A 57285-nucleotide genomic window follows, 5' to 3' on the forward strand; every position below is an offset into this window, starting at 1 on the left:
TGTTGGCCGACCGGCCGATCGACAGCGAGATGGCCCGCTGGCTGGCGCTGGACAAGGCGCACCTCAAGGCCGAGGCGCTGCGTGCGGGCAACATCGCGGAGCGCGACCTCGTTTCGCACGTGGTCATCAACCAGCTGGCGCCCGGCGCCCGGCGCGGACTGGTGCCCCACGGTCCGCCGCGCTACACCGCATACCTGGTTACCGTCATCCTGCTCACCAGACACGGTGTCCGCGCCTCGCGTGTGTACCTGGATTTCACTACGGGTGAGTTCAAGAACGAGAACTGGGATGTCTTCGGATACGACCGCATCGCGTCCGCATCACTGCGCGTCCTCGAGAGGACGGCCAAGAAGGTGCCGGGTGAGCCGTCTCGCAAGGTGCGCAATCGCGAGTTCAAACTCCGCCTCCTGGACGGCGCGGAGATCATCAGGATCAACGAGCGTCTCGACATCGAGGACGACGCGGAAGTGGACGACAAAGCAGAACTGGAGCGGCTCGCGGCAGCCACCTCCGGTATGGACGCGGCTCTCCCGGTCCTGGAGGCCGTCGCTCATCAGGGGCCCGCGTGGATCGACCTGGAACGCGACCGTCGAGCGCTGTGGTCGCACGCCTGGTCCGAGTGATGTGCGCCCGTTCCCCACATCGCACCTCCTGCCGCCCGGACGGGCGCTCACGAGTGCGAAACCGATCCGGAAGGAGCGACGACCCCAGATGAACGGAACCCGAGTTGGTGGGACCGAGCCGGAAGACGTGGTCAGGGACGTCCTGTTGGCGGAGTACGACGCGCTCAAAGCCGAGCAGAAGTCGCGAATCGCGTTGCGCGACCGACTGACGTATGCCGCTCTTGCCTCCCTCACGGCGGCGCTGGCGCTGGTGATCCAACCGGCTGGCCGGCCGCACCTGCTGCTTCTGCTGCCTCTGGTGTGCGTGATCCTCGGGTGGACGTACCTCGCCAACGACCAGAAGATCTCGGCGATCGGCGCGTACCTGCGTCGACACCTCGCCCCGGCGCTGGTGGCGACCAACGGTCGCCTGGGTGGGCTGTTCGCGTGGGAGTCCGTTCACCGGCACAGCCCGCTGCGGCGCCTCGACAAGGTCACGCAGCTGGTGGTGGACCTGCTGATGTTCGCGGTCCCGTCGCTGTTGTCGACGGCGCTCTACTGGGCCACCGGCGACGTTCGCACCGACCTGCTCGCGGTGTCGATCATCGAGGCCTTGCTCACCCTGGGCTTCGCCGCCCGGGTCGTCATCGCCGCCGACCTGTCGACGGGGGAGCGGGCGGACGAGGTCGCCGGCCTCTCAGTCCGACGTGCTTAGCCCCGGTCCTCGTCGCACCCCGCCCCTCATCGGTGAGGGGCGGGGTGGGACAGCTAGCCGACGGTGATCGTGCCGTCCGCGGCCCGGACACAGGTCACGGCTCGGGCTGTGGCGGTGGCGGCGCCGGTGAGGCAGCGGCCGAGGGCGGTGTGGCCCGCGGCGTTCGGGTGCCACGACTCCTGGCACGTCTGGAAGTAGGTGACGCAGGTGTTGGCGATCCGCTGCACGTCCAGCTTGTCCTTGCCGGAGAGGCTGGTGACGAACGTGCCGCTCGGGCCGTCCTGGAGCCGGATGGGGGTGGCCAGCGAGTTGGCCGGGCTCCCGTCCTGCTCGCACAGCCGTGCGCCGTCGAACGCGCGTTGCACGTTGACGTAGACCAGGTCGGCTCCGGGGAACTCGGCGGACAGGGCCGCGTGCGCGCCCTGCACCACGGTGCCCAACCGGGCGGAGAACACGTGACCCGGGGCGAGGCTCGCGCGGTGCACCGGGCAGCCCGCGGCGTAACGCTCGGCGCCCAGGTCGCGGAACTTGTCGCGGGTGTCGCTGCGCCCGTCCTCCTCGTGGTAGCGGGCGGCGAGGTCCAGCGGCAGGGGGTTGGTGTAGTCCTGGAAGACGATGCGGTGGCGGCCGTCGGCGTCGACCTGGGCGAGGGTGGTGAGCAGGGACCGCAGGGCGGCGGTGGTCTCGGCGGTGGCCGACGCGATCTCCGCCTCGGTGGCCAGGTCGGACACCGCGCACGGCTCCTGCGGCACCGGGCCGCCGAGGTAGGCCCAGAACTCCCACCACCCGGTCCAGGCGTCGGCGATGAAGCGGTTGGCGCACAGCGTGGCCACGTCGCCGAAGGTGAACGAGCTGTTGTTCGAGCCGAGGCCGACCAGGACCAGGTCGATGTCGTGGGTGGCGGCCACCGCGCGGAGCTGGTCGAGCTGGGAGGTGACGGCGCGCCCCTTGGTCCGGCTGCCCGACGGGTTGAGCACGTCGTGCGGCTGCCCGCCCGAGCAGGCGAGGTTGAACCTGGCCTGGATGCCGGGCAGGTCGGCCCGGTGCAGGGAGGCGTTGGCGGACCGGTGGCAGAAGAAGGCGTTGTCGTTCGGCGCGGACCAGCCCGGGAACCCCTGGAGCACGCCGTTGACGTCGGTCACCGGCTGGTAGGCGCCGGCGCCCTCGCCGCTGATGAAGCTGTCGCCGATCGCGACGGCGGCGGTGGGGAGCGCGGCGGCTGCCGGAGCGGGTTCGGCGGCGGCGGTGACACCGGACCAGGCGAGGACGACGGCGAGCGCCGTCGTCAGCGCCGGGCGTCGAAGCAGGGGCATGACGACCTCCTCGTTGACGGCCGATCTGACGTGAAATTGGTTCACGTCGGTTGCCGGCGGTCAAGACCGAAGCAGAATCCCGGGACCTCGTTGACGAGGGCGCCTGCGTCGTGAGCGGTGGAGGGCGACGACGCGAACCTCAGGACCTCCGTGCCCGGGCGGCGGCTTCGGAGCACATCAGGAAGCTCACGGTGCGCACCGCGTCGTCGACGAGGTCCGGGTAGGCGCGGCGAACCGCGTGGTCGACCGCCCGCTCCATCAGGGTCCACTCGCTATCCTTGTTCGAGTGGTTCCGGCCCGCGCGCCGATCAGGGGAGATCCCCATCCCGGCGCACGCCTGCTCGGCGGTCGCGATGACCCGCATGACCTCGGGCAGCAGGTCGGGGTCGACGGCGTCGGGCTCGCGGGTCGGGATCCGCCCGCCGTGCAGGTAGCGGCCCGTGTACTTGAGGAGCGCCGCGTCGAGCGGGGTGAGTCGCACGCCGCGGCGGGCGCGGTCGCGGTCCGCGTCGTAGGTGTGGACGCGACGCCAGTCGGACTGCTCGGTCGCCGAACGCAGCGCGGCGAGCACCTGGCCGCGGTCGAGCATCCCGACGTCCGCGCCGTGCGCGATGAGCTGCCGCTTGTCCCAGGGGATGTCCCGGAACAACGACTCGACGTCGTCGGGCGTGCCGAAGAGGACCGGGTCCAGCAGCGCGACCGCCGCGCGTTCGTCGAGGGGGCCACGGGTGCCGGCGGCCGTGCACAAGGGCAGGATCGCGCTCCACAGCAGCAAGTGGCGGGTCAGGTCGCCCCGGATCACGTCGAGGTGGGCCTCGGAGAGCGGAACGTGGAACGTGCGGGGGTCGTGGTTGGCGTCGGCCCCGGCGCCGAGTCGGAGCTCGAGCTCGCCGTCGACCCGGATCACCTGCGGGATCCAGCCGTTCTCCCGGGCGAAGAGGACTTCGCCCGCGCCCCCGGTCACGACCAGTGCCCGAGCTCGGCGTCGATGCGGGGGTCCGTGCGGACCCACACCTCGCCGGTCGCGGCCCCCGGTGGGGCGTCGACGCGCTGGAGTCCGAGCGTCCGGATCACCTCGAGGAGTTCGTCCCGGGCCTCGCCCGCCTCTTCGACGGTGTCGCCGTCGAAGAGGACGTAGTGCACGTCCCAGCGATCGTTGTACCCGGAGTCGGCCCAGAGCCGGCAGAAGCGTTCGGTCGCCCTCCGGTCGAGTGGCGCGGGTTCCTCCTGCCCGGGGGTCGCGGCGAAGCCTCGCTCGATGGCTTCGGCGGTCCACCACTTCGCTGCCTCCGCGACCGCGGCGGGGGTGAAGTCCCCCATCGTCAGGAAGTCCTCGACCAGCCGGCCGACCCCGGTGTCCTCGATGCGCAGCTGTGCGGCCTGCAAGCGGGCCACCAGGCCGTCCGCCATGGCGCAGGGACCGGAGAAGGTGAAGACGCCGGTGGCCGCGACCGAGGTGCCGCCGTCGGGATGCGGGACGTCGAGCGTCGTGCCCGTCCCCGGCACGTCCCGCACCAGAGCGAGGAGGTCGGGCGGCACGCCGTCGTACAGCGCCGCCTGCGCCCGCGGGTCGTCGGTCAGGTTGAGCGCGCTGGTGTGGTCGAAAGTCACCACCAGGCCACGACCGCCCGCGGTGAACCAGGCGTTGACAGTGTCGCCACCGCCGTTGCCGAAGCCGAAGCGCGTGACGTCGTCGACCGTGATCGGCTCCCGCCCGTCGACGCGGGTCAGGATCTCCAGCCGACGGCGCAGTTCGCGCGGGTGGGTGCGGCGCAGCGCGGAACCGTCGAACTCGACGCGGAGACGTGCCCGGGCGAGGGCCGCGGCGTCCGGCAGCCAGGGACCGTGGCGGTCGAGGGCGGTGAAGCCGCCGTGGACGAACATGAGCACGTGCCTGCGGTGGGCGCCGTCGTTGCCGACGAGGCGGTACTCGGCCCGCGGGTCCTGCGTCCCCTTGACCCGGCAGACGGTCCCGGCGTCGAGGTGGAGCACCAGCGCCTCTTCGTTCTCCTCGTCCTCGATGCGGAACGACGAGTTGTCGTCACCGCGGTGTCGGGTGAGGAAGTCCTGGAACGCGTCGAGGGCGGACTGAGGGCTGTCGGGGAGCCACTGCTGCGCGTTGCCCCTCCCGTCGCTGAAGGTCAGTGGTCGCATCGCCGTCCTCGGTGTGTTCGGTCGCGCCGGGGCGCACTGCGCCGGAGTCCGCAATTGTGCCTTGTGCGGCGGGGCCGGCGCGGGATGTCGTAGGTGGATCGGTTCCCGGGTGGCCGTCCGAGCGCGGGCGGTCGTCGTGACGAGGCGGTGGGCGCTGTGGAGCAGAGCGCGGTGGCCTCGGCGGGCTCGCTCGTGGTTCAGGCGGGCGGGGACGTCGTGCTGGACATGGCCGGCGCCGGTGGGTCGGCGCCGGTGCCTCCGCCCGTGCCCGGACTCGTGCTGGGGCGTGCCGGGGAGGTCGCGTCGGTGGTGCGCGGGTGGTGCTCGCAGCGGTGGGTGGTGGTGTCCGGTGGACCGGGCATGGGGAAGTCGACCCTGCTGGCCGCCGCTCTGGACGACCCGGCGGTGAAGGCGGCGTTCGGGCCGCGCCGGTTCCTGGTGTCCTGCGAGGGCGTCACGTCGGCCGGCGCGGTGATGGACAAGGCTGCGCTGGTCCTCGGCGTGCCGCTCGGCGAGCACGTGCGCAACCGGGTGCTCGAGTTCCTGGCGGCGGGGCCGGCGGTGGTGGTGTGGGACAACTTCGAGACCCTGACCGACACCGACCCGGCGGGCGCGGTGGAGCTGCTCGGCCAGCTGAGGGCGTTGGGCGCAGTGGCGGTGGGGGTGGGGTCACGCGGCGGTGTGCCCGCTGCGGGCGCCGGGGCGGTGAAGGTGCGCGTGGGGCCGTTGCCGGCGTCGGTGGCGGTCGAGCTGTTCCTGGAGGTGGCCGGCACGCACCTGCACCGGGACCCGCACCTGGCGTCGTTGGTGGCCGGCCTGGACGGGGTGCCGCTGGCGATCACGCTGCTGGCCGGTCTCGCCGACACCACCGGAGCCCTGGGCGTGCTGGCGGCGGCGTGGCGGGCCACCCGCACCGACCTGCTCCACCACGGCGCCAGACCCGACCGTACGTCCAGCCTGCCCGTCTCGATCGAACTCTCCTGGGACCGCCTGGGCCCCGCCGCGCGCACCGCCCTGTCCGCCGCCGCGTTGCTGCCCGACGGGTGGCCCGCGGACCGGAGCGGGCTCTACCTGCCCGACGTCATGGCGGCGGGCCTGGTGGAGCTGGAGCAGCGCGCCATGATCCACCACGACGAGCACCGCCACCGCTGCCTCGCGCCCCTGCGCGAGCACGTCCGCGCCCACCACCCCGCCGGCCCCGACACCCTGCGCCTGCTCCTCGAACCCGCACGACGACTCACCACCCGCGCCGCGCGGATCGGGCTCGCCGACGGGGCACGGGCGGTCGCGGAGACGGTGCCGGAGTTCGGCAACCTCGTCGACCTGATCCGCACGGCCCTGCCCACGATCCCCGACTACGCCACCCTCGTGCCCGACCTGCTGGACTTCCAGCGGTGCACCGGCCTCGGCGACCACCACCTCGGGCACCACGCCCTCGGCCACACCGCCGACCCCGCACTGCGGGCCCGCACCACGCGGGCCCTCGCCCAGCTGCACTTCACCCGCGGCGACCACGCCCACGCCCGAGCCCTGCACGGCCGGGCCCTGCCGCTGTCCAGGCAGGTGGGTGACGTGCTGGGTGAAGCCGACACCTTGAAGGACCTCGGCAACATCGCGTTCATCGAGTCCGACGACGCCGCCGCCCGCGCCCTGTACGACCAAGCGCTGCCGCTGTACCGGCAAGTCGGCTCGGTGCTGGGCGAGGCCAACACGCTGGTGAACCTCGGCCGGCTCTCGTTCCGCGAGTCGGCCAACGGCACCGCCCGCGCCCGCTACGACCAGGCGCTGCGGCTGTTCAAGCGGTTGGGTGACGTGCAGGGTGAAGCCAACACGCTGAAGGACCTCGGCAACATCGCGTTCATCAAGTCCGACGACACCGCTGCCCGTGCCCTCTACGACCAGGCCTTGCCGCTGTACCGGCAGGTCGGTTCGGTGCTGGGCGAGGCGAACATCCTGAGCTCGCTCGGCAACATCGCGTCCCGCGAGTCGGGCGCCGCTGCCCGTGCCCTCTACGACCGGGCTCTGCCGCTGTACCGGCAGGTCGGTTCGGTGCTGGGCGAGGCCAACACCCTGAGCCGGCTCGGCGACATCGCGTTCGACGAGTCGGACGACGCCACCGCCCGCGTCCGGTACGACCACGCCTTGCCGTTGTTCAAGCGGGTGGGTGACGTGCTGGGTGAAGCCAACACCCTCAACGGGCTGGGCCGGATCGCCTTCCGCCAATCGGACAGCGCCGCCGCCGGCGCCCTCTACCGCCAGGCGTTGGAGCTCTACGAGTCGATCCACGACCGCTACTCCCAGGCCTGGACCCACGCCCACCTCACCCACGTCACCACCGACGCGCGGCGTGCGCGCCACGTGCGCGCCATGAACCGCTTGGCGGCCCAGCTCGACGTGCCCGGCCTCCACGACCGACTCCGCGGCTTCACCAGGGGGATCGCCGCCGGCGCGGCGCGTGGCGGTGGCGGCGGCGATCCCTCCTGGTAGGCGTTACAGGGTCAGGCTCCAGCGGTCGAGGTCGCCGGTGCCCACCCAGATGACGTTGTGCACCCGCAGCTGCCAGGTGCCGTCACGGGACTCGCGGGACAGGTCGACGGTGAAGGAGCCGCCGGGGTCCGGCAGGGAGCTCACCCGCTGGTGCTGGAGGCGGTAGGCGGTGCCGTCGGGGGCGATCAGGTCCAGCGTGATGATGGAGCCCGTCAGGTTCTTGAAGTGCACCTCGACCTGCGAGGCGGAGCGGGCGTCACCGGCGCAGCCCGTGACGGTGAGGCTCACGGTCACCGGCGGGGTGCGGGTGATGATCGGGGTGTCGGTGTCGTCGATCCGGGTGGCGCAGTCGGCCGGCGGCTCGGGCACCGGCGCGTACGGGGCGGCGGTGTGGCGGGCCGAGTGCAGCAGCATGGGCAGCGCCTTGGGCCAGAAGAAACCGTCCTGGCAGGAGTGGGCGGGGAAGAAGCCGCCGCACGCCTGCTCCGGCGGCGGGCCCATCTCCCACACGAAGGAGGCGACGCCGAGGTCGTCGTAGACCCAGTCGTCGGTGGTGCCGGACGCGGAGTAGAGCACCTGGCCGGACTGCCCGTACTGCCAGCCGGGGCCCGCCAGCTCGGCCAACCGCTGGGCGAGGTCGCGCAGCGGGGCGTCGTTGCCGGTGCGCCGGTCGGGCGCGCCGCCGCTCCACGGGAACAGCACGTAATTGCCGTAGCTGTGCAGTGACAGCACGAGACCCGTCGTGTCGGTGGGCGCGGGCTGGGCGGGATCGGCCGCACGGCGGTCGCGGTACAGGGAACGCCACAGCGCTTGCAGCGCCTGGGTTTCCGGCTCCGACTCGGGCCCGGTGCCGCGGTAGGTCTGGTCGCACTGCCCGTCGGAGGCGTTCTGCAGACCCCAGTTCGAGCCGGTGTTGCGGTTGAGGTCGACCCCGTGGTGGCTGTGCGACACCGTGCCGCAGGTGGTGCCCTGGTGGTCGGTGTCGTTGCCGTTCTTGCGGTGCGAGACCGGCGAGTCACCGCCTTGTTGGACGTTCTGCACGCCGTCGGGGTTGGCGACCGGCACGACCCAGAACTCGGTGGTGTCCAACAGGGCGGCGACCTCCGGGTCGGTGCTGCCGACGAGGTGGTCGATCCAGCGCCAGGCGACCTCGCCGGTGGTCAGCTCGCGGGAGTGGAGCTGGCCCATGACGAAGAAGCGGGGCTTGGGCGCGTCGGGGGTGAGCGCGCAGTCACCGGTGCGCTTGCGGGTGATGCAGATGGCGAGCAGGTCGTGCCCGCCGCGGTTCCGGGTCTTCCGCCAGGAGTCGCCGTAGTCGACGACGGTGGCGAGGTCGGGGTGGTCGTGGGCGACCTGGTCCAGGTGCTGCCGGTGGGCGTCGACCGTGTGGTAGCCGCCGAAGAAGGTGTCGGCGCCGGCCGTGAACCCGGCGGACGGCTCGGGCAGCACCTGGTCGACGGCGGCGGTGAACCCGGCCCGTTCGAGCGCGGCGCCCGTGGCCGAGTCGCCCAGCACGAACAGGCTGTCGCCTTCGCGGTGCTCCATCACGTCGAAACCGCCGGCGAACAGCGCCTGCTCGGCGCCCAGCGGGGCGTGCACCTCGTAGAGGAGGTCTCGGTCGTCCGGGGACGCTGCCGCCGGACCGGTGGCCACGAGTGCGGCGGCAACGCACAACAGGGCGAGCCGTGATCGGTTTCGCTTCATCGGATCCTTCCTGGGCCGGGGAGCGGCGGTCCGATCACCTTCCCAGCCCCTGCGGGCGCGGAAGCTGTCGATCACGACAGGAACGCGAAGTCTGCCCTTGAAGACCTCGTGGCCGGTGGCGGCCGGCGGCGCGGTGATGCCGGACCGGTGGGTTACCGTTGGCGAGTGGACCGGGCCGGTGATGACGCCGCCTCATGGCGCAACAAGGTCGATGCCGAGTCCGTCGGGATCGCGGTGCAGGCGGGGCGGATCACGGGTGGCGTCCACATCTCGGTTCCCAGGCACCCGCCGGGTAGGCCCGCGCAGTTGCCGAAAGGGCCTCCGTCGTTCGTCGGGCGGTCCGCGGAGCTGCGGTGGCTGGACCAGGTGGTTGCCGACGGGCACGCGCCGTACGTGAGCGGTATCGGTGGGACGGGCAAGACGGGGCTCCTCCTGCACTGGGCGCACTCGCGTCGGGACCGGTACGAAGACGGCCAGTTGTACGTGGACCTGCGCGGTCCCGACGCGTCGGCGGTCCGACCGGCGGTCGGTGCCGTGCTCCGCCGCTTCCTGGAGGCGCTCGGCGAGCCGGACGAGTCGATCCCCCGGGATCCGGAGGAGCTCGGCAAGCACTACCGGACGGTTCTCGGCCGGCGGAGGGTGCTGGTCTTCGCGGACAACGCGGAGTCTCCGGAGCAGATCCGGGCGTTGCTGCCGGGCTCTTCGCACGCCACGTTGATCGCGGCCGGTCGGGCCCACCTGGACGGCCTGCGGATCAGCGGGTTCAGCCTGCGACGGCTGGACGCGCTGAGCGTCGTCGAGGCGGGCGCCCTGTTCGAGCGGTCGCTGCCCGAGGGCGACGACCGACTGGTGGCCGAGCCCGCAGCCGTGGCCGAGATCGCCCGGCGCTGCGGGCAGTGGCCGTTGCCGCTGCTGATCGCGGCCGGGCGTGCGATCGACCGCCCGACCTTGTCGCTGTCCGCCCTCGCCCGGGAGCTGGCGGCCCGAGGACTTGAGGCGATGAAGACGAAGGACGGTTCGGAGAGCGTGCGCGAGGTGCTCGCCAACTCGGCCGCGGCACTCACCGACGAGGCACGTGAAATCTTCGGGTTGCTGGCCGTGAGCCCCGGGCAGGACCTCCACGTGACCGCCTTGGCTGCCCTCGCCGACCGTCCCGCGGACGACATCGTCCCGCTGCTCGACAACCTGGAGACGATGAATCTCGTCCAGTGGGTCGACGAGGGCCGCTACCGGATGCACGACCTGGTCCGCCTGTACGCCTGGGAGTCGGCCGGTGGGGACGACACCGCACTCCGACGTCTCGTCGACCACTACCTGAGCACCGCGCGGGCGGCGGATCTCCTGCTGTCCCCGTACAAGACGGCGTCCGCCGCCGACGGTCCGGCCGCCGGCATCGACGCATCCGACGTGCTGCCGTGGTTCGGCGCGGAACACCGCAACCTGCTGGCCGTGCAGCAGGAGGCCCTGCGGCGCAAGTGGTACGAGCGGGCCTGGAGCCTGGCTTGGCACCTCACGGACTTCCAGCGCTGGCAGGGACGCCTGCACGACTACTACGACACGTGGACGACCGCCCTGGAAGCCGCACGAGGCCTGGGTGACCGTCACCGACTGGCCTGGGCGCACCGGCAGATGGGGCAGGCGTGCTCCCGGCTGGGCCGGTTCGACGAGGCCGAGGACCGGCTCCGCGCGGCCATCGGCCTGGCCCGCAGCGTCGACCTGTCGTGCGAAGCCGCCGCGCTGCGCACGCTCTCCCGCAACTCCTCCCGCCGCGGCCGGCACGGCCAAGCGGTCGTCCACGCGCTCGAAGCCCTGGACCGGTATCGGAGGCTCGGGAACCCGTTGAGGACCGCGCTCGGTCTCACGACCGCGGCCTGGGCGCAGGCGGGAGTGGGCAATCACGCGGAGGCCCGGAACTTCGGCGTGGAGTCGATGCGGGTGCAGCGCCTGCACGGCAACCGGTACGGCGTTGCCGAGGCGGCGGCCTGCCTCGGTTACGTCGACCACATGAGCGGCCGCCACGACCGGGCCGTGGCGCATTACCAGGAGGCGGTGGCGGGCTTCCGGTTCCTGCAGAACACCTACAAGGAGGCCGACGCCACGGCGAGCCTCGGAGATGCTTACGCCGCCGTGGACGTGGCTGCGGCGACAACGCAGTGGCGACGGGCGCTCAGCCTCTACGTCGCGCAGAACCGCACCGCTTAAGCCGAGCTGATCTCCGCCAGACTGGGCTGACCCGAGGCGCCGGTGGGACCGCACTCCGGGTGCGCGGGTCCGGGTTCCCGGACGTGTCCAGGCGGGGCATCGGCAGTTGTTGCCCCGGCCGGCGGCGGTTGCTTATTGTGCGCGGGACGCGGGCGTTGTTTCTGCCGCGACCACTTCACCGGGGGGAAATTCGTGCGCACTTTCCGTGGCGCCAGAGCCTGCGCCGCCGCGCTTCTCGTGGGGACGACGTTGGTGGTGGGGGCGCCGGCAGCGGTCGCGGCGGGGCCGCCGGTTGCGCCGCACACGGCTCTGACGGTGCACTTCGAGGGCTGGGACGTGGACGGGAGCTTCTCCTACGAGCCGTCCCGCAGCACGGTCAACGTCTACCAGCAGACGACCAACGGGTACGCGTTGTCGATGCACGGGTACGTCACCGGCCACTGGCACCACTTCGACGTCTCGCCGCCGAACGGGACGCGGTTCGAGGCGGGCCGGTCGTACCCGACGGCGACGTCCTACTCGCCGCTGGACTCGATCACGGTGTTCAACATCAGCGGCGACGGGCGGGGGTGTGCGGCGCCCGGGCCCGGCTCGGGCACGCTCGACGTCCACGAGGTCGGCTACGACGAGGCCACCGGCCAGTTCACCACGTTCGCGGCCGACTACTCGATGCGGTGCGCCAACCCCGACCGCACGGCCAAGGGCCAGATCAGGTTCCGGTCGGCCCTCGACTACCGGGCCGTCGACAGCTGGGACCACCAGCTCCGGTTCGGCGACCAGCCGTGGGGACGGACGGGCACGCCGATGGAGGTGCCGGTCGAGGTCAACGGCACCCTGCCGTCGACCTTCGGCACGGCGGTGTTGTCGGGCGCGAACCCCGGCTCGTTCCAGGTCACGGCGGACACCTGCTCGGGCAGAACCCTCTCCTACGGGCAGAAGTGCTCGCTGACCGTCACGCCGTCGGCCTTCGGGAAGGGCGAGCAGACGGCGCTGCTGACCCTGCCGGAGGACTCCTTCGGCGGCTCGGTCAGGCGCCTGCTGAAGCTGAACGGCTACGACGCCCGCGGTGACCGGGGCACCTACTTCCCGGTGACGCCTCACCGCGTGCTGGACACCCGTTCCGGTCAGGGCGCGCCGCGGGCCGTGGTCGGTTCCGGCCAGTCGCTGCGCCTGCAGTTGACGGGCCAGGGCGGGGTGCCGGTCGAGGCGTCCACGGTCGTGCTGAACGTGACCGTCACCGAGCCGTCCGGCGCGGGCCACATCTCCGTCTACCCGACCGGTGTGGCGCGGCCGACGGTGTCGTCGTTGAACTACGCGCGGGGGTGGACCGGGGCGAACTCGGTGACGGTGAAGGTGGGCGCGGACGGCGCGGTCACCCTGTACAACCACGGCGCGGCCGTGCACCTCGTCGCCGACATCAACGGCTTCTACTCCAAGGGCCGGCCGAGCTACCAGGGCGGGCAGTACCAGCCGTTGGCGAGCCCGGTGCGCCTGGCCGACACCCGCGAGTGGGGCATCGGCCGGCTCCCGGCGGGCTACTACGTCACCGTGCCCGCGTCGTGGGACTCCTCCACCAACTGGACGGTCCGCGCCTTCGCGGTCAACATCACCGTCACCGACACGCGTGCGCCGGGCTACGTCACCGCCTGGAACGGCTGGGGCCCGGGCCTGCCCGCCACGTCCACGTTGAACTACGGGGCCGACGACACCGTGACGAACTTCGCGGTCGTGCCGACCATGAGGTGCTCCGACTGCGGTGGGTCGAACGCGCCGTCCATCGGCGTGTACACCAGCCAGGACAGCCACGTCATCGTGGACATCGTGGGCTTCTACGACGACAGCACGTTGCCGGGTGGGCTGCGCTTCGTGCCGGTCGTGCCCGAGCGGATCACCGACACGCGCGAGGGCCTGGGCTGGTCGTCGGCGCTCGGCCACGGCGCCACGGCGACGATCGTCGCGCCGGGTTCGGTCGCCGGCGCCGCGACGTGGGCGTTGGCGACCAACGTCACCGCGGTCGCGCCGACCGCGTCCACCTTCCTGACGGTGTGGCCGGCGGGGTACACCGGGCTGGAGCGGCCCGAGACGTCCAACCTCAACCCGTCCGCCGGGACGATCGTGCCGAACGCGGTGCAGACGATGATCGGCCCGGAGAACGGGTTCCACGTCTACAACAACCACGGCTCGACCCACGTCCTGGTGGACGTCGTCGGCACGTTCTTCCTGGACGGGCCGACGTCCTCGGCCTCGACCGCGTCGGTCCGGGCTCCGCTGCCCACCCCGAAGGCGGTGCCCCTGAACCGCCCCCACCGGGCGTAGTCGCGGGCCGATCGCCCTCGTGCCGGCCGATGCCGCACACGCACCTCCGGTCGCGTGGGCGGCATCGGCGTTCTGGTGGGTGGGCAGGTGCGTGCCCCTACCGCGGCAACGCGTCCGTTCGGCCGCACTCGGCGTCGAGCAGCTCACCGCGCGGGCGGCGGTCACGGGTCGTCGGCTGCGGGGTGCCGAATCCGTCGGGGCGCGGCGCAGGACTCGATCGCGGCTCGGGCCGGCGGGGTGGCACGTGGTGCGCGGCATTGTGGTGGGCGTATCGTCGGGACGTGTTCGGGTAGCGTCGGCGAAGTGGCGGCACGGCGGTTAGCGGCGCTAAAGTTTAGCAGTTCCAGCGTTGGCGCGACGGTGCTGCGGGCTCGGTGGGGCGAGTGGTCTGACCTGGGCGGTTGTGGGTCGGTGGAGCTAAATTTTCGGCGTTGTTTTTAGCAGTCCACAATGTGTCGCGGTTGGTCGACTGATTACCGGGCGAAACTTTTTCGTCGCGTCTTGACCGCACGGAAATCATCCTTCACAGTCTGGTGAATGCGATCGGCACCCGCGGCAGTGGCGCCTCAGTCCGTGCGCCCCTTTTCGGTCCTCGAGTCGTCCACGCCGACGTAATCGTCGTTCGTTCAGAGGGCACGTGATGGACCACTCGGCGCAAGCGGTCGTCCGAGCGTGCCCGTGCCGCGGTTTGTCCCCCACCTCGACGAAGAGGAGCCCGCCCATGGCCGGATCAGGCCATCACCCGACCACCGCCGACCCACGTGCCCCCAGACGGCGCGCGATCGGCGTCACCGCCGTCGTCGCCGTGCTGCTCGGCGGGCTCGTGGCGGCGTTCAGCGCGGCGCCCGCGTCGGCGGCGACCGTCGACACGAACGCCTGGTACGTGCTGGTGAACCGCAACAGCGGCAAGGCGTTGGACGTCTACAACCTGGCCACGAACGACGGCGCCCGCATCACCCAGTGGGCGCGCAACGACGGCAACCAGCAGCAGTGGCAGTTCGTCGACTCCGGCGGCGGCTACTACCGGGTGAAGTCGAGGCTGTCGGGCAAGGTGCTGGACGTCTACAACTTCTCCACCGCCGACGGCGCCAACATCGTGCAGTGGGCCGACGGCAACGGCACCAACCAGCAGTTCCGGCTCGCCGACTCCGACGGCGGCTACGTGCGCCTGGTCAACCGCAACAGCAACAAGGCGGTCGAGGTGCAGGGCGCGTCCACCGCCGACGGCGGCAACGTCGTGCAGTACAGCGACTGGGGCGGCGCCAACCAGCAGTGGCAGCTCGTGCGCGTCGGCGGCGGGACGAACCCGACGACCACGACCACGACCTCGAACCCCGGCACGTGCTCGCTGCCGTCGACCTACCGCTGGTCGTCGACCGGGTCGTTGGCGAACCCGAGGTCCGGGTGGGTCTCGCTCAAGGACTTCACCTACGTGCCCTACAACGGCAAGCACCTGGTCTACGGCACCACGCACGACATGGGCTCGTCGTGGGGGTCGATGAACTTCGGGCTGTTCACCAACTGGTCGGACATGGCCTCGGCGCCGCAGCAGGCCATGAACTCCGGCACCGTCGCGCCCACGCTGATCTACTTCGCCCCGAAGAACATCTGGGTGCTCGCCTACCAGTGGGGCGGGACCGCGTTCACCTACCGCACCTCCAGCGACCCCACCAACCCCAACGGCTGGTCCTCGCCGCAGGTGCTGTCGACGGCGAGCATCTCCGGCTCCGGCACGGGGCCGATCGACCAGACGCTCATCGGCGACGGCCAGAACATGTACCTGTTCTTCGCCGGTGACAACGGCAAGATCTACCGCCAGGTCATGCCCCTGGGCAACTTCCCGGGCAGCTTCGGCTCCTCCTACACGACCATCATGAGCGACACCACGAACAACCTGTTCGAGGCGCCCGAGGTCTACAAGGTCCAGGGCCAGAACCAGTACCTGATGATCGTCGAGGCCATCGGCTCCAACGGCCGCTACTTCCGGTCCTTCACCTCCAGCAGCCTCAGCGGCTCCTGGACCCCGCAGGCCGCCACCGAGTCCAACCCCTTCGCCGGCAAGGCCAACAGCGGCGCTAGCTGGACCAACGACATCAGCCACGGCGACCTCATCCGCACCAACGCCGACCAGACCAAGACCATCAACCCCTGCAACCTGCAACTGCTCTACCAGGGCCGCGACCCCCGCTCCAACGGCGTGGACTACGGCCTGCTGCCGTACCGCCCGGGCGTGCTGACGCTCCAGCGCTGATCGCCTGACGCGAAGTCGACTCGAACCGGGCCGGCGCTCCACCCCTCACCGGGTGGGGCGCCGGCCCTTCGCGCACCGGCGCCCCGTGCCGGCTCAGCGGGCGTCGGCGGTGACCAGCAGCCGGAGGTGCGCGCCGAGCCAGGTGGCCGCGGACGGGTCGTCGGCGAACGCGGTCACGTGGGCCGCCGCCGTGCGCAGGCCCGTGCCGCGCAGGTGGTCGCCCAGCTCGCGCAGGCGGGCGAGCAGGCCGTCCGTCAGGTGCTCCAGACCGCGATGCGCGGCCTCGGCCAACACGGTCAACGCGCTGTCCACGGTCGCGCTCAACGGATCCACCGCCGTGACGCCCAGCGGCAGCGGTTGCGGCGCGGTGTCCGTCGCCAGGTCCGGGACGACCACACCGGCCCGGGTGCGGACGGCCAGCGGGTCGACGACCAGGGCGCCGCGGTGGCGGCGGACGGAGCCGGTGACCGCCGTCGGGTCGGCGTGCAGCGCCGCGGCCAGCGCGTCGAGCGACTGCGGCGCCACGGCGCGGTGCGTGGCCTCCAGGACGCACGAGGCGCCGGTGGGGTCGTGCAGCGTGGCGGTGAGGCGTTGCGCGGCCGGGTCGTAGGCCAGGTCGGAGACCGCGGCGACGCGGACCACGCGGACCAGTTCCGCCTCGACCCTCGCGCGGACCTGCCGCGGCGGCAGCTCGGCCAGCCGTGCCGCGGCCGTGGCGCAGTCGTCGACCACCAAGGCCCGCGGCAGGTCGTCCCAGGACGTGCCGACCGGGGTGAGCGAGGTCTTGGCGACCCGGCCGGTCTTCAACGTCACCGCGCGGCTCGCGCTGCGGGTCGCCGACTCGGAGACCACGTTCGACGCGGCCAGGAGCCGGCCGGCGCGCAGGGGGGTGGCCCGCTGCACCAGCACCACGTCACCCGAGGCGAAGTAGACGTCCGCCGCGGACCCGGAGCGCAGCCGGGCGCCCAGCGCCGTCAGCCGGACCCGGCGCAACGGCGTCTCGGCGGGCTCGTCCGGACCGAGGACCTCGGCGCGCGGACCGTTCGCGGTGCTCCGCGCGTGCAGCTCGGTGAGCAGGGCGGCGAACCGCTCCGCCCGGTAGTCGGCGGTGCGCCCGCGGTACGCGGCGAGCTGGTCGAGCAGCTCGGCGATCACCGCGGCCGGCCAGTGCAGGCGCTGGGCCGTCAGGTCGCGGTGCAGGCGTCGCCACGCCACGTCCAGCACCTCGCTCGCGTTCGCGGCGCCGTCGAGCAGCAGCTGGTCGAGCAGGTCCGTCACCGCCGTCAGGTCCGTCGCGGTGGTGGGGGAGCCGCCCACGTCGACGACGTCGACGCCCCGCGCGTCGGCCTCGCGGAACGCCCACACCGCCAGCGCCGTCGCCTCGTCGCGGTTGACCGCGTCCGTGTGGACGTAGGACAGGTCGTCGGGCACGAGGAACGTCACCGTGCAGGTGGGCAGCTCGGCCTGCGCCGTCGCGTCCTCCGCGGTGGGGCGGCGCAGCTTGGCGCGGTAGCCGGCCTGGAGGACCCGGCGGGCACGGCGCAGCGTGCGTTCACCCATCAGCCCCGCCAGGTCGTCGTCCGTCACCGCGCCGGGCGACCACGGCGCGGCGGGCGCGCTGCTCTCCCGGGTGCGCTGGTACGCCAGGACGACCGCGATGCGGTGCCGGCACACGCCCGCCGCGCCGCAGCCGCACCCCGCCGCGTCGAGGGAGGCGCCGAGCGGCAGCGTGGTCGTGGTGCCGTCCGGGAACCTGCCCCGCACGGCGCCGTCCGGGTCGGTGTCGAGCACCGGGACGACGCCCGCGTCCAGGTCCTTCACGGCACGCTTCACCAGGCCGCGGTTGGCCAGTGCCGCGAGCGCGTCCGGGGTCAGGGCCAGCAGGTCGGGTCTGGTCATCCGAGCTTCTCCGCGACGAACTCCGCGAGCTGACCCGGGGTCATCGCGCCGACGTGGGCGCCGACGTTCGCCAGGCGCTGGGCCAGCGCGCGGTCGTAGGCCGGGTTCGCCTCGTCGTCCAACGCGGCCAGGCACAGCACGTGCGTGCCCTGCTCGCACAGGCCCTTGACGGCGCGGACGAGGTCCGATTCGCTGCCGCCCTCGTAGAAGTCGCTGATGAGCACCACGATCGACCGGCGCGGGCTGTCCACCAGGCCCGCCCCGTACGCCACGGCTTTGGCGATGTGCGTGCCGCCGCCCAGCTGCACCTTCATCAGCAGCTCGACCGGGTCCGTGACGTCCGAGGTCAGGTCGACCACGTCGGTGTCGAAGGCGACGAGGTGCGTCTTGATCCCCGGCAGCCCCCACAGGCAGGCCGCGGTGACCGCCGAGTGGATCACCGAGCTGGTCATCGACCCCGACTGGTCCACGAGCAGGACCACCTGCCACGGCTCCAGGTGCCGCTTGGCGCGCGAGACGAACTTCGGGTGCTCGATCGCGAGCTTGCGCTCGGCGGGCTGGTAGCGGCGCAGGTTCGCCCTGATCGTGGCGCGGAAGTCGAAGTTGCGGGAGTTGCGGTGGATGCTCGGCCGGCGCGACCTGGCGCCGCTGAACGCCGTGCGCACCTCGGTCCTCAGCTTCGCCACCAGCTGCTCGACCACCGCCTCGACGATCTTGCGCGCCATCGCGAGCACGGCGGGGTTCATCAGGTGCTTGGTCCGCAGCACGGCGCGCAGCAGCGCCGGGTTCGGCTCGATCCGCCGCAGCACCTCGGGGTCGGTGACCACGTCGGTGATCTCGTAGCGCTCGACCGCGTCGCGCTCCAGGCGTTCGATCGTCTCCCTCGGGAACAGGCTGTGCACCTCGTCGAGCCAGTCGACGGTCCGCAGCACCGCGTCCCCGCTGCCACCCTGGCGCACGCCGCGGTCGGCGAGGTCGGGATCGCGCCCGTAGAGCCACTGGAGCGCCGCGTCCCGGCGCGCGTCCTCGTCCCGCAGGCCGCCGGTGCGGCGCGCCGCGGGTTCGCCGAGGATCAGCCGCCACCGTTCCAGGTCCGTCATGCCAGGCCGCCCTTCGCCAGCAACGCGTCCACGCGCTTCTCCACCGCCATCGCCTCGGCCACGACCACCGGGTCGACCTGGAGGCGGGTGACGTCCCCGGCGCTGCCCGCGACGCCGCGATGGGCGAGCACCGCGGTCGCGATGGCCTCCCGCTCGCCGGGCGGGAAGTAGCTGAAGGCGAGCCGCAACGCGGGCAGCGCCACCAGGAACTCCTCCTCCGTCATCGCGCTGACCAGCTCGTCGAGCACCCCGACCAGGTCCGGGCTCGCCAGGACCTCCTCCCGGGCGACCGCGAACAGCCCGGCCAGCCAGTCGCCGAGCGCCTCGACGCCGCGCACCTTCCGCACGTCCGGCTTGGCGCCGAGCGCCCACGCGAGGCCGAGCGCCGCGCCGCGCAGGTCCGGCGGCGCCTGCCCGTCGTCGCTCACCCGGGTCGCCACGCCCGTGACGTCCGCCGCGTCCAGCGACAGCGCGGCCTTGGCGTGCCGCACGGCGTCCCGCGTGGCCGCCATCGCCCGGAGGCGGTGCGGGTCGGCCGGCGCCGGTCCGCCGTGCAGGCCCTCGACCAGCCACAGCACCCGCGCCGTGCCCGTGTCGATCACCGCGCCGAGCAGCGGGTCCTGCTGGACGCCGAACAACCGGTCGTGCCGCCACAGCCCGATGACGCCGCTCAGCACGTGGCCCAGCGCCGCGAGGTCGCCCGTCTCCCGGACGCCCTCGTTGAGCGCTTCCTCGACGTGACCGGACAACGTGGAGATCCCGCACAGCACCGCGTCGAAGAGGACGGCGGCCAGCTGATCGAGCCCCGCGTGCCGCGCCCGGCGGGTCAGCAGCGCCCCGGCGGCTTCCTCCAGGGTGGCGCCGTGCTCGGCGGCCTCGATCAGCGCCGTCAGCCGCCCCTCGACCGGCGTGAGCGTCCACCGCTCGTCCAACCGGGGCTCGGCGCCCTCGGCCGGCCCGCTCGTGCGCTCGAAACCGGGGATGCGCAGGACCCGCAAGCGGTGCAGGACCCGGCTCCGCGTCGACGCCGTCGCGTCGGTGAGGTCGAGCGCGACCTCGCCCTCCCGGTCGAGCTCGTGGGTCCGCAGCAGCTCCCGCACCGCCTCGACCAGCGGCGGCGCGGGCGTGTCCGGGTGCAGCCGCCCGACCTTGTCGCCCCGCAGCGCCGCGACCATCTCGACCAGCGCCGGGTGCGCGCCGGGCCGCAGCGTGCCGCGTCGCGTCCACGGTGGCGGCTGCGACAGGTCCTCGGAGATCAACGCGCTGGTCAGCCCGTCCAGCACGTCGGTGCGCGTCGGGTGCTCGTGCCCGCGCAACCGGGCCAGGGCGCCGGCCTGGGTGCGCGCCGCGATGAGGTCCGCCGTCGACACCGGCTGCCCCCTGCGGCGCAGCCGCGTCGCCACCGACTCGACGAGCCAGTCCGCCGCGCGCCGCGCCCCGGTCTCCCACACCTGCTGGTAGTAGCCCGGCGACGGCATGCCCGACTGGTAGCCGGTGAACGCGTCCAGGCGCGCGTGCGAGTACGGGACGAGGTAGCTGGCGCCGCGGTCCCGTTCCGGCACCTCCGGCCACTCGGCGTCGCCGTCGAGCCTGGCCTTGAGGGCGGCGGTGTGGAAGCCGCCGGTGACCACGACGACGGGCCGGTCCCCGGCGGCCCTGACCGCCGCCCGGACCCAGCGCGCCATGTACTCCTCGCGCGCCGAGTCGCCCTCGTCCGGGTCGACCGCGCCGCGCAGCAGGTCGAAGTACTCGGCCAGGCCCTCCGGCTCGGCCGCGCCCTCGAACAGGTGGTCCCACAGGACGTCCACGTTGTCGACCGCGAACTCGCGGCACAACCGCTCGACCACCTCGGCGTACCGCAGCTCCGCGTCGGCGTACCTGTTGCCGACGGCGTGGAACGCCTCGTGCCACGCGGGCAGGTCGATGAACCTGACCTGCGCCCCGCAGCGGCGCGCTCCGGTGATCGCGACCCACTCGGGCGAGTAGTCGCAGAACGGCGACCACGACGCGTGCTCGTCGGAGTAGCTGAACAGCGCGACGGGCAGCTCGTGCCCCAGCAGCAGCTCGTCCAGGCGCCCGTTGAAGTCGGCGGGACCTTCGACCAGCACGTACGCGGGCCGCTGCGCCTCGATGGTGGCGGCGACCAGCCGGGCACAGGCGGGACTGTGGTGCCGGACGCCGACGAACACGGCGCCCATCAGCCGGGCAGCAGGTGCCGCGCCCGGTGCAGCTCCTGCCACTGCTCGCCCTTGCGCCGGGGAGCGTGCTGCTCCAGGTACCGCCGCAGCCGCGCCAGGTCCTCCGCGTTGTCCTTCGCCGCGGTGCCCGCCAGGCACTCGACGACGTCCGCGGCCGAACCCGCCTCGCCGCGCAGGAACCAGCCACGCACCCCCACCGCGTGCGCCACCGACACCGCTTCGGCCGTGCTCATCACGGTCGTGAGCCGGTCGCTGCCCTCGCGCAGGTCGCGGAACGCGCGCACGAGGACTTCCAGCACGTCCCGCTTCGGCGCCGGCGGCACCCCGGACCTCGCCAGCAGCTTCGCCGCCTCCTGCTCGACCAGCGCCAGCTCGGTGTCGAAGTCGGCGATCGGGAACACCGTCTCGAAGTTGAACCGGCGCTTCAGCGCCGCGCTCATCTCGTTGACGCCCCGGTCGCGGGTGTTGGCCGTGGCGATCACGTTGAACCCGTCCTGCGCGAACACCATGCCGTCCGGGCCGTCCAGCTCGCCGATCGCCATCACGCGGTCGGACAGCATCGACAGCATGCAGTCCTGCACCTCGAGCGGGCAGCGGGTGATCTCCTCGAACCGCACGACCTTGCCCTCGGCCATGCCCCGCAGCATCGGCGCGGGCACGAGCGAGCGCGGCGACGGCCCCTCGGCCACCAGCAGCGCGTAGTTCCACGAGTACTTGATCTGGTCCTCGGTGGTCGCCGCGCCGCCCTGGATGGTCAGCGTCGACTCGCCGCACACCGCCGCCGCGATCAGCTCGGACAGCAGCGACTTCGCCGTGCCCGGTTCGCCGACGAGCATCAGGCCGCGGCTGGTGGCCAGCGTGACCAGCGCCCGGTCCACGAGGGACGGGTCGCCGACGAACTTCTTGGTGACGCCGTGCTGGTCGTCGCCCACCACGAACCGGCGCGCGGCGGCGAGGCTCAGCACCCAGCCCGGCGGCTTGGGCGCGGTGTCCGCCTCGCGCAGGCGGGCCAGCTCGTCGGCGAAGCGGACCTCGGCGGGCGGGCGCTGCGTCGTCCGGGTGCTGCTCATGACCGCAGGGCCTCCAGTTCGGCGAGGAGCTCGGAGCAGGTGATCGGGTCGATCTCGTAGGTGGTGGGCGCGTTGCCCGGGGCGGACCAGTCGCCGTGACCGCTGGGCGAGAACCACACGTCGCGGAAACCGACCTCGGGGAAGACGTCCATGGCGCCCACCGCGATGCCCGGGTCCAGCGAGGCGACGAGGGCGCCGCCGGCCGGGAACGGCCGGGTGATCCAGCACTCGACGCCCGCGTCCTGCGGCGTGCCGCGGACCCAGCCCTTCTTGGTCAGGCCGAGGATCTTGCCGATCGGGTACGGGGTGGCGCAGTACTCCTTGAGCCGGGGGAGGAGCCCGTCGGCCGACTCCAGCAGGTGAACCGGGCGGCCCAGCTGCGGGAACGGCTGGAGGATCTCGTAGTCGGCGAAGACCTCGCCCCACACCGCCGCCGTGTCCCGCAGGTCGACCGGGTGCGCGACCCGGACGGTGGCGTCGTCGGGCAGGGCGAACTCGTCGTCCGCCGAGTCGGCGAGCGTGCGGTCCTCGGCCAGGCGGAACGACACGCCCCCGTCGGTGATCCACACCAGCCGGCGGACCAGGTGCCACAGCAGCGGGTGCGCGGCGAGCACCGCCCGGAACTCCTCGGCGGTCCACGTGCGCTGGTCGACCATCGCCCGTTCCAGGCGCTGGATCTGGTCCGACGCGATCGTGCGGACGTCCTTCTTCAGCGCCGCGAACCGCTTGTGCTCCAGCGGGGCGAGGTCCTGGTCGTCCTTCGCGCCGGGCTTGGGCAGGTCCTTGCGGCGCTTGCCGTCCGGGTCCAGCACGTAGGGCTTGAGCTGCTCGTCGAAGCCGACGGTGAACCGGCGCGGGCCGTAGTCGACCACCAGGCTCGCGGCGTCGTCGAGACCGAGGCGGGGCACCAGCCGGTCCGCCAGCTGGTCGCGGGACAGGCCCAGCTCGGCCGCGATCCGGGACACCTTCTCCTGGGCCTTCAGCTTGAGCCCCCGGAACTTCACCTTCTCGGCGATGCCGTTGAGGTGGGACAGGGCCACCTCGGTGCCGATGTCGGCCAGCACGTCCAGCCCCGTCACGGCCCTGGCGTGCCGGCTCTCCCCCGGCCAGGCCCGGATCAGCGGCGACAGCGCGCGGACCGTGGAGTCGTCGCCCAACCAGCCGAGCGCGGTCAGCGCCCAGCTGTCCTTCGACGGCGCGCCCGCCTCGTGCCAGCGCAGGTGCACCGCCCACGCGAACTCCGCCAGCGACGCCCGGTCGAGCGCCTCGCGGACCACCGGCAGACCGGCGTAGACGTCGTTCGGCTTGGACAGCGCGGCCATGATCAGCAGGTTCTTCGCGGCGGCCGGGGACAGCCCCTGCCTGCGGTCGCGCAGCAGCACCCGGGGCAGCAGCCGGGTGTCCGCCCACTCGGCGATCACCGGCAGCTTGGCCGGGAGCACGTCGACCGGGTCGACGGCCAGGAACGTCCGCAGGGCCGCGCCGGCGTCGGCGGTCGGGGCGAGCGCCGCCACGTCCACCCCCAGGGCGTGCAGGTGGCGCAGCGCGGTCTCGGCGTTGCGGCGCCCGGCGCCCGGCTCGCCCAGCGCGGCGGGGATCAGGAAGCGGGCGGCCGTCTCCCGGTGCCGGGCCAGCCACTCCAGCGCGACCCCGCGCACCTGCTTGAGCCGCACCAGCCAGTCCGCCATCAGCGCGGCCACCTCGGGCGTGGCGAACGGCAGCACGACCACCGCGGCGCCCGAGTTGCCCCGCACGACCCGCACCAGCGCGGGCAGCGCGTCGAAGCCGAACTTCGCGGCCAGTCGCTTGCCCGCGGACTCGGCGTTCCAGTCCAGGTTCGGCTCCCAGTCCGCGAGCAGGGGCCGCACCTCGGCCTCGGGCGCGCCGATGAGCAGGTCGATCATGCGGTAGCCGATGCGGCCCGCGTGGTACTCCGCCAGCCAGTGCCGCCAGTTCTGCCGGCGTTGGGCGTCCCAGTGGCCGTCGGTCAGCCACTGCTCGCGCTCACCCGGCCGCCACACCACCGACGGGTCGGGCACCGGGAGGTCCGGCACCACCGCGGGCGCCACCGGCGGCTTGCGGCGCAGCCACGGCGGTGAGGCCAGCAGCGGGGGCAGCTCCGCCTCGGGCGCCTCCGGCACGGCGGTGAGCTCGACCGCGGTGAAGCCCTCGGGCTTGGCCAGGTGCGAGTAGGTCATGAGGTGCACGCTGAGCAGTTGGCGCACCTCGGCGTTCCCGGGTTCCCGCGCCGCCAGCAGCCGGGCCGCCCGGGCGGGGAAGGCCGACATCGCGGCCAGCAGCGCCGGCCGCACGTGCTGGGTGTCGAGCCGGTCGAGCAGGACGGTGAACGCCTCGTCGGTGGGCAGCGCCGCGAGGATCTTCAGCACCAGCTTGCGGCGCTCCGCGCGCTGGTCCTGGTGGTCGAGCGCCGCCGCGAGCAGCGGCGCGACCGCCGGGCCGAGCACGTAGAGCGCCGTGTGCAGCAGGAACGCCCCGTCGTTGAGCGACACCTGCGCTTGCTCGAACTGCTCGGGGGTGTTGGCGGTGCACGGGAGCATCCACCACCGCGGCGAGCGCTGCGGCACCCGGCACGCCTCGTCGAACCAGTCGGCCCGTTCGGGCATCAGGTACGCGCGGACCACGGTGTGGGCGCGCTGCCGGGCCAGCACCGCTTCCGCCGCTTCGCGTTCGGTCTCGTCCGCGACCGCGATGGCGTACCGGACCGTCGTGAGCAGCAGGCCCGTCGAGTCGCCGGGGTTGATGTTCGTGGCGTTGTGGCGGTGCAGGTGCACGCCGGTCCAGTCCTGCTCGCGGGGACGCCACCGCCGGGAGCAGTCGATCGACAAGGACTCGATCACCGCCTCCACCGCGAACGCCAACCCGTGGTCGACGAGCCAGGCGTGGAAGCACGGGACGAGGTGCTTCGTCACGATCGCGACCGCCGCCGCGCCGACGGGGTCCGGCCGCCCGGCGAGGTGCTCCCGCACGGCCCGGACGAGCTCCGGATCGGACTCCGGCGCGGACAGCACCCGGTCGAGGGTGGCCTGGTCGACCGCGCCACGCCCTCGCGCCGCCGACCCGGCGTCGACGGCGAACACCGGCGCCGGGTGGAACCCGCGCTGCCGCACCACTTCGCGCAGCCAGGCCTTGGGCATGACCCAGGTGTCCTCGTCGACGACGGCGGGGGCGGCGGGTTCGGCGGCGGCCGACCCGGTCGGCTGGGAGGCGGGTGTGGTGGCGGGCAGGGCAGCCGACGAAGAGGTCGGCGCGGCGGCTGCGGGGGAGGGGCTCGCCGGCCGGTCGGCGGCGGTCGGGTCGGTGGTGGTCGTGCCCGGCTCCCGCGCGACCCCGGGCGAGCCGGTGGCCCGGTAGCCCTTCTTCTCCTTCTCCGCCACCAGTTTCGCGACGTGCGCCTCGGCCGCCTCGGCGGACGCGAGGTCCTTGGTCTGGGTCTGGCCGTTGGCGCCCAGCCGTCCGAAGCGGACGGTCACCGTGACACCGGCCCGGTCGACCTCCCAGAACTTGGCCGAACCGCCCGAGACGAGCTCCCACCTGCGCACCACGAGAATCCCCTGAACCCGAGCCGGAAACCTGATGTCCGGGGACTGTACCCAGGGGGTCCGACAATCCGGCCCCGTCGCCGGGCGAGGACGGCGGCCTCAGCCGACCGGCCGGGCCGCGAGGCCGTCCAGCACGATGCCGAGGTGCCGGTCGAACCGCCGGTCGCCGTCGTCGAGCAGCCGCCCGGCTTCCTTGACCAGTGCCACGCCGTCGCCCAGCCAGTCCTCGCGCCGGGCGGGCGAGTGCCGCGCCGGATCGGTCTCGGCGGCCTGGCGCCGTTCCTGCTCCTCGATGACGAAACCGACGACGAACGCGGTGACCAGGTCGACGGCGTCGTCGGCGTCGGCGGGCGTCCAGCCGGCCGCCGCCCACCGCTCGAACCACGGCTCCTTCAAGCGGACCACGTCGGGGTCGGTGAGCCGCGTGCCGCTGAACGTGCGGGCGCCGTCGCGGTGCAGCAGGTACTCGGCGCGCAGGACGCGGGCGTAGGCGGCGAGGTCGTCGCGCCACCCGGCGCCGGGCGGGATCGCCGCGAGGGCGCCGGTGACGCGGCGCATGACCTCGGTGGCCATCTCGTCGAGCAGTTCCTGCTTGTCGCGCACGTGCCAGTACAGGGCGGGCGCGCGGACGTCGAGCCGGGTGGCGAGCGCGCGGACGGTGAGGCCGTCGATCCCCTTGTCGTCGAGCAGTTCGAGCGCCGCCGCCACGATCCGCTGCCGGGTGATGCCCTTGGTCATGGTTGACAGCTTAACGATGTTCAGGAAGCCTGGAGGCCTCACTGAACTTAGTTAAGGAGAGGTCGATGCGCGCCGCGATCGTCACGAACCCCGATGCCCCACCCGTCTGCGAGGACGTCCCCGAGCCGGAGGTGCCGCCTGGCCGCGAACCGTTGCACCTGGTCGGAGCGGGTCTGCACAACATCGTGCGCGGGCTGGCCTCCGGACGGCACTACCAGGGCCGGATGGCCTACCCGCTGGTGCCGGGGATCGACGCGGTCGCCCGCACCGGTGACGGGCGCCTGGTCTACGCCGGCTACGCGCGGCCACCGTTCGGGACGATGGCCGAACGGCTGCTCGCCCCGCACCAGGTGGAGGTCCCGGCGGGGGCGGACCCGCTGGCCATCGCCGCCGGCATGAACCCCGGCCTCTCGGGCTGGATGGTGCTCACCTCGCGCCGCCGCGAGGTGGGCGCGCTGGGCACCGTGCTGGTGCTGGGCGCGACCGGGATGTCGGGCGGCCTCGCCGTGCAGGGCGCGTTGGCGCTCGGGGCGGAACGGGTCGTCGCCGCCGGGCGCGACCCGGAGTCGCTGGAGCGGTTGCGCGGTGTGGGAGCGACGACGGTGTCGCTGGCCCAGGACGGGCCGGACGCCCTGGAGGAGGCCTTGGCCGGTGCGCTCGCCGACAGGTCGCCCGGTCTCGTGCTGGACTACCTGTGGGGCCCGGTCGCCGAGGCCGCCTTCGCCGCGGTGGGTCGGGGCGGCGCGGACGCCGAGGCGGACACGGCCTACGTGCAGATCGGCTCGCTCGCGGGCGCGCGGGCCTCGCTGCCCGGGGAGCTGCTGCGCAGTCGGCGGATCCGGATCAGCGGGAGCGGCGCCGGCTCGGTGTCCGTCGAGGAGATGCTCGCCGCCGCGCCCGAGGTCATGGCCCGCTTCGCCGACGGTTCCCTGAGCGTGCCCTACACCGCGTACCCGCTGAGCCGGGTCGGTGACGCGTGGGCCCACACCGGGCGCAGCCGGGCCGTCGTGGTGCCGGACTGAGCCGAGGTCCCGTGGCGCCACGACCCCGCTCCGGGCGGCGCTGCCCGGAGCGCGTCGTGACGGCGTGACCTAGGGCTGTGCTCCTCCGGGGGTCGAGGGCCCCGTCACCGCGTACTCACGGCGGTGGTCGAGGCGGGAGACCGACACCACGGTGTCGCCCCGGACGACGACCTCGGCCGGCGCTTCCCGGCCCAGGAAGCGCACCAGGCTCGCGGTCAGGCCGTAGGCGCCCGCGTTGGGGATCGCCACGACGTCGCCGACCGCCAGGTCCGGCAGGGTCAGGTCACGGCCCAGCAGGTCGCCGGGGGTGCACAGCGGTCCGGTGAGGGTGGCGACCACGGACCCGCGACCACCTCCGACGGGACGCACCGAGGCGGGCAGCAGCCTGCCCAGCCCGGACAGCCCGCCGAAGGCGTTGATGCCGGCGTCGAGCACGACGAACACCTGCCCCCGGCTGTGCTTGACGTCGAGCACCTCGGCCACGAGCGACCCGCTGCCGCCGACCAGGTGGCGGCCGGACTCGAACGCGAGCCGCGGCCGGCCCTCCCGCCAGCCCGGCAGGTGGAGGTCCAGGGCGTCCTCCAGCTCGGCGCGCAGCTTCGGGTAGGCCGGGCGTTCGCCCGGCACCCCGTAGGGCGCCGCGAAACCGCCGCCGAGGTCGAGGAACCGCAGGGGCAGGCCGGCGTCGTCGCGCAGCCGCGCGGCGACCTCGACCGTGCGGCGGAACTCGTCCACCAGGCTCTGCTCGTCGTCGGCGTTGCTGAGCGGGAAGAAGTGCGCGCCGATCACCCGCGTGCCCGGCACGTCGAGCAGGCGGGGGAGCGCGTCCGGCAGGGTCTCGGCGTCGATGCCGAACCGCGAGGGGACGCCGGTCATCCGCAGTCCGGTGGCCGCGGCCGACGCGGGGCTGTTGACGCGCAGCAGGCAGTCCACCACCACCTGGCGCTCGTCCGCCGCCGCGCCGATGCGCCGCAGGTCCGTCTCGGACTCGGCGGAGAACAGCCGCACCCCGCCGGCGACGGCTTCCGCCAGCTCGGCCCGGGTCTTGCCCGGCCCGGTGTACAGGCACGACGACGTCGGGTAGCCGGCCGCGCGGGCGGCCGCCAGCTCACCGGTCGAGCTGATCTCGGCGCCGCACGCGCGGCCGCCGCCCTCGCGCAGTGCGCGGGCGACGTCCGGGTGAGGGTTGGCCTTGAACGCGTAGAACAGCTCGCACGGGTCCGGCAGCGCGGCGCGCAGCGCACCATGCGCGGCGGCGACGTCGTCGAGGTCGTAGACGTAGAGGGGGGTGCCGAAACGCGCGGCCAGCGAGCGGTGGTCGGTCACGTCGGCATCCTGTCCAGGAGCAGCTCCAGCTCCGCGGTCGCGTGCTTGCCGTGCGGGGTGAGCGGGAAGTCCGCGACCCGGTGGCAGGCCGCGGGCACCTTGGCCGGTTCCAGGCGGGCCGCCAGCTCGCGGAGCACGGCCTGGGGCGCCAGGTCGCTGTCCACGAACAGGGTGAGGTCGCGGTCGGCGGTCGGGCGCAGGACGGCCGCGGCGCGGACACCGGGCACGTCCATCGCCGCCGCCTCGATCTCGACCGTGCTCATCCGGGCGCCCCGGCGCTTGAACACGGCGTCCCGCCGGCCGCCGAAGTAGAGGTACCCGTCGTCGTCGAGGTGGCCGTAGTCCCCGGTGTGCAGCCGGGGCGAGCCGGTGGCCGGGTCGCGCCGGAACGCGCGCGCGGTCAGCTCGGGCTCCCGCCAGTACCCCCGCATCAGGTGCGGTCCCTCCACGACGATCTCGCCGGTCTGCCCGGCGGGCAGCGCGACGCCGTCGGCGTCCACGACGCGCACCGCCGTCCCGGGCAGCGGCAGGCCGACCGAGTCCGGGCGCTCGCGGTCCTGCTCGGGCGGCATGATGGTGATCCGCTTGCACTCCGTCTGGCCGAACTGGCGCACGACCCGCGCCGAGGGGAAGGACTCGCGCAGCGCATCGATCGTCGCCCGCGGCAGGACCGCGCCGGTGCTGGTGATCAGGCGCACCGGTGGCGGGGCGCCGGGGTCGCGGCCGGCGAGCGCCGTGAGCAGGGTCGCCAGCGAGGGGACCAAGGGCACCACGGTGGCGCCCACGGCGCGCATGCGCCGGATCGCGGCCAGGTCCGCGCCGTCGCCCAGCACCAGCTCGCAGCGCCCGAGGCAGCACAGCGGCGACTGGTAGAGCCCGTAGTCGAAGGACAGCGGCAGCGCCGAGTAGACGACGTCACCCGGCCGGTAGCCGAGCACCTCGTTGATGGCCGAGGCCGCGAACACCACCTGGGCGTGCGGCGACACCACGGCCTTCGGGGTGGCCGTGCTGCCCGAGGTGTAGATCAGCAGCGCGACGTCGTCCGGCGTGACGCCGCCGGGCCGGTCGGCGCGCCCGCCGGGGCGCGAGGTCCGCTCGGCCGCCCGCCGCAGCGCTCCCGTCCCGCACACCTCGGCCGACGTCAGCGGCCGCAGCCGCGCGTCGTCGTCGGCGACGACCAGCCGCGGGTCGGCGTTGTCCAGCACGGAGCGCAGGTGGAACGACCGCATCTCGGGGTTGAGGGGCACGAAGACCGCGCCGGCGCGCGAGGTCGCGTACATCAGGGCGATCAGGTGGCGTGACGGGCGCGCGTGCGCGACGACCCGGTCCCCGGTCGTCACGCCCCGCTCGCGCAGCCACCCCGCCAGGACGTCGCCGACCTCCCCGAGTCGCGCGTACGTCCAGGCCCCGTCGCCATCCCGGACGGCCGCGGCGTCCGGGGCGGCCGACACCGCCTCGTCCAGAATGGTGTGCAGCAACGTCATCCGGCATCATCCCGATCTGCGTGTGGTCGTCCGACACATCCGTGCGGCAGGGCCGCGTTCGTCGTCGTCGACCGGATCCCCAGTGCCGCCAACGGGCTGAGCCGCTGCCGAGCGCGCCGGCCTGAGGGCCGCACCGGTGCGGTCGTCGGACAACCCGGCCAATCTGGCAGCACCGCGCTCGCGCACGCGTCACGTGAGGACCCTTTTCACCCGCCCGGGCCGCGTTTTCACCCCGGCAGGTAGCGGCGAGATCAGCGGCGGCCGGTGGTCAGGACGACGAGGAACTGGCCGCCGCCCGCCTCGACGCCGGCGGTCACCGGCAGGTCCGGGGTCAGCCGGGAGAACCGGTCCACCAGCCACTCGGCCGCCTCCTGGGCGTCCGCCCTGGTCGGGCAGCGGGCCACCACCTCGCGGCCGCCCTTGCGCTCCAGCCGCCCGGCGACGGTGATCAGCGGCGCGGGGTCGGCCACGTGCAGGCGGTCCGGCCACGCGATGACCACCTTGACCGCGCCCTTGCGGGTGTTGCACGCGCGGTGCGCGAGCCGTTCGGCGACCTTGGCCTTCCGGTCGGCGGTCCGGCTGTCGACGCTGGGCCCTCGCGGGTCGTTCACCGACATGTCGGGGTCGACGGGCTCGTCGCACACCCAGCACCGCCAGCCGTCGCGCTCGGCGACGTCATCGAGGAGGCTCATCCGGGCAAACTAGCACCGGGGCGCGGCGGTCCGGGCGGCGCGGCGCAATCTTCTGTCCATTGTGGACGATGATCGTCCACCGCGGGACGGGGTCGCCACCGCGTTTCTGTTGCGTAGTCGAGGAACTACACGCAGTGTTCGTAGTTCGGTGTGACGAAGGCTATTTTGATTCGTTCCAGACAAGACGTCTAGGGTTGTGGGGTGACATCCGACTTCGAGGCGCAGCTGCGGTCGGTCTCGTTGCGCGTGACCCGGCCCCGGTTGGCCGTGCTCGCCGCGCTGCGCGACCACCCGCACGTCGACACCGAGACGGTGATCACGTTGGTCCGGGCCGACCACCCGACGGTGTCCCACCAGGCCGTCTACGACGTGCTGCGGGCGTTGACCGACACCGGCCTGGTGCGGCGCATCCAGCCCGCCGGCGCGACGGCCCGCTACGAGTCCCGGGTGGGCGACAACCACCACCACGTCGTGTGCCGTTCCTGCGGCGCGATCGCGGACGTCGACTGCGCGGTCGGCCACAGCCCCTGTCTCACGGCCTCGGACGACGGCGGCTACGTCGTCGACGAGGCCGAGGTCGTCTTTTGGGGCACCTGCCCCGACTGCTCGACCCGCAACACCACCGCCAATGAACCGCCCGCTGGAAGGAAGTAAATTGAGCGACCTCGGGAAGACGCCCCCCTCAAGCGCGCAGGGCGTGGACCAGAAGGCCGCGGTCGGCTGCCCGGTCGCGCACGACTCGGCGACCGCGCACGGCAGCGAGAGCGAGAACCCGGCGATCGACTCCCCGACCCCGAAGACGGGCGGCCGCCCGCGCACCAACCGGGACTGGTGGCCCAACCAGCTCGACCTCTCCGTGCTGCGCGTACACTCCACGAAGAGCAACCCGCTCGGCGCGGACTTCAGCTACGCCGAGCAGTTCGCCAAGCTCGACGTCGAGGCCCTCAAGCGCGACATCACCGAGGTGCTCACCACCTCGCAGGACTGGTGGCCCGCCGACTTCGGCCACTACGGCGGCCTGATGATCCGGATGAGCTGGCACGCGGCCGGCACCTACCGCACCCACGACGGCCGCGGTGGCGCGGGCGACGGCGGCCAGCGGTTCGCCCCGCTCAACAGCTGGCCCGACAACGCCAACCTGGACAAGGCCCGTCGCCTGCTGTGGCCGGTCAAGCAGAAGTACGGCCAGCGGGTCTCGTGGGCCGACCTGCTCGTGCTCGCCGGCAACGTCGCCCTGGAGTCGATGGGCTTCAAGACCTTCGGCTTCGGCTTCGGCCGCGAGGACGTCTGGGAGCCGGAGGAGATCTTCTGGGGCCCGGAGGACGCGTGGCTGGGTGACGAGCGCTACGTCAGCGAGGCCGAGATGGCGCCCGAGGTCGGGGCGACCGAGATGGGCCTCATCTACGTCAACCCCGAGGGCCCCCGCGGCAACGCGGACCCCTTGGCGGCGGCGCACTTCATCCGGGAGACCTTCGGCCGGATGGCGATGAACGACGAGGAGACCGTGGCCCTCATCGCCGGTGGCCACACCTTCGGCAAGACCCACGGCGCCGGTGTCGCCGACGACCACGTGGGCGCGGAGCCCGAGGGCGCGCCGCTGGAGGCGCAGGGCCTGGGCTGGCTGAGCACCCACGGCAGCGGCAAGGGCGGCGACACGATCACCAGCGGTCTCGAGGTGACCTGGACCGACCGGCCGACGCAGTGGAGCAACCGCTTCTTCGAGATCCTCTTCGGCTACGAGTGGGAGCTCACCACGAGCCCCGGCGGCGCCAAGCAGTGGGTCGCCAAGGACGCCGAGGCGATCATCCCGGACGCCCACGACCCGTCGAAGAAGCACCTGCCGACCATGCTCACGACGGACCTGTCGCTGCGCGTGGACCCGGCGTACGAGAAGATCTCCCGCCGCTTCCTGGAGAACCCCGACGAGTTCGCCCTGGCGTTCGCCAAGGCGTGGTACAAGCTGCTGCACCGCGACATGGGCCCGGTCAGCCGCTTCCTCGGGCCGTGGGTCCCCGAGGTCCAGCTGTGGCAGGACCCGGTGCCGGCCGTCACGCACGAGCTCGTGGGCGACGCGGACGTCGACGCCCTCAAGGCGAAGATCGCCGACTCCGGCCTGAGCACCGCCCAGCTGGTCGGCACCGCCTGGGCCTCCGCGGCGAGCTTCCGGTCCACGGACAAGCGCGGCGGCGCCAACGGCGCCCGCATCCGCCTCGAACCCCAGCGCAACTGGGAGGTCAACCAGCCCGAGCAGCTCGCGAAGGTCCTGGAGACCCTCGAAGGCATCCAGCGGGAGTTCAACGCCGCGGGCGGCGCGCAGATCTCCCTCGCCGACCTGATCGTGCTGGCCGGCTCGACGGCCGTCGAGAACGCGGCGCGCGAGGCCGGCTTCGACGTGACCGTGCCCTTCCGCCCGGGCCGCACCGACGCCGACCAGGAGCAGACCGACGTCGAGTCGTTCCGCTTCCTGGAGCCGCGCGCCGACGGCTTCCGCAACTACGTGCGCGCCGGCGAGAAGCTCCAGCCGGAGGTGCTGCTGGTCGACCGCGCCTACATGCTCGACCTGACGGCGCCGGAGATGACCGTCCTGCTCGGCGGTCTGCGCTCGCTCGAGACGAACCACAACGGCACCCGGCACGGCGTCCTCACCGACCGGCCCGGCGTGCTCACCAACGACTTCTTCACCAACCTGCTGTCGACGGGCACCCGCTGGCAGGCGTCGGAGTCCGAGGAGCACGTGTACGAGATCCGGGACGCGGCCACCGACGAGCTGAAGTGGACCGCCACCTCGGTCGACCTCGTCTTCGGGTCCAACTCCCAGCTGCGGGCCCTGGCCGAGGTCTACGCCAGCGAGGACGCCCGCGAGAAGTTCGTGGCCGACTTCGTGGCCGCTTGGACCAAGGTCATGGAGCTCGACCGGTTCGACCTCGCCTGATCCGCACCGACCGACGAGCCCGGCCGATCGGCCGGGCTCGTCGCGTGTCCGGAGGTCAGTCGAGGCGCAGGACGGTTTCCTCGATCTCCGCGCCGCGGGCGGGGGCGTAGGAGATCTCGGTGCCGACGACCGTGAAGCCAGCCCTCCGCAGGACCTTGAGGGAACCGGCGTTGTCACTGGCCGCGCGGGCGTGCAGCGGCCGGACCTCGACGGTGTCGAGGAACAGGGCCAGGGCCCGGCCGGCGATCCCCCGACCCCACACCGAGCGGTCGAGCCAGTAGGTGATCTCGGTGTCGCCCTCCACGACGAAGCTGGAGATGCTGCCGACGAGCCGCCCGTCGAGGGTCACCGCGCGCAGCGTGGTGTCGTGGGCGGCCCTGATCTTCGCCAGGTGGAGGTCGAACGCCTCGCGGTCGTCGGGGTCCTCGGCGGTGAAGGCGGCCATCCGGACCGACTCCGGGTCGCGCATCTGCTCGAACAACGCGTCGAGGTCCGCATCCCTGACCGGCCGCAACGCCACCTCTGCCACTGGCTCTCCCCCTCTGTCGTGAACCGCCCCGGCCCGCGCCGGGGACCGTAGCAGCGGCCCCCGACAACTCCGGGCCGACGCTTCGACGGCGGTCGAACCCGACGGCCGGAACGGGGAACAAGTGCTGTGGGCGACGCGTTGACCGCACCGTGCGACTAGACGTGTGGTCTGACGTGGTGTGCCCGTGGTGCTACATCGGGAAGCGGAAGCTGGAACGGGCGTTGGACCGGTGGGACGGTGAGCCGGTGGAGGTCGTGTGGCGGCCGTTCGAGTTGAACCCGCAGCTCAAGAGCACGGGTGCGGCCGTGCGCGAGGTCTTGGCGGGCAAGCTCGGCAGCGAGGCCGTCGCCGAGCAGGCGATGCACCGCTCGACGACGGCGGCGGAGTCCGAGGGCCTGCGCTACGAGATGTCGAAGGCGATCGCCGCCAACACCTTCGACGCCCACCGGCTCGTGTCGCTGGCCCTTGAGCAGGGCGTGCAGCACGAGGTCAAGGAGCGCTTCTTCCGCGCCCACTTCGTCGAGGGCGAGAACCTGGGCGACCCCGAGACCCTCGTCCGCCTCGCCGGGCAGACCGGTCTGACCGGCGCCGCCGACGCCTTGGCCGACGACGCCCTGGCCGCCCGCCTCCGCGACGAGCTGGCCGAGGGCGTGGCCATCGGCGTCCGCTCCGTCCCGACCTACGTGGTGGGCAACCGGGGTGTGGCCGGCGCCCAGGACCCGGACGTCATCCTCGACCTCCTCCGCTCCGCTCCCTGAACCCGGGTCGATCCGAACGCGGTGCCGTCCGCGGCGGTCCAAGCCGCCGTCGCGGACGGCCGCGGCCCGCACGGCCGCGGCCGGCTCCGGCGGCACCGTGGTGGAGCCGACCCACCCCGACATTGGTTGGTACTGCAAACAATGTCGAGTAGGCTCGCGCGATGACACGTGACGACGCGCTGGAGGACGCCCTCGTCCGGATGTCCTTCCGGGTGATGGCCGTGCTCACCCGCATCGGCGCCGAGCACGACCTGTCCCTCACCCAGCTGCGGCTGCTCGGCGTCCTGCGCGACCGCCGACCGCGGATGACCGACCTGGCCGCGTTCCTGGGGCTGGACAAGTCCACGATGTCCGGCCTCGTCGAACGGGCCGAGCGCCGGGGCCTCGTGGCCCGGGACAAGTCCCCGGCGGACCGCCGGGTGGTCGACGTGGTCATCACCCCGGCGGGCCGCGACCTCGCGGAGCTGCTGGAGGGCGAGGTCCGCTCGGCCCTCGCGCCCTCCACGGGCAGGCTGCGCGCCGACGACCGCGACCTGCTCGCGAACCTGCTCGACGCCCTGTCCCGCCCGACCGCGGCAGAGGACCACCCCACCGGGTGAACGTGGGCGCGTCGCGCGTCCGGTCCGCGCGCCACCGCCGTGCACGGCCCGACGCGGCCACCCAGAATTCGGCCATGGGCGAGAAGAAGGTGCACAAGGGCGACGAGGTCACGTGGTCCAGCCACGGGCAGACGGTGCACGGCGAGGTGGTCGAGGAGATCACCGAGGACACCGAGGCCGCGGGCAGGCAGGTGCGCGCGTCGAAGGAGGAGCCGCAGTACCGGGTGCGCAGCGACAAGAGCGGCAAGGACGCCGTGCACAAGCCGTCGGCGTTGGAGGACGACTCGTGAGCGACGAGTTCGAGGACGCGGTGAACATGACGGCGACCGAGCTGGCGCGGTGGCTGGAGACCGACGAGTCCCGGTCCGTCGGCCAGTCCGACGGCGGCGAGTCGGTCGGGCACGAGTCCGGCAGGCGGATCGTGGCGCTGCTGCGCGCGAAGAAGGGCGAGTTGACCGAGGACGACCACGCGCACATGCGCAAGGTCGTCGGGTACGTCCACCGCCACCTCGCGCAACGCCCGGACGGGGACGTGGAGCGCACGAGGTGGCGCTACTCGCTGATGAACTGGGGGCACGACCCCCTCAAGGACTGACGCCGGGGTGTCGGCCCGTCACCGCCGCCGGAGCCGTTCGGCGGCCAGCCTGCCGGAGATGAGCACCGGCGGGATGCCGACGCCGGGTGTGGTGCCGCTGCCGGCGAGCACCACGTTGCCGTCGCGGAACGGCAGGTTGCGCGGCCGGAACGGACCCGTCTGGGTGAACGTGTGCGCCGCCGAGAACGGGGTGCCGGCGGCTTGGCCGTCCCGCGCCCAGTCGTCCGGCGTCGTCACGGACAGGATCTCGACGTCCGGGTCCACCAGCTTGCGGGTGACGAGTTCGTCGACGACCTGCGCGGCGTAGCGCGGTCCGACGACGTCCCACCTGATCGGCGCGGCGTCCAGGTTCGGGCACGGGGCCAGCGCGTACTGCAGGTGCCGTCCCGCCGGGGCGAGCCCGGGGTCGGTGACGGTCGGCGTGGTGAGCAGCAGGGACGGGTCGCCCATGAGGCGGCCCTGGCGGATGATCTCGTCGAACGTGGTCTCCCACGCGGTGCCGAACGAGATGGTGTGGTGGGCCGTCCCCTCGACCACCCGCGGGGCGCCGAGGTGCACCACCACCGCGGACGGCGACCAGCGCAGCGGGCGCGGGCGCCGCGGTTCGCCGCGCAGCAGCCGCGTGCTCTGCGCGGGACCCGTGGCGAGCACGACGGCGTCGCACGGGACGCGGTCGGTCGTGGTGCGGACGGCGGTCACGCGCGGGCCGGTGCGGTCGAGCGAGACCACCTCGGTGTCGTAGTGGAACCGGACTCCCGCATCGGCGGCGGCGTCGGCGAGGGCCTGCGGGACCGCGCGCATGCCGCCGCGCGGGAACCAGACGCCCGCGACCGTGTCCATGTAGGCGATCACGGCGTACGCGGCGAGCGCGTCGGCGGGGGACACCCCGGCGTACAGGGCCTGGAACGTGAAGACCCGGCGCAGCCGGTCGTCGTGGACGAACCGGCCCACCGCCCGGGACAGGGAGCCGAAGCCGCCGAGCCCCGCGAGCGCGACCAGGTCGCGGCCGAGCAGGTCGAGCGGCGAGTCGAAGCTCGCGCCGATGAACCGGTCGCGCTCGACCTGGTACAGCCGGGTCAGCCAGGCGCGGAGCTCGCGGTAGCCCTCGGCTTCGCGGTCGCCGGCGAACCCGGCGATCGCCTGGCCCATCGCGTCGGCGTCGGTGTGCACGTCCAGCGCGCTGCCGTCGGCGAACTCGGCGCGGTAGGCGGGGTGCAGCGGCACCAGGTCCAGGTGGTCGGCGAGCCGTGCGCCCACCGCCGCGAACGCGTCCTCCAGCAGCTCCGGCATGGTCAGCACGGTCGGCCCGGTGTCGATGAGGTGCCCGGCCACGTCCAGCCGGCCCGCCAGGCCGCCGGGGTGGCCGTGCCGCTCCAGCACCGTCACCTCGTGCCCGGCCCCGCGCAGGTGCAGCGCGGCGGACAGGCCGGACAGGCCCGCGCCGATCACGACGACCGAGTCGGTCCGGCCCTTCACCAGGTGCGCCACGGCGTTCCCCTCCCGTCAGTCGCGGCGGCGGACGGCCTTGGCCGCCAGCTGCCTCAGGTGCGTGCGGGCGACCTCGTCGACGGCCGCCCGGTCGAGCGCGGCGAGTCCGCTCGCGGCCAGCGCCTCGATGTGCTCCTCGACGGCCTCCACGGCGCCGTGGTCGACCAGCAGCTCCCGCACGGCGGCCACGGTCCCGTCCGTCACGGTCACACCGTCGAGGCAGCGCAGCAGCGTCCGCGCCGCCCGGTGGTCGCCCGCCGCGGTGGCCTGGGCGATCGCGATCGCCATCAACGGGGTGCGCTTGCCCTCGCGCAGGTCCTCGCCGACGGGTTTGCCGGTCACCGCCGGGTCGCCGAACATGCCGATCAGGTCGTCGCGCAGCTGGAACGCCACGCCGACGTCGCGGCCGAACACCCGCAGGCACTCCACCACGTCGGCGGGCGCGCCCGCGAGCGCGGCGCCGAGGTGCAGCGGCCGTTCGACGGTGTACGCGGCGGTCTTCAGCGCCGCCACCCGCAACGCGCCCTCCAACGACTCGTCGCGCCCGGCGGTCGCGAGCAGGTCGAGGTGCTGACCGGCCATCATCTCCGTGCGCATCCGCTGCCACGGCCGCCAGGCGCGCTGCAACGCGTCGGCGGGCAGGCCGGCCGTGACGAGCGCGTCGTCCGCCCAGGCCAGCGCGAGGTCGCCGACCAGGACCGCGGTGGAGTCGCCGAAGCGGCGGGCGCTGCCGGACCACCGCGACCGCCGGTGCCGCGCCGCGAACGACTCGTGCACGGCCGGCCGGCCGCGCCGGGTCGCCGAGCGGTCCATCACGTCGTCGTGCACCAGCGCGCAGCACTGCAACAGCTCCAACGCCACCAGCGCGCGCACCACGGCTTCGGACGTGTCGCCGCGCACCTCGCCGCCCGCGGCGCGCCAGCCCCACCAGGCGAACGCGGGTCGGATCCGCTTGCCGCCGGCGAGGACGAGCGCGCGGACCTCTTCGGCCAGCTCCCGCGCGGCGTCGACCTCCGGGCGGGTGCGGAAGAAGTCGTCCAGCTCGTCCGCGAACCGCGCCGCGAACGAGTCGGGCGCCGGGGGAGTGGGCGTGCGGGTGTCGACGCCGGCCAACAGCGACATCGTCGCTCCCTCGCGTGGTGGGGTCGGTGCTCAGTGGATCGAGCTAAGCAGCGCGACCCGCGCCCCGCACAACGAGCGGCGCTGGTTGTGCGGAGCGACCCGGGCCGACTTAGCGTGAGGAGGTGCCATCGCGGAGGGAACGCCCACACATGTCCGCAGACCGGGAACTGGATGCCGCGGGCATCACCGAGCCGCGGCTGCGCGACGCCTATCGGCGGTGCCGCGCGCTCAACGCCGAGCACGGCCGCACCTACTTCCTGGCCACGAGGATGCTCAGCCCGGCGCAGCGGCCCGCGATCCACGGCCTGTACGGGTTCGCCCGCCGCGTGGACGACATCGTGGACGACCTCGACAGCGGGTTGCCGCGCAAGGTCGAGGGCCTCGCGGCGGTCGAGGCCGACCTCGACGCCGCGCTGGAGCGCGGCACGGCCACGGACCCGGTCGTCACGGCGTTGTCGGACACCGTGCGCCGGTACGACATCCCCACCGCGCACTTCCGCGACTTCATGGCGTCCATGCGGATGGACCTGACCGTCACCGACTACGCGACCCGCGCCGAGCTGCTGCGGTACGTGCACGGCTCGGCGGCGGTCATCGGCCTGCAGGTGCTGCCGGTGCTCGGGACGGTCGTGCCGAGGCAGGAGGCGGAGCCCGCCGCCGCCGCGCTGGGGATCGCCTTCCAGCTCACCAACTTCATCCGCGACATCGGCGAGGACCTCGACCGCGACCGGGTGTACCTGCCCGCCGACGAGCTGGCGGCGTTCGGCGTCGACCGGGACCGGCTGTCGTGGGCCCGCGCCGCCGGCCGGGTCGACGACCGGGTCCGGGCGGCGCTGCGCGACCAGGTCCACCGCACGCGCCAGGTCTACGCGCGGGCGCTGCCGGGCATCGCGATGCTCGCGCCCCGGTCGCGGCCGTGCGTGAGCACCGCGTACCGGCTCTACGGCCGCATCCTCGACCTGGTCGAGGAAGCGGACTACGACGTGCTGTCCCGACGCGTCGCGGTGTCGAACGGCCGACGGCTCGCGGTCGCGCTGCCCGCGTTCGCCAGGGCCGTGCTCGCCCGCACGGCCTGATCACCGGAGGAGAGACATGCCCGACCGCCTGCCGCTGCGCGCGTTCACCAGCCCGCCCTGGTCGAAGCAGGAACCGACCTGGCGGGACGCGAAGCCCGCGCTCATCGAGGCGGCGCTGAAACGCGCCACCGCCCGGCCCTCCGGCAACTGGTTCGTGGTCGGCGCGAGCCGCGACGTCGTGCGCGGCAAGCCGTTCGGCCGGACCGTCGCCGGGCGCGAGGTGGTGCTCTGGCGCGGGCCGGGTGACGTGCTGGTGGCCGGTCCCGGGTCGTGCCCGCACCTGGGCGCGCCGCTGTGCGACGGGGCGGTGGTCGGGGGCGAGCTGGTCTGCCGCTGGCACGGGCTCGCGCTGGGCGGCGAGCGGTTCGGCGGGTGGAGCCCGTTCCCCGCGCACGACGACGGCGTGCTCGCCTGGGTGCGCCTGGACGACGTGGGCGGCGAGGAACCGCTGCCCGAGCCGGTGCTGCCCGCGCGGCCGGCGGGCAAGGTGCTCGACGCGGTCGCCACGCTGATCGGCCGGTGCGAGCCCGAGGACGTGATCGCGAACCGGCTCGATCCGTGGCACGGCGCGTGGTTCCACCCCTACTCGTTCGCGAACCTCCGGGTGCTCGAGACGCCCACCGAGGAGCTGGACCGGTTCCTGGTCGAGGTGACGTTCCGGGTCGTGGGCAGGTTCGGCGTGCCGGTGACCGCCGAGTTCACCTGCCCCGAACCGCGCACGGTGGTGATGCGGATCGTCTCCGGCGAGGGCGAGGGCAGCGTGGTGGAGACCCACGCCACACCGCTGGGCGAGGGCCGGACGGCGGTGGTCGAGGCGACCATCGCGCAGTCCGATCGACGTGGGTTCGCGCTGGTCAACAGGGTGGCGCCGGCGATCCGGCCGGCGATGCGGTGGACCGCCGCACGGCTGTGGCGCGACGACCTCGCCTACGCCGAGCGCCGGTACGCCCTCCGGTCGAAGGGCGTGCTGCCCGGTTGAGGCACCCCCGAGTTGAATCGGTTTTGAGTCGATTTTACGATGGGTCCGTCATCGTCGTCGACTCGCGAAGGACGTGCGCCATGCCCGAGCTCTCCCGCCTGCCCCGCCCCGTCGCCGAGTCCTGGGACTGGCAGCTCTCCGGTCTGTGCCGCGGCATGGACAGCACCTACTTCTTCCACACGCCCAACGAGCGCGGCTCCGCCCGTGAGCAGCGCGAAGCCATGGCCAAGTCGATCTGCCAGCGGTGCCCCGTGATGCGCCAGTGCCGCGAGCACGCCCTCGAAGTGCACGAGACGTTCGGCATCTGGGGCGGCCTGGGCGAGAGCGAACTGCGGGCTATGCTCTCCGAACGCGCCAGGAAGTGAGCTTGTAGTCGATGAGCTGGACACCCCGCGCGGTCGCGGCGATGCTCGGCATCTCGCCGACCACGCTGCGCACGTGGGACCAGCGCTACGGGCTGGGCCCGTCCGACCGCACCGCGGGCGGTCACCGCCGCTACCGCGACGACGAGGTCGACCAGCTGCGGCGGATGGTCGCGCTGACCGCGCAAGGCATCGCACCCGCCGACGCGGCGCGGCAGTCACGGCAACGGGTCCCGGCGGCGGCGCCGCCGACCAGACCCGTGCTCACCGCCGACGCGGCCCGGTCCGTCCGCCGGGGCTTCCTGACCGCCGCCGACCGGCTCGACGAGCCGCGGGTGCGCTGGCTGGCGGACGAGCTGATCACCGCGCACGGTGTTGTGGCGGCCTGGCAGGCGGTGCTCGCGCCGTTCCTCGTGGAGCTGGGCGAGCGCGTGCACCGGCGCGGCGCCGGCGTCGAGGTCGAGCACCTGGCCAGCGCCGGCCTGCTGCACGCGCTGCGCGCCGTGCCCTACCCGGACCGCGACGGCGTGCTGACCGCGTTGCTGTCGTGCGCGCCGGACGAGCAGCACACGCTGGCGCTGGAAGCGCTCGGCGCCGCACTGTCCGAAGAGGACTGCCTGTGGCGCAGCCTCGGCGCGCGGGTGCCGCCGACGGCGTTGCGCGACGCGCTGGAACGCCTGCGCCCGGCCGTGGTGGTGATCTGGGCGCACCACGCCGACTTCGCCGCGGCCGTGCCGATCGAGGAGCTGCGCCGCGACACCGAGGCCGTGCTGGTGACCGCCGGTCCCGGCTGGGCGGGTCTCGCGCTGCCCGCGTCCGTGCGGCGTCCGGCCACGCTGACCGAGGCCGTCCGCCTGGTCGTCGACCTGATCCGCGGCTGACCCCGGTCAGCCGGTCTTCGGTGTCGCGCGCATGCCGACGCGGACGCGGCCGGTGCCGTCGGCCCGGCTCGCGAGCACCGCCTCCGACACCGGGACCAGGTCCGACTCGATCGGCGGGGCGAGGGCCGCCATGCCGTCGACGAACGCGTACCGCAGGTGCGGGACGCCGTCGTGCTCCGAGGCGGTGATCTCGACGCCCTCCCGCCGGTAGGCGCCCGCCCGGTCGCCGAGCCCGGCGGAAGTGCCGCCGGAGCGGTCGCGCGGCGACGGGTTCCGCCACGGGCTCGAACGCGTGCCGGACGGGCCGGCGAGCCGCCGGGCCGACCCCGCGGCGGCACCGCGTCAGGCCCGGTGCGGACCTCCGTCCACCGGCGTCCGGCCCCACCGCCGGGCCACGGCGCGCAGCACCGGACCCCGGCCCGCCGTCGGCACGCTCCACAGCTCCGTCCCGGCGACGCCCCACCGGCTCAACAGCCGGTTCGCCGCGTCGAACCCCGTGGTCGCCGCGCGTTCCATCAGCGCGACGGGCAGGTCGATCCGCACCAGGTCGCCCGCCAGCACGAGGTGGTCGTCCGGCGTGGTCACGGTGGGCCGGCGGGCGAACCCGCCGGCCGGGAACAGCGGGCAGTCGGCCCGCAGCTCGTGCCGCTCGTCCACGACGTTCGCCCGCTTGGTCTCGGGGTAGACCTCGGTGAGCTGCTCCCACAGCCGCGCCCGGGGATCGGGCTCGTCGGCCGGCAGCGCGTACCCGTGCAGCTCCACCACCGAACCGCCGGTGCGCGCGGCCCACGCCCGCGCCTCGTGCTCGTAGTGGTCCAGCACGCTCACGTTGTCCAGCAGGCCGTACCCGCTGGTGCCCAGGAAGCCGGGGCGGTCCGGGTCCACCGGCCGGTCGAGCCAGTACCGCGACACCAGGAACGGCGGCGCCGTGCGCAGCTCCGCGATCCGCTCGCGCCACGCGGCGTCGCCCAGCCGGGGCGACGCGGCGACGACCCGGCGCAGCCCGGGCACGTCGGCGGCCAGCACGACGGCGTCCGCGTCGAGCACGTCGCCGGACACGTCCACCGCGAACCGCTTGGGCCCGCCGGGTTGCACCGACCCCACCTCGACGCCCCGCCGCACGGTGGCGCCCAGCTCGGCGAGGTGGCGACCGAGCGGTTCCCACAGGGCGTGCGGGAACGGGTCGGCCGCCACGTCGAACAGCAGGCCTTCCGCCGAACCGAGGAAGTAGATGTGGAACATCACCGCCAGCTCGGCCGCCGACATGCGGCTCGGGTGGGCGAAGAAGCTGCGCGAGAACACCTCGAACGCCAGCGCGTGCGCGGGCCGGGGGAAGCGGATCCGCTCCAGGTAGGTCGCCGCGTCCAGCCCGTCGAGCTCCCGGTACACCTCCGGCACCGACACGTCCAGCAGCGGCAGCGCGGCCCGCGCGTCCACCGACGGCAGGTCGGACCACCGGAACGTCGGGCTGCGGCGCAGGAAGGCCAGCGCGTTCCACGGCAGGGTCGTCGGCAGCCCGGCGAACCCGTCCCGGTGCCCGCCGGTGTGCCACAACGGGTAGTCGGGCAGGCCCACCAGCGCCCGGCCGCCGGGGTCGACCCGGCGCAGCAACGCGCGCAGGTTGTAGTACTGCCGGAAGAACGCGTGGAAGCCGCGGGTCATCGTGACCTCGCTGCCGTCGGCGAGCGTGGTCGGCCACCCGCCCACCCGGCCGCCGAGGTGGTGCTCCCGCTCGCACACCACGACCCGCGCGCCGCGCTCGGCCAGGACCGTCGCGGCGGCCAGCCCCGCGATGCCCGCCCCGACCACGACCACCGTCGGGGCCTCCCCGTCGAACCGCGCGCGTCCGGCGGGCGCGGCGACCCGCACCGCCCTGCGGTCGCGGGGGATCACGACCGCGCCCGTTCCGGCGCGAGCCCGACGAAGGTGTGCACGACGCCGAGCTGCCACCCCGGCACCGGGCGGCTGCGCACGCCGACGAAGCCTTCGCGCCGCAGCCGGTCGCGCAACGCGCTCGCGCCGGCGAACCGCAGCACGCTGCGCCACAGGTAGGTGTAGAGCGAGCGGTCGCCGGTGAGCAGCCACCCGGCGGGCACGACGACGAGCCCGCACATCGCGGTCCAGACCGCCGTGCTCAGCGGGGAGTCGCGCACCGAGTACTCGTGCAGCACCAGGCGCGCACCCGGCGCGAGCAGACCGCGCACCGCCCGCAGCGTGGCGTCGGGGTCGGGCAGGTTGCGCACCAGGTAGGCGGCGAACACCGCGTCGAACGGCCCGTGCGCGTCCAGGTCCTCGACGCGGCTGTGCACGAACGTGACGGTGTCCGGCCACCGCTTGGCCCGTGCCCGCGCGAGCATCCCGGCGGAGGCGTCCACCGCGACGACCTCCACGTCCGGCGCCACGGCCAGCAGCGCCGCGGTAGACGCGCCCGTGCCGCAGCCCAGGTCGAGCACGCGTTGCCCGGCCCCGCTGCCCCGCAGGCCGAGCGCCCGCGCCGAAGTCCGCAACGCCCGGTGGTAACCGGGGTTCAGACCGACCAGCCGGTCGTAGTCCCGTGCCGCGTCGTCGAACGACCCCGGCACCTCAGCGGCGCTCAGCCGTGTCATGCGCTCTCCTCCTCCGCTCCCACAGCAGCAGCACCGCGGTCACCATCGCGAACCCGTACAGGAAGTCCTCGACCGGGATGTCCCACGGCACCCGCACGCCGCTGATCGCCCAGTCCGCGTACAGCACGATCGGCGCGTCGAGCTTGGTCAACCACCCGTCCACCGGGACCTGGAAGGCGAGCACGATCGCCATCGTGACCCAGTAGGCGAGGCGTCGGAACAAGCCCGTGCGCAGCACCAAGAGCTCCCACAACACCACCAGGACCGCCGCGGTCACCGCGGCCAGCAGGTACTCCCTAGCCATCGCGCAGCAATCGGCCGACGGCCTCGTAGGTCAGCAGCGCGCACAGCGGGATGGCCACGAAGAACAACACCTCTTCGATCGGCAGGACACCGGCCAGCACCACACCCGTCGTGCCGTCGCGGTGGAAGCTCCAGTGCCCGCGCGCGATCGCCACCACGTCCCACACGACCAGCACCAGCAGCACGGGCACGACCGTCCGGGCCACGTCCGGCCCCCGGCGGTACACCCCGCGACCCACCCACTCCAACGGCGCCGTCACGAGCAGGCACACGGCCAGCACGGCCAGGTACTCGTACTGGCTTCTCATCCCACCTCCGCGGCTCGCACGCGTCGACAGTAAGAGCCCGCCGGCGGGTCCGCATGACAAGTCGCCGCGGGAGCGGCGGACGGGCACCCGCCGCAACCCCGCGGGCGGCGTCGCGAGCCGGGCGAAAAGCCGTCCGCAGCCGAGGACCCGTCACGTAGGCTGCGCTCCGGGTCGGGGGACCTTCTGAGTGGAGATTTCCGTGTTCCGATCCGTGCGCGGCCTTGGGGCCGCGTTCTCCGTGCTGGTCGCCTTGACCGCCTTGTCCGACCTGATCATGGCCGGGTGGGTGTGGCGCGTGCACGGCGTGCTGGAGGACTACCTCGACGACCGGATCGGGGAGGCAGAGCTCGACCGCACGCTCTCCGCCACCAACCTGTTCGACCTCGGCAACGCCGCGCTGTACCTCGCGACGGGCGTCGTGTTCGTGGTGTGGACGTGGCGGGTGCGCGCCAACGCCGACCTGGTCGCCCCGGACGCCCACCGGCACGCCAGGCACTGGGCCGTGTGGGGCTGGCTGCCGATCATCAGCTTCTGGATCCCGCGCCGGGTGTTGGCGGACGTCTGGGAGGTCAGCGCCCCCTCGGCCGAGCGCGGTCGCGACCGGGCCGAGGTCAACTGGTGGTGGGGCCTGTTCATCGCCTACCAGGTGATCGACCGGATCGCGGACCGGATGCTGGCCAGGAGCGAGACCGCGGACGGGTTCGCCAGTGGCGCGGCGATGCTCGTGGTGGTGGCGCTGCTCTCGGTGGCCGCGGCCACGCCGGCGGTGCTCGTGGTGCGCAGGATCAGCGCTTGGCAGTCCTCGCCGGGCTTCGTCGCGCCGCCCGAGGTCGTCTCGCCCACGTCCGTCGGGCTGGCCCCGGTCGACGTGCCGCGTCCGTCCGTCCTCCCGGTCACGCCGCCCTCCCACGACCCGAGGTGGCAACGCCCGGAGGAGTAGGCGCCCGAGCCGGCCCGCGCGCGCCGTCAGCGGTGCGCGCGGCGCCAGAGGGCGGGCCAGCCGCCCGTGCCGAGCAGCGCGGCGGGGACGAGCAGGCCGTGCTCGGCGACGCGGTCCTCCACCAGCTCCGCGGGCGCGCCGAGGTCGACCGCCGCGGCCCGTGCCCGCTGCCACGGCCCGTTCTCGTCGGCGAGGTCACTGGCGGGGAAACCGGGCACCGACGTCTGTCCAGGGGCGACCACCCGCACCGTGTCCGTTGTGGACGGAGCGGCGCAGGTGGTGGCGATGGCCAGCGCGCACACCAGCTCGGTCGAGGGCCGGCGTGCCACCGAGCGGGCCAGCGCGTCGTCGCCGACCAGCCCGCCCATGGCGGCGCGGACCGCGCGCGCCACCACGTCCATGGCGTGGGCGGGCGCGATCTCCGGGCGGCGCACGAGGGTGCGCAGCGTCCGCGGCAGCGGCGAGCCTTCGGTGAGCGCCCGGAGCCGGTCGTGCTCGCGCAGCCCGGGATCGAGCCGGCCCACCGCGGCGGCGAGCGGCCGGACGCGGGTCGCCCGCCACAGGACCGACGCGTCGAGCCCGGCGTCGAGCCCCGCGCGGAGCAGCGCGACGTGCCCGCCCGGACCGAGGCGCTTCAACGCGACCACGGCCGCGTCCGGGTCGAAGTCGGCGCCCTGCCCGAGCCCGCGCGCCAGCGTGGCGTAGGCGCGGCGCGCGGACTCGGCCGCGGCCGAGGTCAGCTCCCGCTCCACCGCCGGGACCACCGCGTCGGTCAGCGCGGCGGGCAGGCGTCCCGCCGCGGGACGGCGGCCCGAACCGCCCCGGGCCCGCACCGGCGGCACCGGCAACACCGGTTCCGGCGCGGGCGCCCCCGGCATCGGGAGGCCGTCCACCCACTGCTTGACGTGCTCCCGCAACGCCGGGTCGACGGCGTCGTTGAACCGCGCGCGCAGCTCGTGGACGTGCCAGCCGCCGGTGCGCCGCCGGATGTCGAGGTTGGCGACGATGCGGCCCTCGACCGGGTCGCGCAACGCCATCAGCACGCACTGGCCCTTGCGCGCCTGGTCGGCGTACCACGACTCGCCGATGCAGTTGCCCATGTAGGCGGACCACTCGGCCAGCTTCCGCGGCTCCCGGCCCACTTCCACGACCAGGTCCGTGCCCGGCACGACCCGGGTGTCCACGACGGACACCTCGGACGGGACCGGGAAGGCGCCGATGCCGGCCTCGACGATCACCGCGTCCGCGCCGACCCCGGCCGCCAGCTCGGCCCAGCTGCCGCAGCGGGGCGGTGGCGTCGCGCCGAACATGATCAGCTGCGCGACCCCGGCGGCCGCGAGCGGCACGGAGTCGGCTCGTGGCCTGCCGGGTTCCGGCTGTGGCGCGGGCGCGTCGTAGACCAGCTCCGGCACGGGCGGTTCGTGCCGCACCGCGGCGGAGGTGTTGCCGTGGAACGGCGCCAGCGCGTCGGCGAGGTCGGCGAACCAGAGCAGGTCGTGCGGTGCTTCCACCGAGGCCGCGTCCGCCGGGCCGCCGGTGGCGAGCCGCTGCGCCAACGTCCCCGCCGGGCCGTCGGCGTGCCCGTCGGCCAGCGGCGGTTGCTCCCAGCTCTCCGGCGCCCGCGCGAAACCCGCCGCGTCGCGCCACCGCCGGAGCTGGGCCACCTGCCACGGCGCACAGGTGTCCCAGCAGTTGTGCAGCGGTCGGTCGTCCAGCTCGGTGAGCAGTCCGGCCACGGCGTCGAAGACGACCACGCCGTAGTTGCGGGCCATGGCGACGCGTGTCTTCACGTACGTCTCGGTCTTCGCGGTGACCGTCCGATCCGGACCGAGCGCCTCCACCAGCTGGTGGACGTAGCACCCCGGTCGCGCCGGGTGGCTGTAGCCGCCCGGGACGCGGCGCGCGGCCCCGGACCGCTCGTCCTCGGTGAGGCAGGCGTCGGCCGCGACGAGCTCGTCGCGGTGCTTCTCGACAGCGACCGCGAGGCCTTCGTCGGACAGGGTCTTGGCGAAGCGCAGCAGCGCGGTCGCCGCGACGGCGTCGTGCAGCAGGCGGGCGAGCTCCTGCGCGGTCCACGACAGCGGCGGCTGCCAGCGAGCCGCGGCGACCAGCGTCGGGCGACCGCCGACCGCCCGGACCAGTTGCTGCAGGACCGGTTCCTCGAAGTGGTCGCGGTGGCGCTCGCGGAGCTTGCCGATCCGATCGAGGCGGGTCTGCGACGCGGCGCGGAGTCGCGCGCGCCGCCGCTCGACCTGCGACGCGCACACGTGCTCCCACAGGCTCAGGACCAGTGCCAGCCGCCGCGGTCGCGGGTACCCGGACAGCGCGCGGGACAGGTGGTCGGCGAGCGTGGACGCCGCGCCGCGCGGGAACGGGTCGACCCCGTCCGGGGCGCGCAGTTCGAGCACGCGCTCCACCTGCTCCGGTCCGAGGAGGTCGGACGCCGCCGAGGCCAGTCGCAGCGCCGCCCAGCGCTGCTCGGCGACCGCCGCGTGCGCGGCCGAGCCGACCCGCTTGGTCGCCGACGGCCCGAACAGCGCCACCAGGCCGGCGGTCCGGTCGCCCAGCCGGTGCGCGCCGTCGTCGCCGAGGACCTCCAGCGCGGCGAGCACCGCGTCACGCCGGTCGCCGCGGGCGCCGGCCAAGCGCGCGGAGGTGAAGCCGCCGCCGAGGTCGACACCCGCCGCCGCGGCCGTCTCGGTCCCGTCGACCACGAGCAGGACGAGCCGCCTGATCGCTTCCCGCACCACGTCCGGTCCGGCGTCGGCGGGGCCGACGGCCACCGGGGCGCCAGGGGGGTGCGCGCCGGCCCGGTCGCCGGCGGGCACGGCTCGGCCGCCCGACACGGGGAGCCAGCAGCGCGACCCGGGTCCGGCGGTCACGCCGAAAGCCAGTTGGATGGACATCGGCACCATCATCGCGCACCGCGCCACCGGTTTTCGCGGACCGGAGCCCGCGCGGGTGGCGAAGGAGGATGTCCGTCGTCCGGGCCTGATACACGTTCGGCGCCACGGGATTCGGTGCGCGGACGCCGGTGCTGCGGGGGTTCTGCTCTGATCGAGTGTCGGCTGTTCCGGAAAGCCCGGACGGGAGGTGATCCTTGGCCCCGCAAGGGCTTTTCCGGACTTCGAGAGGGTGGACCCGGTGTCGAGAACCGTTCAGCGAGTGGTGACGGTGGTGTTCGCGGTCCTGGCGTTGGCCGGGTTCGGCGCGATGGGCGCGCAGGCGTCGGCGGCGTTGGTGCAGCGGGAGGTGACCACCCTGCCGGTGCCGCCGCTCAAGCCCGCCGAGGGCAAGGTCGAGACCTCGTCGATCGGCTGCGTGTGGAGCTACTACCCCGGTCGGAACTCCACCGTGTGGGTCGACTGCCACCAGATCGGCGGCGGCGCGGCCGGGTTCTCGGTCTCGGTGCTGTGCAGTGACGGCAGCGTCCACAGCAGCGACGTGACCCGGTTCGGGTCCTCCGCGGTGGCTTACTGCCCCGGCGCGACGACGATGCGCAGCTTCACCATCTGGGCCCACTACTGATCCGCGTCCGGGAGGCGGGTGCGGTCGGACAGGTCGAGGACGAAGCGGTGGCGGGCGTCGTCGCGCCCCGGGCGTTCGAGGGCGCCCGCCACCCGGACGCCCGGCCCCACGCCGAGCGGTTCCCGCACGGTGGTCCCGGCGCACCTCAGGATCGCCGCCGCGGCCCGCACCGACACGGCCCTGCGCCTGCTGCGGCAGCGAGGAAGGGCTGTTCGACGCGATCTTCGCCGCGTCCGTCGAGCCCGGCTGACGACTCCCGGACTCCGGGCGCCGCTCAGTCGCCCCAGCGCGCCGGGATGTCGGTCGGCGCGCCCAGCTCGTCGGTCTTCAGCAGGTACTTGGCCAGCGAGCCCACCGGGGCCTTGGTGGGCAGCGCCCGCGCCTGGCCGACGATCGCGGCGCGCAGGGCCGAGGAGGTGTCCAGGCGCGGGTAGCGGGTGTGGAGGTAGGCGGCCACCTCGTCGGTGACGGCCTCGGAGTCCGCGCCGAAGTCCAGCGCCGTGCCGGCGGCGACCACGCGGCACAGCAGGCCGCGGCGGTGCGCGATGCCGGTGGAGGTGTGCAGGGCGATGGCCTCCCACACCAGGTCCGCCGTGCCCGCGTCGACGTCGTGGTCGCGCAGGTGCTCGACGGCCAGGTCCGCGCCCGCGACCTCGAACCGGTCCGGCCGGCGGCGCTCAGGCCGAGGTCGTGCAGCACCGCGGCGAAGAACACCGCCCGCGGGTCGTACTCCTCGTGCCCGCGGGCGTCCCACCGGTCCACCAGGAACTCGGCGTAGGCGTAGGCGCGGATGCTGTGGTTGACCACGGCCGGGGACACCGAGGCGCGCAGGAAGTCCAGCGTGGCGCGGGCGAACGGCTCGGCCAGCGTTGCGGGAGTGGTGATCACGGGATCGATCCTGCTGGGGTGCGGAAAAGCCGACCAGTGGCCGGAACGCCAGGTGCCAACGGATTCCGGCCAACCCCCGGCAGGGCGCGCGGGCCTCCGGCGTCGCCACCTCGTCATCGTGGTGGCCGGCAAATCGCGGGCGCGGGCGGCCAGGTGGTTGCTAGGGTTCCCCGGCCGGCCGCGGGACTTCGGCGCGACTTCCGGAACCCGCCTCTGAAGCGATGATTCGCTGATCGCGCCCCCATTCCCCGGCCGGCCCCGACACCACCCGGAGTGACCGCATGGACGCCCTCGCCGCCGACGACATGCTGATGTTCATCAACGCGGCGACCACGTCGACGTCGCAGCGCGAGTTCCACGGCGACGCCGACGACCAGCGGCTGTCGCTGGACTTCCTGCACGACTACGTGATCGGCAACTACCGCGACCTCTACGCGGCGGCCCTCGCGCTGGACATCAACGACCACAACGCCGCGCTGATCGTCCGCAAGCTGCTGGAGACCACCGGCGACGCCACCGCGGACCAGCGGCGCGTCGAGGGCCGCCTGATCGCCCGACGGCTGCGCGCGCTGCCGCCGCAGCGCGTGTACGACCTGTTCCGCGCGTTGCGCCGGGCCCGGGTGAACAACCGGCGCACCCGCGCGATCATCCGCGAGTGGGTCGCGGGTCGGCCGGACCCGGCGTTCGACGCGGTGAAGTACCGCACCGGCCTGAAGCGGGCGCTGCGGCACGCGCACGTCGCGCCGGCCGGCGAGCTGGGCCCGTTCCTGTTCACGTCCGGCCACCACGGCCGGTACGCCACGCCGCTGCTGGAGACGTGGCGGCGGGCGCACTACGAGCAGGCGTCGGTGTACGGGCTGCCGTACACCGTGGCCGAGGGGTTCGCCGCGAAGCACGGGATCGACCGGACGACGTTCCTCAAGCGCATCGAGCCCCGGATGACCAGGCTGGAACGGCTCCGGTCGCAGGAGTCCGCGCGTCGGGACCGGGCCGCGGTGGCGGTCGACCTCGGGTCGATGCCGCTCACCCGCCTGGCGTCCTACGTCCTGTCCCGGCCGGTGGCCGAGCGGGTCGAACGGCGGGACGAGCTGACGGGCGCGCTGCGCGCGGCGGCGGTCCGGGCCGCCGGGCGGGACGCGGGGCGGTGGGGCCGGGTCGCAGCCGTGCTGGACGACAGCTTCTCGGCGTCCGGGTCCGCGCAGAAGCGCCGCCGACCGCTGGCGGTCGCGCTGGCGTGCCACCACCTGCTGGCGGAGTTGGCGACGGAGTACGTCCCGCTGTGGACGTCGGGGCGCACGGACGCCCTGCTGGCCCACCCGTACGGGATGACGCCGCTGGGCGAGCGGGTGCTCGACGCGCTGGAGCAGGCGCCGGACCGGCTGCTGATCGTGTCCGACGGCTGGGACAACGCGCCGCACGGGCTCGCGTCGGAGGTGCTGCGGGTGTGGCGGACGAAGCTCGACCCGGGACGCCGGGTGGCGGCGGTGCACCTGAACCCGGTGTACGACGCGGCCGACTTCGACGTGAAGCGGCTCGCCGAGGCGGTGCCCACCGTCGGCGTGCGCGACGCGGAGGACGTGCCCGCGCTCGTCGAGTTCGCCCGGTTCACCGAAGGCCGGACCGGGATCGCCGGCCTGCGGGCGCACTTCGACGCGCGGGTGGCCAGGTTCCTGGAGGAGGGGTGACGGTGGAGCTCGACCTGACCGGGCTGACCACGCGGGCGGCGCAGGTGTGGGGCGGCGTCCGGCTCGTGCCGTTGACGCGCGACGAGCCGGTCGCCGGCCTGCGGCTGCACGCCCGCGTCTACGGGGACCAGGTGGGTGTGGTCGAGGTGGACCGGCGCACGCACTACGTGTCCTACGTGCCGCACGGTTTCGTGGCGACGTGGTCCGACGACGACACCCCCGTCGCGGCGTACGGCACGCAGCTGGAGCGGAGCACGGCCGTCGGGAAGCCGCCGCACGGCATGAGGTTGCGCCTGCACCGCCGCACGGCGCGCCGGGTCGAGCGCAACCGCTTGCGGTTCCTGCCCCTGCACGTGGCGGTCGAGGGATACCTGGCGCTGCACTTCGGCGGCCCGGAGGTCGTGTGGGAGGAGTGGTCGCAGCGCGCGGTCCGCCGCGGCCTGTCGCCGCGCGTGGAAGAGGCGTACGTGGGCGCGGAGGTCGAGGGCCTGGCGGACGCGGTGAAGCACTTCGAGATCCACCCGGACCAGTGCGGTGTCCTGGTCTACGTGGCCGACGCGCTGGCCGCGGCGTTCGTCGTGCCCCACCCGGACGACTACCGCGCGCTGCACACCACTCTCCTCCAGGACCTGTACGGCGAGCTGGTGCACCACTACGCGACCCTGGCGACGCCCGCGCCCCCGTTCGACGTGCGGCTGCCCGACGACGTGGCGTCGCTGGCCGACCTGCGCGCGGCGGCGGCGCGGGAGCAGGCGGAGTGGGCGCGCTTCCACGACCTGACGATGGCGGGCGGCCTGCTCGGCGAGAGCTACGCGACGAGCCGCGTGCACCGGATGGGCGACTTCGCGCTGTCCCGCTTCCTGCCGACGTTCCGCGTCAAGGAGGAGAACCACATCGGCGAGCTGATCACCGACCGGGACGGCCGCACGGCGTACCTGAAGACCTTCCGCCTGTCGGAGGCCCAGATCCGCCGGGGCCACCTGCTGACCAACCTGGCCGCCCACCACTGGCGCCTCGCGACCACCGCGGCCGCCCTCGGCATCACCGAGCCGCAACTGGGCCTGCGGTTGCAGGCGGCCGGTTTCGGCGCGCTGCTGCGCGAGGACGTCCTGGCCCGCTACCGCGCGGGGTGACCGGCCCGGGTCAGCGCCAGCCGAGGGCCGGTGCGACGTGGGTGAGGAGGTCGTCGAGCAGGTGGGTGTTGTAGTCGACGCCGAGCTGGTTCGGCACGGTCAGCAGCAACGTGTCGGCCTCGGCGATGGCCTCGTCCTCGGCCAGCTGCCCGACCAGCACGTCCGGTTCGGCGGCGTAGGTGCGGCCGAAGACCGCCCTGGTGTCGGCGTCGAGGTAGCCGATTTTGTCGGTGCTGTCGGAGTCGTCGCCGAAGTAGGCGTGGTCCAGGTCGGTGGTGAGCGCGAAGATGCTGCGCGAGACCGAGACGCGCGGCTCGCGCGGCCACCCGGCCTCGGTCCACGCCTTGCGGAACGCCCGGATCTGCTCGGCCTGCTGCACGTGGAACGGCGCCCCGCCCTCGTCGTTCTTCAGGGTCGAGCTCATCAGGTTCATGCCTTGCCGCGCCGCCCACACCGCGGTGCCGTTGGAGCCTGCGCCCCACCAGATCCGCTCCCGCAGGCCCGGCGAGTGCGGCTCGACGCGCAGCAGCCCCGGGGGGTTGGGGAACATCGGGCGCGGCTCGGGCTGGGCGAAGCCGTCGCCCTCCAGGACCGTCAGCAGCACCTCGGCGTGCTTGCGGGCCATGTCGGCCTCCGTGTCGCCCTCGCCGGGGCGGTAGCCGAAGTAGCGCCACCCGTCGATCACCTGCTCCGGCGAGCCCCGGGAGATGCCGAGCTGGAGCCTGCCGGCGGAGATGAGGTCCGCGGCGCCGGCGTCCTCGGCCATGTACATCGGGTTCTCGTAGCGCATGTCGATCACGCCGGTGCCGATCTCGATGCGCTCGGTCCGGGCGCCGATCGCGGCCAGCAGCGGGAAGGGCGAGGCGAGCTGCCTGGCGAAGTGGTGCACCCGGAAGTAGGCGCCGTCCGCCCCGAGCTCCTCCGCGGCCACGGCGAGGTCGATGGCCTGCGTCAACGCGTCGCCCGCCGTCCTCGTGCGCGAGTGCGGCGTGTCGGACCAGTGCCCGAAGGACAGGAAGCCGATTTTCTTCACGCCCGTGCAACGCGTCGGTCGGTCGAATGATTCCGCCGTCACGCTGTGCGAGCGGACCGACACGATCCGGCGCTCGACCGTCCCTTGTAGAGGCCGGGAGATCGGTCCGCTGCCCGCCGCCGGCGTGGTGCTTGTCCTGCGTGAGACGGAACCGGCTGTCCGGTGTGGACCGGTTCGTCCACACCGGACAGCCGGTTCGGTCTTGGCGCAGGGTGCTCGGGCGTCGGCCTAAACGCGTTCCGCGTACATCTCCGCGAGCCTGCGTTCCAGCTCCTTGGTCGAGCCGTTGTGCCAGGAGTCGGCCATGTCCTGCGACATGGGGTCGGGGAAGATGTCCTCGACCTCGTCCTCGATGCCCTCGAAGATGTTGCGCGCCACCAGTTCCGGCGGCGTCCTCGGGAGGACGTCGAAGCGCGCGCCCATGTCGGTGTCCGCCGGGCCGGTGAGGATCGCGTGGACCCGCACGCCGCGCGACGCCAGGATGGCCCGCAGCGACTGCGTCATCGCGAGCACGGCCGCCTTCGAGATCGAGTAGGACGCGGCGAGCGGGTAGGGGGCGATGGCGGTCAACGACATGTTGGTGGCGATGGCCCCCGCGGACTCGGTCAGCAGCGGCAGGAACGCCTGGGTCACGTGGTGCGCGCCGTAGAAGTTGACGGCGAGCATCCGGTCGAGCACGGTGGTGTCGGTCAGGTCGTCCACCGCGGCGATGCCGGCGTTGTTGATCAGGACGTCGAGGGAGTCGACCCGCTCGACGGCGGCCCGGATGTGCGTCACGTCGGTCACGTCCAGGGTCACGGGCGTGACCCGGTCGTCGGGGTGCGCCAGCGGTTGGCGCGTGCCCGCGTAGACCCGTCTCGCACCCCGCCTCAACGCCTCGTCGACCAGCGCCTTGCCGATACCGCGATTGGCCCCGGTCACCAGCACTGCCTTGCCGGCTGTGATCACGCTTTCTCCTCACCGTAGGCGGTGGTGCGGCAGTCGGCTGATTGTATATGTCAACTATGTCATCACCGACGGTTGTCGACTTCTCTTCGGAATTGCCCGATCGTCACTCGCGGTGATCGGCGGAGGAGCGTGAAGGGAAATATTTCAGGCCATTTGGAATGCTTTCGCCGTGCTGCCGCCGGCCGGTGGGGTGTGCGTCGACGTCGTGAGTCGAAAGGGTCAGGATTCGACGGTGAGGTCGTCGGAACGGCCGGCGCCGAGGCGCGACCAGTGGGGGATGGGCCGTCCGTCGTACCGCGTCACGTGCTCGGTGGCGCCGACCCCGATGCCCCACTGCTGCGGCCAGCCGGGCAGCGAGTCCTCCTGCGGCTCCTGGCGCCCCCACACGGTGAGGTCCATGAGCGCGTAGCTGTAGTCCAGCACCTCCACGCCGCGGCGGCTCGTCCAGTAGGTCTCGAAGACCCGGTCGCCCTCCCGCACGTAGCAGACGATGTGCATCATCCCGACCTGCTTGCCGGCGAGCAGCGTGTCGAGCGAGCCCTGCGCCGAGTACCAGGGCATCCGCCAGCCCATGAACTCCCGGTAGCGGTAGCTCTCGTCGAACGGCCCCTGGCAGAAGACCGCGTAGGTGATGCCCCGCGAGTGCAGGTAGGACAGCTCCGAGATCTGGGCGTTGTTCCAGGTGCAGCCCTCGCACTGCTGGGCCGCCGGTCGGCCCGGGTACCACATGAAGTAGTACGTGACGAGCTGCGGACGCCCCTCGAACGCGTCGAGCAGCGTGACCGGACCGTCCGGCCCGATCAGCTCGGTGGCGCCGTCCACCTCGACCATGGGCAGGCGGCGGCGGGCGGCGGCGATGGCCACGCCCTCCCTCGTGTGCGCCTTCTCCCGGATGCGCAGCTCGTCCAGCCGGGCCTGGAAGGTGGACCGGTCGACCACCTCGGGCAGCGCCGGCGCCTCGGCGCCGAACGTCGGCCAGCCGAGGCGGGTTGGTTCATTTCCCATGAGTGTTCCTCGAGTTTTCCCAGGGTGCTACGACCCGAACGCCGATTGAGGTGCGGTGACACTCCGTGTCCACATCGCGGCGTGGAGTATACGCGGGGGTCCCGTCTGGGACGCGCCTTCGCGCGAACAGCACTCGACCCGCCGGGATCGACGTCCCGGCGGGTCGGGCGGCTGTGCGATCCGGGGCGGATCGCGGCGACCTAGACGCTCTCGGCGGCCTTGACCCGGCCCGTCGCGGCGTCGAGCTGGTCCGCGCCGAACGCGGTCACGTTGACGTCGGCCGGCGGTGGGAACCGCGTGACGAAGTCGACCACGACGAGGTGGGTCGGCACGATCGTGATCAGCGCCATGCCGCTCGTCTCCGCGCGGCGGACCCGGGCCCACTCGGCCCACTTCTCGTCGTCGCCGATCATCCGCCGGGAGGCGTCGAGGTGCTCCTGGGGGACCCCCGGCGTCATCTCGACGGTGGCGATGCCGCGCCCGTGGATGGCGATCGGCGCGAAGTCGTAGGCCGCGGGCGGCGGGCCGATCAGCGCCGAGACCTTGGCGCGCGTCTCGCGCCCCGGCCGGCCGGCGCCGACGTCGAGGGTGAAGGCGACCCGCGGGTTCGCCTCGATGGCCCGCACCTTGTAGGCCAGGTTCGGGGTGGCGAACAGGAACGCCTTCCCGTTCCAGACGTGGTTGATCGGCACCGACCGGGGAGCGCCGTCCAGCCCCAGGTAGGCGAGCCGGATCGGGATCGGCTCCGCCATGA

49 protein-coding genes (2 of these 49 running past the window's edge) are annotated in these 57285 nt (G+C 73.5%); 21 read left to right on the plus strand and 28 right to left on the minus strand.

Features of this window, described 5'->3' with window-relative positions:
• On the plus strand, positions 1-623 hold the 3' end of the coding sequence (locus IOD16_RS06885; protein WP_201439351.1) for a YgaP family membrane protein. The gene continues 1366 nt to the left of window position 1, outside the view; only the last 623 of its 1989 coding nucleotides appear in the window; its start codon lies beyond the left edge, outside the window; the stop codon is at positions 621-623.
• An 88-nt stretch (positions 624-711) separates the two neighbouring features.
• Complete coding sequence (locus tag IOD16_RS06890; protein ID WP_201439352.1) at positions 712-1317, plus strand: hypothetical protein; 606 nt, start codon at positions 712-714, stop codon at positions 1315-1317.
• A 53-nt stretch (positions 1318-1370) separates the two neighbouring features.
• Here the strand turns inward: IOD16_RS06890 and IOD16_RS06895 are convergent, their stop codons facing one another.
• From IOD16_RS06895 to IOD16_RS06905, 3 genes are all read right to left on the minus strand, one after another.
• A complete protein-coding gene (locus IOD16_RS06895) occupies positions 1371-2630 on the minus strand; it encodes a hypothetical protein (RefSeq protein WP_201439353.1) in 1260 nt (419 codons plus the stop codon).
• A 139-nt stretch (positions 2631-2769) separates the two neighbouring features.
• Positions 2770-3594, minus strand: a complete 825-nt coding sequence (locus IOD16_RS06900; RefSeq protein ID WP_201439354.1) for a DUF6357 family protein — start codon at positions 3592-3594, stop codon at positions 2770-2772.
• Complete coding sequence (locus IOD16_RS06905) at positions 3591-4784, minus strand: DUF6357 family protein (protein ID WP_201439355.1); 1194 nt, start codon at positions 4782-4784, stop codon at positions 3591-3593. The genes IOD16_RS06900 and IOD16_RS06905 overlap by 4 nt, the downstream gene beginning before the upstream one ends.
• A gap of 93 nt (positions 4785-4877) precedes the next feature.
• On the opposite strand from IOD16_RS06905, the gene IOD16_RS06910 reads away from it, so the two are divergent.
• Positions 4878-7271, plus strand: coding sequence for a tetratricopeptide repeat protein (locus tag IOD16_RS06910; RefSeq protein ID WP_201439356.1), 2394 nt, complete (start codon positions 4878-4880; stop codon positions 7269-7271).
• A 3-nt stretch (positions 7272-7274) separates the two neighbouring features.
• Here the strand turns inward: IOD16_RS06910 and IOD16_RS06915 are convergent, their stop codons facing one another.
• Entirely contained in the window at positions 7275-8975 is a 1701-nt protein-coding gene (locus tag IOD16_RS06915; RefSeq protein WP_201439357.1) for a M14 family zinc carboxypeptidase, read from the minus strand.
• Positions 8976-9140: 165 nt separating this feature from the next.
• On the opposite strand from IOD16_RS06915, the gene IOD16_RS06920 reads away from it, so the two are divergent.
• The 3 genes from IOD16_RS06920 (at position 9141) to IOD16_RS06930 (ending at position 15744) form a co-directional block, all read left to right on the plus strand.
• Positions 9141-11177: a tetratricopeptide repeat protein gene (locus IOD16_RS06920; protein WP_201439358.1), complete on the plus strand. Its 2037-nt coding sequence runs from the start codon at positions 9141-9143 to the stop codon at positions 11175-11177.
• Between the two features lie 315 nt (positions 11178-11492).
• Positions 11493-13493, plus strand: coding sequence for a hypothetical protein (locus IOD16_RS06925; protein WP_201439359.1), 2001 nt, complete (start codon positions 11493-11495; stop codon positions 13491-13493).
• A gap of 721 nt (positions 13494-14214) precedes the next feature.
• Complete coding sequence (locus tag IOD16_RS06930) at positions 14215-15744, plus strand: non-reducing end alpha-L-arabinofuranosidase family hydrolase (RefSeq protein ID WP_201439360.1); 1530 nt, start codon at positions 14215-14217, stop codon at positions 15742-15744.
• A gap of 93 nt (positions 15745-15837) precedes the next feature.
• Here IOD16_RS06930 and IOD16_RS06935 read toward each other — a convergent pair whose 3' ends face one another.
• The 6 genes from IOD16_RS06935 to IOD16_RS06960 all read right to left on the minus strand — a co-directional run bounded on the left by IOD16_RS06935 (position 15838) and on the right by IOD16_RS06960 (position 26309).
• Positions 15838-17643 carry a hypothetical protein gene (locus tag IOD16_RS06935; protein ID WP_201439361.1) on the minus strand — a complete coding sequence of 602 codons (1806 nt, stop codon included), beginning with the start codon at positions 17641-17643 and terminating at the stop codon, positions 15838-15840.
• Entirely contained in the window at positions 17640-18743 is a 1104-nt protein-coding gene (locus tag IOD16_RS06940) for a VWA domain-containing protein (protein ID WP_123743008.1), read from the minus strand. Before IOD16_RS06940 ends, IOD16_RS06935 begins: the two co-directional genes overlap by 4 nt.
• Positions 18740-20941, minus strand: a complete 2202-nt coding sequence (locus IOD16_RS06945) for a DUF5682 family protein (protein ID WP_201439362.1) — start codon at positions 20939-20941, stop codon at positions 18740-18742. The genes IOD16_RS06940 and IOD16_RS06945 overlap by 4 nt, the downstream gene beginning before the upstream one ends.
• Positions 20941-22011: an ATP-binding protein gene (locus tag IOD16_RS06950; protein WP_201439363.1), complete on the minus strand. Its 1071-nt coding sequence runs from the start codon at positions 22009-22011 to the stop codon at positions 20941-20943. Before IOD16_RS06950 ends, IOD16_RS06945 begins: the two co-directional genes overlap by 1 nt.
• The gene (locus IOD16_RS06955) at positions 22008-25571 is read right to left on the minus strand and encodes a DUF4132 domain-containing protein (RefSeq protein WP_201439364.1); all 3564 of its coding nucleotides are present in this window, start codon (positions 25569-25571) and stop codon (positions 22008-22010) included. Before IOD16_RS06955 ends, IOD16_RS06950 begins: the two co-directional genes overlap by 4 nt.
• A gap of 99 nt (positions 25572-25670) precedes the next feature.
• The gene (locus IOD16_RS06960) at positions 25671-26309 is read right to left on the minus strand and encodes a TetR/AcrR family transcriptional regulator C-terminal domain-containing protein (protein WP_236594794.1); all 639 of its coding nucleotides are present in this window, start codon (positions 26307-26309) and stop codon (positions 25671-25673) included.
• A 65-nt stretch (positions 26310-26374) separates the two neighbouring features.
• Between IOD16_RS06960 and IOD16_RS06965 the strand changes: the two genes are divergently transcribed.
• Positions 26375-27331: a quinone oxidoreductase family protein gene (locus tag IOD16_RS06965; protein ID WP_201439365.1), complete on the plus strand. Its 957-nt coding sequence runs from the start codon at positions 26375-26377 to the stop codon at positions 27329-27331.
• 69 nt (positions 27332-27400) lie between these two features.
• Here IOD16_RS06965 and IOD16_RS06970 read toward each other — a convergent pair whose 3' ends face one another.
• The 3 genes from IOD16_RS06970 to IOD16_RS06980 all read right to left on the minus strand — a co-directional run bounded on the left by IOD16_RS06970 (position 27401) and on the right by IOD16_RS06980 (position 30833).
• Positions 27401-28657, minus strand: coding sequence for an alanine racemase (locus IOD16_RS06970; protein ID WP_201439366.1), 1257 nt, complete (start codon positions 28655-28657; stop codon positions 27401-27403).
• Complete coding sequence (locus tag IOD16_RS06975; RefSeq protein WP_201439367.1) at positions 28654-30141, minus strand: AMP-binding protein; 1488 nt, start codon at positions 30139-30141, stop codon at positions 28654-28656. The genes IOD16_RS06970 and IOD16_RS06975 overlap by 4 nt, the downstream gene beginning before the upstream one ends.
• A 251-nt stretch (positions 30142-30392) precedes the next feature.
• Positions 30393-30833 carry a hypothetical protein gene (locus tag IOD16_RS06980; protein WP_123743001.1) on the minus strand — a complete coding sequence of 147 codons (441 nt, stop codon included), beginning with the start codon at positions 30831-30833 and terminating at the stop codon, positions 30393-30395.
• A 201-nt stretch (positions 30834-31034) separates the two neighbouring features.
• Here IOD16_RS06980 and IOD16_RS06985 point away from each other — a divergent pair, with 201 nt between their 5' ends.
• Together IOD16_RS06985 and katG are read left to right on the plus strand one after the other, a co-directional pair.
• Complete coding sequence (locus tag IOD16_RS06985) at positions 31035-31487, plus strand: Fur family transcriptional regulator (RefSeq protein WP_123743000.1); 453 nt, start codon at positions 31035-31037, stop codon at positions 31485-31487.
• Entirely contained in the window at positions 31462-33765 is a 2304-nt protein-coding gene (katG, locus tag IOD16_RS06990) for a catalase/peroxidase HPI (RefSeq protein WP_201439368.1), read from the plus strand. Before IOD16_RS06985 ends, katG begins: the two co-directional genes overlap by 26 nt.
• 55 nt (positions 33766-33820) lie before the next feature.
• On the opposite strand, the gene IOD16_RS06995 is transcribed toward katG, so the two are convergent.
• Entirely contained in the window at positions 33821-34294 is a 474-nt protein-coding gene (locus IOD16_RS06995) for a GNAT family N-acetyltransferase (RefSeq protein ID WP_201439369.1), read from the minus strand.
• A 161-nt stretch (positions 34295-34455) separates the two neighbouring features.
• On the opposite strand from IOD16_RS06995, the gene IOD16_RS07000 reads away from it, so the two are divergent.
• From IOD16_RS07000 to IOD16_RS07015, 4 genes are all read left to right on the plus strand, one after another.
• Positions 34456-35052 carry a DsbA family oxidoreductase gene (locus tag IOD16_RS07000; protein WP_201439370.1) on the plus strand — a complete coding sequence of 199 codons (597 nt, stop codon included), beginning with the start codon at positions 34456-34458 and terminating at the stop codon, positions 35050-35052.
• Positions 35053-35213: 161 nt separating this feature from the next.
• Positions 35214-35651 carry a MarR family winged helix-turn-helix transcriptional regulator gene (locus IOD16_RS07005; RefSeq protein ID WP_201439371.1) on the plus strand — a complete coding sequence of 146 codons (438 nt, stop codon included), beginning with the start codon at positions 35214-35216 and terminating at the stop codon, positions 35649-35651.
• 74 nt (positions 35652-35725) lie between these two features.
• On the plus strand, positions 35726-35941 hold the full coding sequence (locus IOD16_RS07010) for a DUF2945 domain-containing protein (protein ID WP_201439372.1): 216 nt from the start codon (positions 35726-35728) through the stop codon (positions 35939-35941).
• The gene (locus IOD16_RS07015; RefSeq protein WP_123742995.1) at positions 35938-36246 is read left to right on the plus strand and encodes a DUF3140 domain-containing protein; all 309 of its coding nucleotides are present in this window, start codon (positions 35938-35940) and stop codon (positions 36244-36246) included. The genes IOD16_RS07010 and IOD16_RS07015 overlap by 4 nt, the downstream gene beginning before the upstream one ends.
• Positions 36247-36264: 18 nt before the next feature.
• On the opposite strand, the gene crtI is transcribed toward IOD16_RS07015, so the two are convergent.
• Both crtI and IOD16_RS07025 read right to left on the minus strand, forming a co-directional pair.
• Positions 36265-37734 (minus strand): phytoene desaturase family protein, encoded by a 1470-nt coding sequence (gene crtI, locus IOD16_RS07020; protein ID WP_123742994.1) that lies wholly within the window; start codon positions 37732-37734, stop codon positions 36265-36267.
• Between the two features lie 15 nt (positions 37735-37749).
• A complete protein-coding gene (locus IOD16_RS07025) occupies positions 37750-38856 on the minus strand; it encodes a polyprenyl synthetase family protein (RefSeq protein WP_201439373.1) in 1107 nt (368 codons plus the stop codon).
• Positions 38857-39005: 149 nt separating this feature from the next.
• Between IOD16_RS07025 and IOD16_RS07030 the strand changes: the two genes are divergently transcribed.
• The 4 genes from IOD16_RS07030 (at position 39006) to IOD16_RS07045 (ending at position 42154) form a co-directional block, all read left to right on the plus strand.
• On the plus strand, positions 39006-39932 hold the full coding sequence (locus IOD16_RS07030; protein WP_123742992.1) for a phytoene/squalene synthase family protein: 927 nt from the start codon (positions 39006-39008) through the stop codon (positions 39930-39932).
• Between the two features lie 16 nt (positions 39933-39948).
• Positions 39949-40911: a DUF5914 domain-containing protein gene (locus IOD16_RS07035; RefSeq protein ID WP_201439374.1), complete on the plus strand. Its 963-nt coding sequence runs from the start codon at positions 39949-39951 to the stop codon at positions 40909-40911.
• 80 nt (positions 40912-40991) lie between these two features.
• The gene (locus tag IOD16_RS07040; RefSeq protein WP_123742990.1) at positions 40992-41276 is read left to right on the plus strand and encodes a WhiB family transcriptional regulator; all 285 of its coding nucleotides are present in this window, start codon (positions 40992-40994) and stop codon (positions 41274-41276) included.
• Positions 41277-41287: 11 nt separating this feature from the next.
• On the plus strand, positions 41288-42154 hold the full coding sequence (locus tag IOD16_RS07045; protein WP_201439375.1) for a MerR family transcriptional regulator: 867 nt from the start codon (positions 41288-41290) through the stop codon (positions 42152-42154).
• A 6-nt stretch (positions 42155-42160) separates the two neighbouring features.
• Here IOD16_RS07045 and IOD16_RS40885 read toward each other — a convergent pair whose 3' ends face one another.
• From IOD16_RS40885 to IOD16_RS07065, 5 genes are all read right to left on the minus strand, one after another.
• On the minus strand, positions 42161-42286 hold the full coding sequence (locus IOD16_RS40885) for a hypothetical protein (protein ID WP_268957686.1): 126 nt from the start codon (positions 42284-42286) through the stop codon (positions 42161-42163).
• Positions 42287-42496: 210 nt separating this feature from the next.
• Positions 42497-44044: an FAD-dependent oxidoreductase gene (locus tag IOD16_RS07050; RefSeq protein WP_201441234.1), complete on the minus strand. Its 1548-nt coding sequence runs from the start codon at positions 44042-44044 to the stop codon at positions 42497-42499.
• Positions 44044-44760 (minus strand): class I SAM-dependent methyltransferase, encoded by a 717-nt coding sequence (locus IOD16_RS07055; RefSeq protein ID WP_201439376.1) that lies wholly within the window; start codon positions 44758-44760, stop codon positions 44044-44046. Before IOD16_RS07055 ends, IOD16_RS07050 begins: the two co-directional genes overlap by 1 nt.
• Complete coding sequence (locus IOD16_RS07060) at positions 44738-45064, minus strand: lycopene cyclase domain-containing protein (RefSeq protein WP_123742986.1); 327 nt, start codon at positions 45062-45064, stop codon at positions 44738-44740. The genes IOD16_RS07055 and IOD16_RS07060 overlap by 23 nt, the downstream gene beginning before the upstream one ends.
• A complete protein-coding gene (locus tag IOD16_RS07065; protein ID WP_123742985.1) occupies positions 45057-45371 on the minus strand; it encodes a lycopene cyclase domain-containing protein in 315 nt (104 codons plus the stop codon). The genes IOD16_RS07060 and IOD16_RS07065 overlap by 8 nt, the downstream gene beginning before the upstream one ends.
• Before the next feature lie 199 nt (positions 45372-45570).
• On the opposite strand from IOD16_RS07065, the gene IOD16_RS07070 reads away from it, so the two are divergent.
• Positions 45571-46311, plus strand: a complete 741-nt coding sequence (locus IOD16_RS07070; protein ID WP_201439377.1) for a DUF4328 domain-containing protein — start codon at positions 45571-45573, stop codon at positions 46309-46311.
• Between the two features lie 26 nt (positions 46312-46337).
• Here IOD16_RS07070 and IOD16_RS07075 read toward each other — a convergent pair whose 3' ends face one another.
• Positions 46338-49217, minus strand: coding sequence for a hypothetical protein (locus IOD16_RS07075; RefSeq protein WP_201439378.1), 2880 nt, complete (start codon positions 49215-49217; stop codon positions 46338-46340).
• A gap of 238 nt (positions 49218-49455) precedes the next feature.
• Here IOD16_RS07075 and IOD16_RS07080 point away from each other — a divergent pair, with 238 nt between their 5' ends.
• The gene (locus tag IOD16_RS07080) at positions 49456-49839 is read left to right on the plus strand and encodes a hypothetical protein (RefSeq protein ID WP_201439379.1); all 384 of its coding nucleotides are present in this window, start codon (positions 49456-49458) and stop codon (positions 49837-49839) included.
• Here IOD16_RS07080 and IOD16_RS07085 read toward each other — a convergent pair.
• A complete protein-coding gene (locus IOD16_RS07085) occupies positions 49833-50015 on the minus strand; it encodes a hypothetical protein (protein WP_201439380.1) in 183 nt (60 codons plus the stop codon). The two genes, IOD16_RS07080 and IOD16_RS07085, sit on opposite strands and share 7 nt — an antisense overlap.
• 98 nt (positions 50016-50113) lie before the next feature.
• A complete protein-coding gene (locus IOD16_RS07090; protein ID WP_201439381.1) occupies positions 50114-50593 on the minus strand; it encodes a hypothetical protein in 480 nt (159 codons plus the stop codon).
• 415 nt (positions 50594-51008) lie between these two features.
• Here IOD16_RS07090 and IOD16_RS07095 point away from each other — a divergent pair, with 415 nt between their 5' ends.
• Together IOD16_RS07095 and IOD16_RS07100 are read left to right on the plus strand one after the other, a co-directional pair.
• Positions 51009-52412, plus strand: a complete 1404-nt coding sequence (locus IOD16_RS07095; protein ID WP_201439382.1) for a hypothetical protein — start codon at positions 51009-51011, stop codon at positions 52410-52412.
• Positions 52409-53545: an ARPP-2 domain-containing protein gene (locus tag IOD16_RS07100; RefSeq protein ID WP_201439383.1), complete on the plus strand. Its 1137-nt coding sequence runs from the start codon at positions 52409-52411 to the stop codon at positions 53543-53545. The genes IOD16_RS07095 and IOD16_RS07100 overlap by 4 nt, the downstream gene beginning before the upstream one ends.
• A 10-nt stretch (positions 53546-53555) precedes the next feature.
• Here the strand turns inward: IOD16_RS07100 and IOD16_RS07105 are convergent, their stop codons facing one another.
• From IOD16_RS07105 to IOD16_RS07120, 4 genes are all read right to left on the minus strand, one after another.
• Entirely contained in the window at positions 53556-54578 is a 1023-nt protein-coding gene (locus tag IOD16_RS07105; protein WP_201439384.1) for an LLM class flavin-dependent oxidoreductase, read from the minus strand.
• A 228-nt stretch (positions 54579-54806) separates the two neighbouring features.
• Positions 54807-55526 (minus strand): SDR family NAD(P)-dependent oxidoreductase, encoded by a 720-nt coding sequence (locus tag IOD16_RS07110; RefSeq protein ID WP_123742978.1) that lies wholly within the window; start codon positions 55524-55526, stop codon positions 54807-54809.
• A 219-nt stretch (positions 55527-55745) separates the two neighbouring features.
• Positions 55746-56531 carry a DUF899 family protein gene (locus IOD16_RS07115; protein WP_201439385.1) on the minus strand — a complete coding sequence of 262 codons (786 nt, stop codon included), beginning with the start codon at positions 56529-56531 and terminating at the stop codon, positions 55746-55748.
• Between the two features lie 200 nt (positions 56532-56731).
• On the minus strand, positions 56732-57285 hold the 3' portion of the coding sequence (locus tag IOD16_RS07120) for a pyridoxamine 5'-phosphate oxidase family protein (RefSeq protein ID WP_201439386.1). The gene runs 55 nt beyond the window's last position; 554 of the gene's 609 nt are visible here — the last part of the coding sequence; its start codon lies off the right edge, out of view; the stop codon is at positions 56732-56734.

The sequence above is a fragment of the Saccharothrix sp. 6-C genome, from assembly GCF_016695385.1.
GTDB lineage: Bacteria > Actinomycetota > Actinomycetes > Mycobacteriales > Pseudonocardiaceae > Actinosynnema > Actinosynnema texasense.

Bases quoted from the DNA above. Each gene is read 5' to 3' on its own strand.
- IOD16_RS06890 (WP_201439352.1), top strand. From the start codon at position 712: ATGAACGGAACCCGAGTTGGTGGGACCGAGCCGGAAGACGTGGTCAGG.
- IOD16_RS06895 (WP_201439353.1), bottom strand. From the start codon at position 2,630: ATGCCCCTGCTTCGACGCCCGGCGCTGACGACGGCGCTCGCCGTCGTC.
- IOD16_RS06905 (WP_201439355.1), bottom strand. From the start codon at position 4,784: ATGCGACCACTGACCTTCAGCGACGGGAGGGGCAACGCGCAGCAGTGG.
- IOD16_RS06915 (WP_201439357.1), bottom strand. From the start codon at position 8,975: ATGAAGCGAAACCGATCACGGCTCGCCCTGTTGTGCGTTGCCGCCGCA.
- IOD16_RS06930 (WP_201439360.1), top strand. From the start codon at position 14,215: ATGGCCGGATCAGGCCATCACCCGACCACCGCCGACCCACGTGCCCCC.
- IOD16_RS06935 (WP_201439361.1), bottom strand. From the start codon at position 17,643: ATGACCAGACCCGACCTGCTGGCCCTGACCCCGGACGCGCTCGCGGCA.
- IOD16_RS06940 (WP_123743008.1), bottom strand. From the start codon at position 18,743: ATGACGGACCTGGAACGGTGGCGGCTGATCCTCGGCGAACCCGCGGCG.
- IOD16_RS06945 (WP_201439362.1), bottom strand. From the start codon at position 20,941: ATGGGCGCCGTGTTCGTCGGCGTCCGGCACCACAGTCCCGCCTGTGCC.
- IOD16_RS06950 (WP_201439363.1), bottom strand. From the start codon at position 22,011: ATGAGCAGCACCCGGACGACGCAGCGCCCGCCCGCCGAGGTCCGCTTC.
- IOD16_RS06960 (WP_236594794.1), bottom strand. From the start codon at position 26,309: ATGACCAAGGGCATCACCCGGCAGCGGATCGTGGCGGCGGCGCTCGAA.
- IOD16_RS06965 (WP_201439365.1), top strand. From the start codon at position 26,375: ATGCGCGCCGCGATCGTCACGAACCCCGATGCCCCACCCGTCTGCGAG.
- IOD16_RS06975 (WP_201439367.1), bottom strand. From the start codon at position 30,141: ATGACGTTGCTGCACACCATTCTGGACGAGGCGGTGTCGGCCGCCCCG.
- IOD16_RS06980 (WP_123743001.1), bottom strand. From the start codon at position 30,833: ATGAGCCTCCTCGATGACGTCGCCGAGCGCGACGGCTGGCGGTGCTGG.
- katG (WP_201439368.1), top strand. From the start codon at position 31,462: ATGAACCGCCCGCTGGAAGGAAGTAAATTGAGCGACCTCGGGAAGACG.
- IOD16_RS07005 (WP_201439371.1), top strand. From the start codon at position 35,214: ATGACACGTGACGACGCGCTGGAGGACGCCCTCGTCCGGATGTCCTTC.
- IOD16_RS07010 (WP_201439372.1), top strand. From the start codon at position 35,726: ATGGGCGAGAAGAAGGTGCACAAGGGCGACGAGGTCACGTGGTCCAGC.
- IOD16_RS07025 (WP_201439373.1), bottom strand. From the start codon at position 38,856: ATGTCGCTGTTGGCCGGCGTCGACACCCGCACGCCCACTCCCCCGGCG.
- IOD16_RS07030 (WP_123742992.1), top strand. From the start codon at position 39,006: ATGTCCGCAGACCGGGAACTGGATGCCGCGGGCATCACCGAGCCGCGG.
- IOD16_RS07035 (WP_201439374.1), top strand. From the start codon at position 39,949: ATGCCCGACCGCCTGCCGCTGCGCGCGTTCACCAGCCCGCCCTGGTCG.
- IOD16_RS07040 (WP_123742990.1), top strand. From the start codon at position 40,992: ATGCCCGAGCTCTCCCGCCTGCCCCGCCCCGTCGCCGAGTCCTGGGAC.
- IOD16_RS07045 (WP_201439375.1), top strand. From the start codon at position 41,288: ATGAGCTGGACACCCCGCGCGGTCGCGGCGATGCTCGGCATCTCGCCG.
- IOD16_RS40885 (WP_268957686.1), bottom strand. From the start codon at position 42,286: ATGGCGGCCCTCGCCCCGCCGATCGAGTCGGACCTGGTCCCGGTGTCG.
- IOD16_RS07055 (WP_201439376.1), bottom strand. From the start codon at position 44,760: ATGACACGGCTGAGCGCCGCTGAGGTGCCGGGGTCGTTCGACGACGCG.
- IOD16_RS07060 (WP_123742986.1), bottom strand. From the start codon at position 45,064: ATGGCTAGGGAGTACCTGCTGGCCGCGGTGACCGCGGCGGTCCTGGTG.
- IOD16_RS07065 (WP_123742985.1), bottom strand. From the start codon at position 45,371: ATGAGAAGCCAGTACGAGTACCTGGCCGTGCTGGCCGTGTGCCTGCTC.
- IOD16_RS07075 (WP_201439378.1), bottom strand. From the start codon at position 49,217: ATGTCCATCCAACTGGCTTTCGGCGTGACCGCCGGACCCGGGTCGCGC.
- IOD16_RS07095 (WP_201439382.1), top strand. From the start codon at position 51,009: ATGGACGCCCTCGCCGCCGACGACATGCTGATGTTCATCAACGCGGCG.
- IOD16_RS07115 (WP_201439385.1), bottom strand. From the start codon at position 56,531: ATGGGAAATGAACCAACCCGCCTCGGCTGGCCGACGTTCGGCGCCGAG.